This window comes from Streptomyces paludis, assembly GCF_003344965.1.
Classification (GTDB): domain Bacteria; phylum Actinomycetota; class Actinomycetes; order Streptomycetales; family Streptomycetaceae; genus Streptomyces; species Streptomyces paludis.
In genome coordinates, this window is the sequence record NZ_CP031194.1 from 7,859,147 (window position 1) to 7,916,817 (window position 57,671).

A 57,671-nucleotide genomic window follows, 5' to 3' on the forward strand; every position below is an offset into this window, starting at 1 on the left:
GGCGGCGGAAGCCGTGGATCCAGGCGTTCGTGCGCTCTACCACCCAGCGGACCGTGCCGAGCCCGGATCCGTGCGGTACTCCGCGTCGTGTGATGACCGGCTTGATCCCGCGTTTCCACAGCAGGCGGCGGTACTTGTCGTAGTCGTAGCCGCGGTCGGCGAACAGCTGCCGCGGCCGGTGACGGGGCCTGCCGGTGCGGCCCCGGATGTGGGGTATCGCGTCGAGCAGCGGCAGTAGCTGGGTGACATCGTGCCGGTTGCCGCCGGTCAGTGTGATGGCCGGCGGGGTGCCGTGCGAGTCGGTGATGACATGGTGCTTCGAGCCCGGTCTGGCGCGGTCGACCGGGCTCGGCCCGGTTCTGGGCCGCCCCGACGTGCCTGCCGGTGCGAGCCGTCGATCACCGCCCGCGACCAGTCCAGCTTTCCGCCCCGGTGCAGCTCGGTCAGCAGCACCTGGTGCAGCCGGTCCCACACCCCGGCCTCGTGCCAGTCCCGCAGACGGCGCCAGCATGTCATCCCCGAACCGAAGCCGAGCTCCTGCGGCAGCCACTCCCACTGGATGCCGGTATGCAGCACGAACAAGATCCCCTGCAGGCACTTGCGGTCGTCCAGTGGCAGCCGGCCCGGATTCCGACTTCGTCGGGGCCGCACCGGCAGCAGCGGCTCGACCTGCAGCCACAAGTCGTCCGACACAAGCCACGGCGGGCCTTTCCCCTTCCCCATGACCCATTCAACGACCAACCGCAGCAACGGACATGCCCAAACAGAGGCTTTCTGTTAGCTCCTCTAAACGCCGCCGCCAGGTGCGGACCGTGTCCGGAGGGGGGACGCCCCAGCGCGTCCAGTACGCGGGCGACCCTCCGGTGCGCGGAAGACCGACAAGCGCGCGACGCCGCGCGACATGACTGATACCACGCCCGCCGACGTTCAGCGCCCGGCTCGCCCCGGAACGAAACGGTGGCAGAAGCCGGGCAGGGTGCGGTTCCCCGTCGCCGACGTCGGAACGTTCGCGGTATTGCCTGTGGCGGCGCCGTACCACGGCAACCGGACGGGCACCGGGCAGGACCGAGCCACGCAGGCGGCGCGGCAAGGCTGTGAACGTGACGCGGGGGCCACGGCCAGGTGTGCCCCGGGGGCAGGGAACTGTCACCACACCGGTACCGCCGCTCGTCATGGCGGCAGTGGCCGCGGAGCGACTACTTGATGGCGGGCCCCCTTGACGCGGCCGCCAGAGTGGACGCCAACTCGGCGTTCACCTGGGCCTGGTGTGTGGTCAGGTAGAAGTGGCCGCCGGGAAACGCGCGGATACGGAAGGAGCCGGTGGTGTGCTCACGCCACCGATCGGCCTCTGCGACGGTTGTCTTCGGGTCGCCGTCGCCCACCAGCACCGTGATCGGGCAGTTCACCGTAGTGTTCGGCACACCCTCGTAGGTCTCGACGACCCGGTAGTCGTTGCGCAGGGCCGGCATGGCCATCCTGAGGATCTCCTCGTCACCGAGCAGGTCCGCCTGTGTGCCGTTGAGCTGCCGCAATTCGGCGAGCATGCCCTCGTCGTCGCGCAGGTGCACGCGCTCGTCCCGTCGAGTGGCCGGCGCGCGTCGGCCCGACGCCAGGATCGCCTGAGGCGCGGCGGGCGTGTCCGCGAGCGCGAGGGCCGTCTCGAACGCGAGGACCGCGCCCATGCTGTGTCCGAAGTAGACGGTCGGCAGGAGTGTTTCTCGCTCGAGGATCGGCGCGATCCGGCTGACATACGCCGCGACGCTGCCCACCTGCGACTCATGCCTGCGTTCCTGGCGGCCAGGGTACTGGAGGACGATGATGTCGGCGGCGGCCGCGTGGGCCATTGCGACGGGATGATAGAAGCTCGCGGAGCCGCCCGCGTGTGGGAAGCACACGAGCCGCACGCGGGCACCGGCGTTGGGCCGAAAGCGGCGCAGCCAGCGGTCCGCGTCGGTGTCGGGCTGGGGCATGAGGTCTCCTCGGGGCAGTCGTCAGAGACGATTACGGCCCCATCCTGACCGGAGAATCCCCAGTATCCTGCCAACTCCCGGTGATGCACTAGGACACTCCTGCTTTCGTTGACACTGCGGACCGGCCGCTGCGAATGTCATGCACGAAGGCTGATCCCGTGAAGACCAACTGACCGTAACGGTCGTCTGTTTCCCGTTGCAGCGGAAGGGGATTTCGTGTCCAAACGTGCTCTTATCACCGGGGTTACCGGCCAGGACGGCTCGTACCTCGCGGAACACCTGTTGGCGCAGGGATATGAGGTGTGGGGCCTGATACGGGGCCAGGCCAACCCGAGGAAGTCGCGGGTCAGCCGCCTGGTGTCCGAGCTGTCCTTTGTGGACGGTGATCTGATGGACCAGGCCAGCCTCGTCTCGGCGCTGGACCGGATCCAGCCCGATGAGGTGTACAACCTCGGAGCCATTTCGTTCGTGCCGATGTCATGGCAGCAGGCGGAGCTGGTGAGCGAGGTCAACGGTGTCGGTGTGCTGCGCATGCTGGAGGCCATTCGCATGGTGAGCGGGCTGAACGCGTCCAGCTCGGCCCGGTCCGATCGGATCCGGCTCTACCAGGCGTCGTCGTCGGAGATGTTCGGCAAGGTCACGGAGACCCCGCAGAGGGAGACGACCCGGTTCCACCCTCGCAGTCCGTACGGTGTGGCCAAGGCATACGGACACTTCATCACGCGCAACTACCGTGAATCGTTCGGTATGTACGGCGTCTCCGGAATCCTGTTCAACCACGAGTCCCCGCGCCGCGGTGCGGAGTTCGTGACCAGGAAGATCTCGCTGGCCGTCGCGCAGATCAAGCTTGGGCTGCAGGACAAGCTGGCCCTGGGCAACCTCGACGCGACGCGTGACTGGGGCTTCGCCGGTGACTACGTCAAGGCGATGCACCTCATGCTGCAGCAGGACGAGCCGGGTGACTACGTGATCGGCACCGGCGTGATGCACTCGGTCCGCGACGCGGTGCAGATCGCCTTCGACACCGTGGGCCTCAACTGGCAGGACTATGTCGTGATCGACCCGGAGCTGGTACGCCCGGCCGAGGTCGAGACACTGTGCGCCGATTCCAGCATGGCCCGATCCGCACTGGACTGGTCCCCCACGGTGAAGTTCGAGGAACTGATGCAGATGATGGTCGAGTCGGACCTGCAGCAGGCATCGCGCGAGCGTGAGTACGGAGACCTGCTGCTGGCCGGCCGTTGGTGAGAGTGTGACCGAGACGCTGTCCGGCCCCGACCTGTGCAGGTGGATCGAGGAACTGCGGTCGCTCAAGGACGAGGCGGCGGCCTGACCGGTCCGCGGGCCACCGAGAGCCAGCGTGCCAAGTTCAGATTGACCGTGCGCGACCGCTTGGACCAGCTATTCGACAAAGGCGCGTTCCACGAGATCGAGCAGCTGCGCCGCCACCGCGCCACCGGCTTCGGACGGGAGGACCACCGTCCGTACACCGACGGCGCGGTCGCCGGGTGGGGCCTGGTCGAGGGCCGGACCATGTTCGCCTGCGCACGTGACTTCCGTCGGAGCCGGCCTTCCGATTCACCCTTTCCGTATCCCCGACTCAGGAGAAACTCAGCGTGAACGCATACCAGCCTCTGTCGCGCCGTCGCATGCTCGGTCTGGCGGCCCTGGGCGCCGCTGCGATCGCGGGTCACACCACGATCACCGCGGCCCCCCAGGCTGCCGCCGCCACCGCGAGCAGTGGTTCCGACAGCATGTTCGTCCCGGCCGTCGTGGTCGGCACCGGTTACGGCGCGGCTGTCTCCGCGCTGCGGCTCGGCGAGGCAGGCGTGCAGACGCTGATGCTGGAGATGGGCCAGCTGTGGAACCAGCGAGGCTCGGACGGAAACATATTCTGCGGGATGCTCAATCCCGACAAGCGCTCCAGCTGGTTCAAGTCTCGAACCGAGGCCCCGCTCGGAAGTTTCCTCTGGCTGGACCTCGCCAATCGGGACATCACCCCCTACGCGGGTGTACTGGACCGGGTCAACTTCGACCAGATGTCCGTGTACGTGGGACGCGGTGTCGGCGGCGGTTCGCTCGTCAACGGCGGCATGGCCGTCACGCCCCGGCGCTCGTACTTCGAAGAGGTGCTGCCCCAGGTCAACGCCGACGAGATGTACCGCACGTACTTCCCGCGCGCGAATTCCACCCTCCGCGTCAGCAACATCGACCAGACCTGGTTCGAGCAGACGGAGTGGTACCAGTACTCGCGTGTCTCGCGCCAGCAGGCCGATAACGCGGGCCTGAGCACCACCTTTGTTCCCAACGTCTACGACTGGGACTACATGCGCCGTGAGGCGGACGGATCGGCGCCCAAATCCGGACTGGCCGGCGAGGTCATCTACGGCAACAACCACGGCAAGGTCTCCCTCGACAAGAGCTATCTGGCGGCCGCCCTGGGAACAGGCAAGGTCACCATCCAGACACTGCACCAGGTCAAGACGGTCTCTCAGCAGAGCGACGGCACCTACCTGCTCACCGTCGAGCAGAGGGACACCGACGGCAAGCTGCTCGCGACCAAGAAGGTCTCCTGCCGCCACCTCTTCCTCGGAGCGGGCAGCCTCGGCTCGACCGAACTGCTCCTGCGCGCCCGGGAGACCGGCACCCTGCCCAACCTCAGTTCCGAGATCGGCGGCGGCTGGGGCCCCAACGGCAACGTCATGACCGCCCGTGCCAATCACCTGTGGAACCCCACGGGCACCAACCAGTCGTCCATCCCCGCCTTGGGCATCGACGACTGGGACAACCCGACCCACCCCGTTTTCGCCGAGATCGCACCGATGCCGGCGGGCCTCGAGACCTGGGTCAGCCTCTACCTGGCCATCACCAAGAACCCGGAACGCGGCACCTTCGTCTACAACGCCGCCAAGGACCGCGCTGACCTGCGCTGGACCCGGGACCAGAACGCCCCCGCGGTCGAAGCCGCGAAGTCGCTGTTCGACCGTGTCAACTCCGCCAACACCACCATCTACCGGTACGACCTCTTCGGTAAGCAGATCAAGGCATTCGCCGACGACTTCTGCTACCACCCCCTCGGCGGCTGTGTCCTCGGCAAGGCCACCGACAACTTCGGCCGCGTCTCCGGATACAAGAACCTCTACGTGACCGACGGCTCGCTCATTCCCGGCAGCATCGGAGTCAACCCCTTCGTGACCATCACAGCGATGGCGGAGCGCAACGTCGAGCGCATCATCAAGGAGGATGTCAAGGCGTCCTGACGGGCGGGTGGGGTGGGGCCAGACGTACGCCCCACCCCACCCGTGTCCTCTTCACGGCAGACAGTCCACAAGGTCTGCTGCGGAACGAGGAACACTGTGGAGCGACTCCGCTTGGGCGGGCTATCCCCGTACCGCCTGTTCGATGAGGTCGAGCGCGCGGATACTGTCCGCCGGATCGACGGGCGGTGGACCGCCGTCGTGCAGGGCCGTCGCGAGCCGGCGGTAGAACTCGCGGTAGTCGCCGGCCCGCAGGGGGACGGTGTCCGTGCCGTCGGGGCCCGCCACGACGGCGTCCCGGCCGTCCGCGTGCAGCCCGAATCCGGTGTCGCCGGGCCGCAGTCCGGCGAGGGACTGCGCCTCCTGCGGGTCGAGCCCGTCGGAGCGGAAGACGGCACGGGAGCCGGTGACCCGGAAGCGGGGGCGCGGCGCCGGGGCCACCGCGCTCATCCACAGCCGGGTCCGTACGCCGGAGACATGCCGCAGCGTGAGGAAGGACTCGTCGTCGCTCACCGCGCCGGGCCGCCGGCGGTCCAGTTCGGCGTGCACCTCGCTGACCTCGCCGAACAACTGGAGCGCCTGGTCGATCAGATGGGGGCCGAGGTCGTACAGGATGCCGCCGCCCGCCGAGGGGCCCGTGACGTCCTTCCACCCGTCGCCGACCCGGGGGCTCCACCACTCGAAGGCCGAGTCGAACTGACGGACCTCACCGAGTTCGCCCCGTTCCACGACATCGCGGAGGGTGAGGAAGTCCCCGTCCCAGCGCCGGTTCTGGAAGACGGTCAGCACCCGCCCCGCCGCCTTCGCCGCCGCCACGACCTCGCGGGCCCCGGCCGCGGTCACGGCGATCGGTTTGTCGATCACCACATGCGAACCGGCCTCGATCGCGGCGTGGGCGAGCGGCGCGTGGCTGGCGTTCGGGCTGCCGATGACCACCAGGTCGTACGGCCGGGAACCGGCGAACAGCGCGTCGGTGCCGGCGAGTATCCCGGTCCCCGGATACTCCTGACGGGCCAGACGCGCCCGCTCGGGCGATCCGGTGACGATCGCGTCCAGGGAGTAGCGCGGATCGGCGGCGATGAGCGGTGCGTGGAAGACCCGCCCGGCCGTGCCGAAGCCGATGACGGCGGTACGGATGACACTCATGGAACTGTCCCTCTTCTTGTCGTGTGCAGTCATCGGGGGCCGACGTCGGCCGGCAGCCCGGCCACGATCTCGTCCACCGCGTCGAAGAGCGCGGCGGGGATGTCGCGCTCGACCGCCGCCACGCTCTGCGCGATCCGCGAGGGGCGCGACACCCCGACGACGGTCGAGGAGATCCGCGGGTCACGGACCGAGAACTGGACGGCGGCGGCGGCGATCGGCACTCCGGCCTCCTGGCAGAGCGCCTCGATCCGGCGGATGGCCGCGAGCAACTCCTCGGGCGCGTCGCGGTAGCCGTACCGACGCGACGCGCCGGTGCCGGACGCCAGGATTCCGCCGCCGAACACCGCCGCGTTGACCACGCCCATACCGCGCCCGGCGGCGGCGTCGATGAGCCGGTCGGCCGTACGGTTCACGAGCGTCCACCGGTTGTGCGTCAGCAGGACGTCGAAGTGGCCGGTCTCCACGTACTCCCGGATCGTCTCCGTGTCACCGCCGGCCACACCGATCGCCCGCGCCACCCCGGTCTCCTTCAGCTCCCGCAGCACCTCGACCGGCCCGCCCGGCGCGGTCGCGGCGGCGAACGTCGTGTTCTCCGGGTCGTGCAGATACAGCAGCGGCACGCTGTCGACGCCCAGCCGCCGCAGACTGCCCGCGATGGCCCGGCGCATCTCCGCGCCGGAGAAATCCCCGGTGTCCAGATCACGGGTGACCTTCGTGGCGAGCAGATAGCCGTCCGGCAGCCCGCCGACCTCGGCGATCGCCGCTCCGATCCGGCGTTCCGACTCCCCCCGGCCGTAGGCGCAGGAGGTGTCGATCCCGCGGATCGGTCCGGTGAGCGCCGCGACGGCGGTCGCCACGCCGTCCTCGGCGCTCACGTCGTAGCCGAAGTTCGAGGGCATCGAACCCAGTGGCGCGCCACCGACCATGAGAGGGGTGACGGGGAGCCCGGTGGCCCCCAGGGGCCGTACTGTCCACCGCATGATCAGTCCTCCGCACTCGTCCAGTCGAAGAATCCGGCGTCCGCCGGATCCAGGTGGGCACGCGCCGCCGTACGGTCGAACTCGACGCCCAGGCCCGGGCGGTCGCCGACGGTGACATAGCCGTCCTTCACGATCGGATCGGTGAATCCGTCGACGATGTCGTACCACCAGGGGTCCATCGCCACGGGATACTCGAAGGCGATCAGATTGTCGGGCAGGGTGGCCGACACCTGGATCAGGGCGGCCAGCCCGAGCAGACCGCTGCTGACCCCGTGCGGCGCGATCCCGATCCCGTACAGATCCGCGAACTCGGCGATCCACTTCAGTTCGGCGAGGCCCCCGACATCACCGGGGTCGGGACCGATGACCCGGACGGCGCGGGTCTCGATCAGCTCACGGAAGTTCTGCCGCAGATAGAGCTGCTCACCGGTGTGGGTGGGGACCGTTGTCGCCGTGGTGATCTCGCGGTAGCCGGCGACATCGTTCCAGGGCACGAAGTCGCCCGTCAGGATGTCCTCGGCCCACGCGATGTCGAACCGCTCCAGCTCACGCAGTACCCGGATCGCGTCGGGCACCGCCCATCCGGGCCCCATGTCGAGGGCGAGGCGCCGGTCGGGGCCCAGGACGTCCTTCATGGCGGCGACCGCGTCGACCACCCGGCTGATCCCGCTCGGGGTCAGAAATCCGCGGTTGGGGTGAAGGGGGCCCTCGCGGAGGTCGTTGTAGAGAAAGCCGGGAGTGTGGGGCGCCATGAACCCGTGCAGGCCGACGCCTTCCTTGATGATGGAGAAGTTCTCCGGCGCCGCCGCCATGTACGCCATGGACGCGGCGTAGTCCTCCGGTGTGTGGGAGCCGAGCGTGGTGCGCACCCCTCCGTTGTAGACGCGGACCCGGTCGCGCACCTTGCCGCCCAGCAGCCGGTGGACGGGGACGCCGAGCGCCTTCCCCGCCACGTCCCACAGCGCGATCTCGATCGCCGAGGCGATGGCGCCCCACGGCTTGGACGCGCCCATCCTCCGGATACGCAGCATGCAGCGCTCGACCTCGGTCGGATCGGCCCCGATCAGCAGGGGCGAGAAGACACCGAGTGTCCCCGCCACATAGGGCTTGGAGTGCTCGATCTCGGCGAAACCGTCGATGCCCTCGTCCGTCAGGATCCGGAGCACGGGGGACCGGCCGATACGGGCGCAGCGGATGTCGGTGATTCTCATCCCTTGACCGCACCGCCGGTGAGCCCCGCGGTGAAGTACCGCTGCATGACCATGAACAGGATGACGATGGGTACGGTCAGGACGACGGACGCGGCCATCGTCGCTCCCCAGTCCACATCGAACTCACCGGCGAACTGCGTCAGCGCCACCGGGGCCGTACGCGACGCGGTGGACGTGGCCATCACCGAGGCGAACAGGAATTCGTGCCACGACTGGAGGAAGGCGAACATTCCCGCCGCGGCCAGACCGGGCGCGCACACCGGAAGGGTGACATAGCTGACCGCGTCGAAGCGTGAACCACCGTCGATCTGAACGGCTTCCTCCAGCTCGTAGGGGATCGCGGCAATCTGGTTGCGCACCATCCAGGTGACCAGCGGCACGGTGATCGCGAGATGCGCGAACGCCACCCCGCTCGCCGTGTCGAGCAGTTTGAGCGACGAGACGATCTGGTAGACGGGCAGCAGCACCACCGTGAGCGGCACCATCTGCCCCAGCAGGATGAACAGGGCCAGCGGCCGGGCCGAGCGGAACCGGAAGCGCGCCAGGGCGTATCCGGCGCTGAAGCAGAACAGCAGCGTCGCGATGGCCACCAGACCCCCGATGATCACGGAGTTCAGCAGCGCCTGGGGCATCGACGACGAGGTCAGGACGGTCTGGTAGTTGTCGAACGTCCAGGAGGAGGGGAACAGCCGGGCCGGTACGGCGAAGATGTCGCCGCGCTTCTTGAACGACGTCAGCACCATGACGGCGATCGGGGCCAGGCTCCATGTCAGCAGAACGGCCAGGGTTCCCCAGACGGCGGCGCGTGCGGACACGCGGCCGGCGAGCTGTCTCATCGCTGATCCTCCAGGTCGGTGCGGGTGGTCCGGGCGAAGAAGACGGCGAAGACGGCGCCGATGAACACCTGCACGAGCGCGACCGCCGAGACGAGCGTCTGATCCCCGTTCTGGAACGCCTGGTAAAGAAGGATGGGCAGGATCGTCGACGCACCGGCGGGCCCGCCGCTGGTGGCGACCCAGATGATCGTGAAGGAGTTGAGCGCCCAGACCGCGAGGGTCAGCACACAGATGCCGGTGGTGGGGCGGATGGCGGGCAGGATGATGTGGCGCAGGATCGCGAGGGACCCGGCCCCGTCGAGACGGGCGGCCTCGTACCGTTCGGCGGGAATGGTGGCCAGTGCCGCCGAGACCATGAGCATCACGAACGGCGCGGTGACCCAGATCTGGATCAGCGCGACCGCCCACAGCACGATGCCGGGGTCGGAGAGCCAGCGGACGGGCTCCGCGACGAGTCCGAGATCCAGCAGTGTCTGATTGAGGATTCCGTAGTCCGTGGAGAGCGTCCACCGCCATACGGTCGCGCCGACCACACCGGGGATGATCCAGGGGATCATCAGCAGCGAGCGCCACACTCCGACGAGCCGCAGATGTCTCGACTGGAGCACCAGGGCCCCCGCGTAGCCGAGGAGAATCCCTCCGGCCACCGAACCGACGGTCCAGTACAGCGTGTTGAGGAAGACCTGTCCGACGTTGGGGAGGTCGAAGAGGCGCGAGAGACCGGTGCCGCCGTCGGAGACGACCCGCACGATCGTCGTGACGATGGGTATCACCATCAGGACGGCCGTGAGGATCGCGGCCGGCAGGACCAGCAGGACCGGGCGGCTGCGCCGGCGCCGGAGGGTCCGCACCGCTGTGGTGTGCGTCATCGTGTCACCAGGTCCAGGATCTGGGCCGCGCCGGCGGCCGGTGTGACGCGCCCCAGCGCGACTTCTTGGATCTTGTCGTGCACCGCCTGGACGGTCGCGGTCCAGCGGGGGGCGTTGGCCGCCGGAACGGAGTGCTGGGCGAGCTGCTCGGCGTACGGCCGCCGCTCCGGGGTGCTGAACCTCGCGGCCGCGGACGCGCTGGTCCGCGCGGGGAAGGTCACGGTCAGCTCCGCCATGTTCTCCGGCCGCGCGAGGAAGCGTACGAGCTGCCGCGCGGACTCCTGGTGCGGTGCGGCCCTGGGAATGAGATAGCCCCAGCCGACACCCTGCGCGGTGCCGGGCCCGTCCGGGCCGGGCAGCAGCGCCGTCGCGACATCCGCGCCCTGCTCGATCGCGGCGTCCACATCGAACACACCGGCCGGATACATCGCGATCCGGCCCTGGAGGAACAGCTCGCGGATGCCCGTGTTGTCCAGCTCGAACGAACTCTTGCTGGCCCACCCCTCGTCCACCGAACCGCCGATGAGCCGGAGCGCCGCCTCGGCGGACTCTTCGGTGAAGCGCGGCGCGCCGTCGACGATCTTCGTACCGTCGGAGATCGCGAAGTCGAGGAAGCGCAGGGTCAGGTCGTTCGGTTCGCCCTGCATCGGCCAGGCGGTTCCCACCACCTTGCCCCGGGTGAGCCGCTTCGCGTCCTGCTCGAAGTCGGCCCAGGTGCGCGGTGGCGCGTCGATGCCGGCCGCGGCGAGGAGACGGGGGTTGTAGATCAGGGCGTTGGTCGCCCACCGGTAGGGCACGGCGTAGGTGCCGCCGTCGAAGGTGAGCGACTCGACGAGTCCCGGCGCGAAGTCCTTGACCGGCATGTCCGGGCCGTACAGCTCATGGACGTCGGCGAGCTGTCCCTTGTCGGCGTAGCCGCGTACCCGGGCCAGTGACTCGGTGATCACATCGGGCACATTGCCCGAGTCGAGTGCCACGGCGGTACGGTTCGCCACGGTGTCGCCGGTGGTCTGCACCAGCTCGACGGTGATGCCGGGATGCTGCTGTTCGAACTCCTTGACGAGCCCGGTCGCCTTCTCGTAGTCCCAGTCGGGCACCCACCAGGCGACGGTGTTGTCGCGCGTTCCGCCTTCCACGATGTTGTAAGCGGTCGTGCCCGCGACGGTGAGCACCGCCGCGATGACCACACCCAAGAAGAGCCGGGTCCGAGGCATCATTGCCATCTTCGCTCCGTTGGTCGAATACTCCCTGTTCGCGGCTCATCGTGTATCCTGTCATTACAGGATGTCAAGGACTCTCGCCGAGGTTTGTGGGACGCGGACCGGCGGTGGGAGGGAGAACGAAAGGCCCTAGGATCCAGTGGACGCGGACGCTCTCAACAGGCAAGGGGTTTGGGTGACATGAGGGGGAAGACGGGGAGTGCCCGGCCGGTCGCCGCCGGTACGGGCGGAGCGTCCGGAGGTGTGTCCGCGATCGACCGTCGCTCGGACATACCGTTCTACGCGCAGCTCAAGCGGCTGCTCCGGGAGGACATCGCGGCCCGCGGTCTGGAGCCCGGTGACCGGCTGCCCGGGGACCACGAACTCTGCGACACGTACCAGGTCTCGCGCACCGTGGTGCGACAGGCGCTCCTGGAGCTCGAACACGAGGGCGCGGTCCGCCGGGAGAAGGGCCGCGGTACGTTCGTCGGCGACCCCCGGACCTCGCACGGCTTCGGCGGCGCGCTGGTCGGCACGTTCGAGGACATCCAGGGCAACGCGGGCGAGCAGCGCTCGCGCACCCTGTTCCGCGGTGTCGTCGCCGCCACCGCCCAGGTCGCCCGCGATCTCGCCGTGCCCGAGGGCGCGGACGTCGTGGAGATCCGGCGGGTCCGCGAGGTGGACGGGGTGCCCTGGGCGTTCACCCGTACCTTCCTCCCGCTGGATGTCGGACAGCCGCTCCTCGACATCGAGTTGGAGGATGTCTCCCTCTTCGGCGTCCTGGAACGGCGGTTCGGCATCAGGTTCGAGCGCGCCCGGCGGTCGGTGGAGGCGGACGTGGCGAACGAGACGGTGGCCACGGCCCTGGACTGCGCTCAGGGCGCGGCGGTCCTGGTGATGCGGAGCGTCTCCTTCGACCGGGCCGGCCGGCCGATCGAGCGGTTCACCGGATTCCACCGCGGTGACCGCAGCCGTCTGAACGTCGAGGTGGTCCACTCGGCGGACGGCTGACCCGGCGCGGGGCGCGGCGGGTGCACGCGCCCGGCCCGGACCCGCTCGCGCGGGGCCGGGCCGGGCGGCGGTTCCGCTCCGCTCAGTGCAGGGTCGCCAGCACGGAGGGGCTGTAGGCGGCGGCCCGGTCCAGCTCGCCGCGGAGCGCCAGCGCCGCCCAGTCGGGGTTGGCCAGCAGCGCCCTGCCCACCGCGACGAGATCGAACTCGTCGCGCTCCAGACGGGCCACCAGCTCACCGATGCCGGTCGCACCGGACGGCGCGGTGAAGCCCGAGGTGAAGTCCCCCTCGCCGTACTGCCGGTCCATCCCGACGGAACCGACCGTCACGGTGGGTCTGCCGGTGAGCTTGCGCGCCCAGCCTGCGAGGTTGAGGGGGCTGCCGTCGAACTCGGGCAGCCAGTAGCGGCGGCTGGAGCCGTGGAACACGTCCACTCCGGCATCGGCCAGCGGCGTCAGCAACTGGGCCAGCTCGTCGGGGGTTTCCGCGATCCGGGCCTCGTAACGGCCCAGCTTCCACTGCGATATCCGGAAGAAGACCGGGAACTCCGGGCTGACGGCCGCGCGGACGGCCCGTACGACCTCGGCGCCGAAGCGGGCGCGGGAGGCGGGGCCGCCGCCGTAGCGGTCACCGCGCCGGTTGGTCGCGCCCCACAGGAAGCTGTCGATCAGATAGCCGTGCGCGCCGTGCACCTCGACGCCGTCGAAGCCCAGCCGCTCGGCGGCGCCGGCGGCCTCCGCGTAGGCGGCCACGGTGTCGTCGATGTCCCGCAGGGTCATGGCCCTTCCGGCCGGTTCGCCCGCCAGTCCGAGCCCGGACGGCCCCTCTGCGGGGGGCTCCGTCGCGGTACGGGTGACGCCGGTGTGCCACAGCTGCGGAATGATCCTGCCGCCCGACTCGTGGACCCGGCGCACCACACGCGCCCAGCCGTCGAGCGCCCGCTCGCCGTGGAAGTGCGGCACGTTGTCGTACGCCCCGGCGGCGGCGCGGTTGATGTAGGTGCCCTCCGTGATGATCAGCCCGGCCTGGTGGGCCGCCCGGCGGGCGTAGTACTCGGCCACGTCCGGGCCCGGCACACCGCCGGGGGACGCGGTCCTGGTCATGGGGGCCATCACGATCCGGTTGGGGACGGTGAGACCGCCTACGGTGAACGGTTGGTCGAGACTGGCCATCGTTCCTCCCGAGTCGGAAGCGGGCGGTGCGGGGAGTTCGCGTTCGAAGGTCGCGAGGGGATAGTGCACGATCGCCGGCGCTTTTGGCTATACCTTCCCGGCGCTGAATGACATCGGGCGGAGAAGCCGGGGCGCTGCATTGCGCGATGCGATCCACTGCAACGAAATTGTTTGGTTGACCGTGCGGATGACGGCCACGACACTCGGTCCAGTGGCTACGCAGATGCCCCGGATGGAAAGGGTGGAATCGTCGATGACGAGCCAGAACCGTCCCGCCGAAACGGCCGTCAGGGAACTGGCGGGAAAGAAGGCGGTGGTCACCGGCGGCAGCCGCGGTATCGGCGCCGCGATCGTACGGAATCTCCTCGCCGCCGGTGCCACCGTGGTCGCCGGCGCCCGTTCCGCCGACGCCGGTGAGCCCGCCGGCGCCACCTTCGTCAAGGCCGATCTCAGCACGTCCGACGGGGTACGCCAGTTCGCGGACGCCGCGCTGGAGACGCTGGGCGAGGTGGACATCATCGTCAACAACGCGGGCGGCTGCCGCTCGTTCCACCGGGTGCTGGATCTGGAGGCGGACTGGCAGTACACGATGGATATCAATTTCCTGGCAGCCGTCCGGCTCAATGCGGCGCTGGTGCCTTCGCTCCGCGAGAACGGCGGCGGTTCGATTGTCCACGTATCGTCCATTGCCACGGTCGCGGCATATCCGATTCTCTATCACTACGCCGCCGCGAAGTCCGCGCTGGAGACATACAGCAAAGGACTCGCCGCCGAGCTGGCACCGGACGGTATCCGCGTTCTCTCCGTCTGTCTGGGAAATGTGGCGACACCCGCCTCCGAGATCGCGCGCCGCCAGGTGGTCGAGTATTTCGGCGGTGAGCCCGACGCCGCCGCACTGGAGGAACTCGCGGGGAAATGGGCCGCCGAAATTCCCCTCGGACGTATGGGCGAGTCCCAGGACATCGCCGACGCGGTGGGCTTTCTGGTCTCCCCCCGCGCATCGTGGATCACCGGCAGCAACATCGTCATCGACGGCGGCAAGACCGCCGGCCTGTCCTGAGCGCACGGATCCGGCACCCGCGCGGCTGCCGGCAGACGCGATGCCACCACACCGCGGGCCATCGCCCCAGCATGGAAGGACGGACACGATGACCGCGACAGGGGCGGATGCCCGGGCGTACCCGTTCGGACCGGTCCACCGGCTCGACCTCGATCCGGCGCTGGCCGCGATCTGCGGCGAACAGCCGGTGCTGCGCGTACGCCTGCCCTTCGGCGGCGACGGCTGGCTGGTCACCCGGTACGCGGACGTCAGGACCGTCCTGGCCGACCCCCGGTTCAGCCGCGCCGCCGCGGTCGGTGACCATGTGCCCCGCACGGTCGCCGCCGGGCTGCCCGCCACCTCGATGCTCAGCATGGACCCACCGGACCACACCCGGCTGCGGCGCAGGGTGGCCAACGCGTTCACCACCCGCCGGATCAGGGAACTGCGCCCGCGCGTCGAGGAGATCGTGCACGGCCTGCTGGACACCATGGTGGCCACAGGCGCGCCCGCCGATCTGACCGAGGCCCTGACCTGGCCGCTGCCGATCACGGTGATCTGCGAAATGCTCGGTGTGCCGATCGCCGACCGCGACGGATTCACCGAGTGGGTGGACGGTCTGCTGACCCTCTCCGACCCGGCGGAGTCCGCGCGGGCCCGCGAGCGGCTCGACCGGTATCTCGCCGGTCTGATCGACCTGCGCCGCACCGCCCCCACCGGCGATCTGCTCGGCGAACTGGTCGCGGGGGAGCGGGAGGACCCGCTCGGGGAAGAGGCACTCGTCGGCCTCGGAGTCAGTCTGCTCTCCGCCGGCCAGGAGGCCACCGCCAACCAGATCGGCAACTTCGTCTACACCCTGCTGACCCGGCCGGGCCTCTGGCGGCAGCTCGCCGCCGACCCCGCGCTCATTCCCCACGCGGTCGAGGAACTCTCCCGGTTCATTCCGATCAGCGCCACCGCCGGTTTCACCCGTATCGCCACCGAGGACGTGGAACTGGGCGGGCAGACCATCCGGGCCGGCGACGCGGTGGTGGCCGAACTGGGCATGGCCAACCGTGACCCCGAGGTGTTCGACCGCCCCGGGGAGATCGACTTCCACCGGGAACGCGTCCCGCACCTCACCTTCGGACACGGCGTCCACCACTGCCTCGGCGCGCAGCTGGCCAGGATGGAGCTGAGCGTCGTACTGGAGATCCTGACCGGCCGGCTGCCCGCCCTCCGGCTCGCCGTCGACGAGGACCAGTTGGCCTGGCGGACCGAGCGCCTCGTCCGGGGAGTGGCCGCACTGCCGGTCCGCTGGTGAGGCGACCGCCGCCACCCCGGCCCGGCGACATCCTCGAACACACCAAGGGAGAGATGTTCATGGCCGGGAAACACAACGGTACACACAACGAGAATCACAACGGGACACACGACGGGAAACACGAGCCGACCGGGCCCGCTCCCGGCCGGGGACTGGCCGACGTACTGGCGTCCGTCGACCCGGGCGAGGCGCTCGCCGAGGTCATGGCGGCCATCTTCGAGAACCACGGGGACCGGCCGGCGCTCGGGGAGCGCGCGGTGTGCCCCACGACCGGCCGTCTGCTCCCGCGCTTCGACACCGTCACCTACCGCGAACTGTGGGCACGCGTCCGCGCCGTCGCGAGCCTCTGGCACCACGCCCCGGAGTACGCCCTGAGCCCGGGCGACCGCCTCGGCACCCTGGGTTTCACCGGCATCGACTACGCGACGCTCGACCTGGCGTGCATCCACGCCGGCGTCGTGCCCGTACCCCTCCAGTCCAGCGCGCCGCTGTCGCGGCTGAGACCGGTCGTCGCGGAGACCGAGCCGCGTGTCCTCGCGGCGAGTTCCGAGTATCTGGCCACCGCGGTCGACCTGGCGCTCGAAACACCCTCCATCCAGCGCCTGATCGTGTTCGACCACCGCCCCGGCACCACAGACCACCGCCCCGGCACCACCGGTCGGCACGACGCCCTGGCCGCCGCCCGCCGGCGGCTGGACGAGGCCGGCAGCCCGGTGGTCCTCGACACACTGAGCGACATGATCGAGCGCGGCGGCCGGCTGCCGCCCGCGCCGCTGTTCACCGCCGGCCCCGGCGAGGACCCGCTGTCCCTGCTCATCTACACCTCCGGCAGCACCGGCGCCCCCAAGGGCGCCATGTACACACAGCGGCTCGTCGGCACCGCGTGGTACGGGTTCAGCTACGGACCGGCGGACACACCCCCGGTCAGTGTGCTCTACATGCCGCACAGCCATCTCGCCGGCCGCTATGCGCTGATGGGCTCCCTCGTCAAGGGCGGGGTCGGCCACTTCACCGCCCGGAGCGACCTGTCGACACTGTTCGAGGACATCGCGCTGGTGCGCCCGACGGAGCTGACCATGGTTCCGCGCATCTGCGACATGCTGTTCGAGCGGTACCGCGGCGAAGTGGACCGGCGCGCCGGGGAACCGGGCGACATCGGCGCGGCGGTCCGCGAGGACCTCCGGGAGAACGTCCTCGGCGGCCGTGTCGCCAAGGCGTTCGTCGGGACAGCCCCGCTCTCCGCCGAGACCGCGTCCTTCGTCGAGTCCTGCCTCGGCTGCCATCTGTACACCGGGTACGGCTCCACGGAAGCGGGCGGAGTGCTCCTGGACACGGTCGTGCAGCGTCCGCCCGTGACCGACTACAAGCTCGTGGACGTTCCCCAGCTCGGCTATTACGGCACCGATGTGCCGTATCCCCGGGGCGAGTTGCTGCTCAAGTCGGAGACGCTCGTCCCCGGGTACTACAAGCGCCCCGAGCTGACGGCCGCGCTCTTCGACGAGGACGGCTACTACCGGACCGGCGACGTCTTCGCCGAGCTGGGGCCCGACCGGCTGGTCTACGTCGACCGAACCAAGGACACCCTGAAGCTGTCCCAGGGCGAGTTCGTGGCCGTCTCCCGGCTGGAGACCGTCTTCCTCGGCAGCCCGCTCGTCCGGCAGATCTACGTGTACGGCAACAGCGAGCGCGCGTACCTGCTCGCGGTGGTCGTGCCCACGCCGGACGCGACGGCCGCCTGCGGCGACGACCCCGCCCGGCTCAAGCCGCTGATCGCCGCCTCGCTCCGGCACCTCGCCAAGGAGGCCGGCCTCAGCCCGTACGAGATCCCGCGCGACTTCCTGATCGAGACCGAACCCTTCAGCACCGGCAACGGGCTGTACACCGAGAGCCACAAACTCCCGCGCGTCCGGCTCAAGGAGCGGTACGGCGACGCCCTCGAACGGCGGTACGACGAGCTGGCCGGAAGACAGGACCGGCAGCTGCACGCACTGCGGCGGACGGGGCCGGGCCGCCCGGTGGCGGAGACCGTCGGCCGGGCCGCCCAGGCGCTCCTGGGACTGCCGGCGGCCGACCTGAGCACCGACGCGCACTTCACCGACCTCGGCGGGGACTCCCTGTCCGCGCTCGCCTTCTCCCGGCTGCTCCAGGAGATCTTCCACACGGACGTTCCGGTCGCGGTGATCATCAGCCCGGCCAACGACCTGGCGCGGGTGGCGGAGCACATCGAGACACAACGTCACACCGCTACGGAACGCGCCACGTTCGCCACGGTGCACGGCGCGCACAGCACCGAGGTCCGCGCCGCCGATCTCACCCTGGACAAGTTCCTCGACACGGCCACACTCGTCGGCGCCCCTGCCCTGCCCCGTCCCGACGGGCCCCCGCGAACCGTCCTGCTGACCGGCGCCAACGGCTACCTCGGCCGCTTCCTGTGCCTGGAATGGCTCGGCCGGCTGGCGGCCACCGGCGGCAGGCTCATCTGCCTCGTCCGCGGCGGCGACACCGATGCCGCGACGGCAAGACTGGAGGAGTCCTTCGGCAAGGGGGACGACGAACTGCTCCGGCGGTACCGGGAGTTGGCCGAGGGAACCCTCGACGTGCGCGCCGGGGACCTCGGCGAGCCGCGGCTGGGCCTGACGGAGGCCGCCTGGGACGAGCTGGCGCGCACGGTGGACATGATCGTCCATCCGGCCGCCCTCGTGAACCACGTACTGCCCTACAGCCAGTTGTTCGGCCCCAACGTCGCCGGCACCGCCGAGGTGATCCGGCTGGCCCTCACCGCCCGGCTCAAACCCGTCACCTACGTGTCCACCGTCGCTGTCCACCTCGGGACCGGGGCGGCGGCCCCGGACGAGGACGCCGACATCCGCGGCATCAGCCCCGTACGGACCGTCGACCAGGGATACGCGAGCGGTTACGCGACCAGCAAGTGGGCCGGCGAGGTCCTGCTCCGGGAGGCACACGAGCGGTGCGGTCTGCCGGTCGCCGTCTTCCGGTCCAACAACGTCCTCGCGCACAGCGGCTGGCACGGACAGCTCAATGTGCCCGACGTGTTCACCCGGCTGCTGCTCAGTGTGCTCGCCACCGGCCTCGCGCCGGGTTCGTTCTACCGGGGCAAGGGCGCACGCGCCCATTACGACGGCCTGCCGGCCGACTTCACGGCCGAGGCGATCACCTCACTGGGCGCGCGGGCCACCACCGGCCACCGGACCTTCAACGTGGTGAACCCCCACGACGACGGCATCTCGCTGGACACGTTCGTCGACTGGCTCATCGAGGCCGGACACCCCGTCCGGCGGATCGACGGCTACGACGCGTGGCTCACCCGGTTCACGGTCGCCCTGCGCGCCCTGCCGGAGCGTCAGCGCCGCCTCTCGCTGCTTCCCCTGCTGCACGCCTTCGCCCGGCCCGAGGAGGAGGTCAGCGGTTCGGCGCTGCCCGCCGAGCGGTTCCGGGCCGCCGTGCGGGCCCGCGAGACCGGGTCCGGCGAGGACATCCCCCGCCTGTCGGCCGCCCTCATCCGGAAGTACGTCACCGACCTGCGCCAACTGGGCCTGCTGCTCTGAGAGAGGTGAGCGGCGGCCCGCCCCGAAGCCGTGTGCGGTTCTCCCGCACACGGCTTCCGCGCGTCCGGGCGGTTGTGTGTCCGTGCGGTCGTGGGTCCGTGTGTCCGTGGGGTCGTGGGCGGTCGCCCGGCTCGGGCTGCGCGCCCGGCGCCCGTACCGCCCCGCTCATGCCGGCGGCCTCCGCCCGGTCCGCTCCCTCACGGAGCACAGGACCGGGCGGAGGCCGCCGGCGAACCGCCGTTCCGCAGGCTCAGCCCAACCGCTCGGCCAGCCACCGGTGGACGGCGAGCGCGGTGGACTCCGCGTGCTCCTCCAGCATCGTGAAGTGGCTCCCGGGCACCTCCAGCCGGGTGTGCTCCAGCGGCCATTCCGGCCGCCACACCGGCCCGGCGCTGTCACCGAGCACCTCGAAGAGCGGCTGCGCCGAGGCCGCGCTCACATACAGGGTCGGGACGGACACCGGCAGCGGTCGCCAGCCGTCGAACAACTCCGCGTACCGGACCATCGCCGCGAGCTGTTCGTCCCCGGCGGGCAGCCGCGGGTACCGCTCGGTCAGCCAGCGGGTGATCGTGCTCATGCCTGCGACGGTGTTCCCGGCGGCCCGCCCGGGCGAGTCGAGCAGCACGAGCGCGGCCGGCGCGGCACCGGTGGACGCGAGCCGCCGCGCGATCTCGTGCGCCGGCCAGCCGCCCGACGAGTACGCCGCCAGCGCGAACGGACGTCCGGCGAAGCGCCGTCGCAGGGCGTCGGCCTGAAGGGCCACCGCCGACTCCAGATCCTCCGGCAGCGGCTCGCCCGCACCGTAGCCGGGCATACCGGTCGCCCAGACGGAGCGCAGTCCGCGCAGCGCCATGGCGAACCGGAGGTACTGGTGCACCCCGGTGGGCACGACGAGCGACGGCAGGCAGACCAGCTCCGGTTCGCGCGCGCCGTCCGCCAGCCGTGTGAACTCCGGCTCCTGGACGGCCGTCCCCGAGGTGAAGGCGGGCCGCACGCGCCCGGCGGTCTCCCGCCGTACGGTCCCGACCAGCGCGTCCACCTCGTCGGCGCGGTGCTCCAGGAGGTAGGCGCCGAGCCGGTCCACCGAGTCCTGCTCGAAGAGCAGCGTCGACGGCAGCTCGCCCAGGTCCTGCCGGAGCGCGTTGGTGAACTGGAGGACGAGGATCGAGTCCATCCCGTACGCGACGAACGACGTCCCGGGATCGATCTTCCCAGCCGGTATCCGCAGTGTCTCCGCTGCCTTCTCCGTGAGATGGGCGGCCAGAGCGGCGGCACGCGCCCCGGCATCGACCGGTGCGGCCACCGCGGCAGCGGGTGCCACAAGTGCCGCGGGTATGACGGGAGTTACGGGTGTCACGGGAACGCCCGCCGGGCGCGTGCGCGCGGCCACCCTCTGGCGTGCGATGCCGTCGCTCTCGGCGGCCAGGATCTGCTGCCCCAGCTCGCGCGCCCCCGGCAGGACGGAGACCACCGAGGAGAACCCTTCGCCGTGCAGCACCTCCCGCCAGGTCTCCGGGGCCAGCGCGGGCGAGCCCGGCACCCGAAGGGCCACGTCCTCGGCGAGCCACCAGCCTTCGAGCAGCCCGAAGGTGAGATGACTGAACACGTCGAAGGCGGTCAGCTCGTTGAGCAGCAGCCGGCCCCTGTCGCGCAGCGCGGACTTGGCGTTGCGCAGTGTGGCACGCATGTCGCGCGTCGCGTGCAGGACGTTGGCGGCGATGACGAGGTCGTAGCCGCCCTCCTGGATACCCTGCTGGGCGAGCGGCCGTTCCACGTCGAAGCGCCGGCAGTCGAGCGAGGGCACGTCGGGCCCGTACCGCGCCTGGGCACGGTTCAGGAACGCCTTCGACAGATCGGTGTACGTGTACGTCTCGATGCTGTCCCCGTACGGACGCAGCGCGGCGAACACACCGACGCTGGTGCCGCCGGTACCGGCGCCGATCTCCAGCACACGGATACGCCGGTCCGGGTCCTGGCGCAGCAGTTCCGCGACGATCCCGGAGACGGCCCCGGCCAGGGCGCGGTTGAAGGTGTCGGCCACCCGGTTGTTGCGGTAGCAGCCCTCGACGAGTTCGACGGAGCCGCGGGGGAACATGATGTCCGTCGCCGGGGTGCGGCCGGTGAGGATCCTGGGCAGCGCCTTCAGTGTGGCGTCGACGAGCGCGATCTCCGCCGCCCTGTCGGGGTCCTCGGACCATCGCGCGCACTGCTCGGCCCACTGACGTTCGAGGACGTCGAGCGGCGGCGCGTGGTCCGGCACGACCCGCAGGGAGTGGGCGAGCCACGCCGTGTACCGCTTGTCTATCCCGCCCCGGGCGAGGGCCACGGCCGTATCGGTGGGGGCGGGCTCACCGGCCCGCAGGACCCCGAGCGCCTCCAGATGGCCTCGGAGCAGCTGGGCGAGCAGCGGATCGCGTGCGGTACGGCGCCAGTCGGCCGTCGTCCGCAGCAACCGCGCTTCCGCGTCGGACAGTTCGGCCGGAGCGGGCGCCGTCCCGCCCGTGACGCCGAGGGGGGAACGCTCGTACACGGTCGTCCGGAGTGTCATGTCGATCGCTTCGATGGCCGCGGGGTCCGACAGCTTGACGAAGCTCACCTGCGGCTGCGGGCCGCCGAGCAGGGTGTCCAGCGCGGCCATGGCCTCCGGCGGCTCGATCGACAGCAGCCCCCACCGCGCCATGCTCCGCCGGTGGAACGCGGAGGCGACACTGCCGACCGAACCCCACCAGCCCCAGTTCATCACCTTCACCGGGCAGTCGAGATGTCCGGCCAGCAGCTGCGCGTAGGCGTCGGCGAAGGCGGAGCCGGCCGCGTAGTTGCTCTGCCCGGCCGATGTGGCGAACGACTGGAGCGAGGAGAAGAAGAGAACGAAGTCGAGCGGCTCCCCGGAGAAGACCCGCGCCATGGCGACGCTGGTGTCGACCTTCGCCGCCAGGCTCGCGCGGAAGTCGCCCTCCTCCATGGCCGCGAGGCCCCGGTCGCGCAGCACGAGCGCCGCGTGGACGACACCGTGGATCCGCCCGTAACGCTCCTTGATCCGCTCGTGGGCCGTGCGCAGCGCCTCGGGATCGGTGGCGTCCGCGCTGAGGTAGCTGACTTCTCCGCGCCCTCCGATGTCCCGGATCCGCGCCTCGATCGAGGCGTCCCGCGCCCGGCGGCCGATCCACACCACCCGGGCGCCGCAGCGCTCCACGACATGCCGGGTCCATGCCTCGCCGAGGCCGCCCGCGCCGCCGATGACGACATACACACCGCCCTCCCGGTACGGGTCCGCCGCCGGGGGCGGGCTGACGCACGGCACGAGCCGCTGCCGCAGCCACTGGCCCGAGCGGCGCGCCCAGGCGCTGCCCTCGGTGTGCGCGGGAAGACCGGCGAGCGCCGAGGGCCCCGCCGTACTTTCGAGGTCGACGCGGCGGACCGTCCAGTGGCCGTACTCGCGTTCCAGCGCCCCGAACAGGCCGTGCAGCGCCGTGTGCGCGGGCCGGATCACCTCGGCGCGATGGGTGGCCTGAGCGCCGTGGGTGACCAGGGTGACACCGAGGGAACGGGCGCCGTAACCGGCGAGCAGCAGCGCCTTGACCATACGGAACGCCGCGATCACACCCTCCTCCTGCGCGGCGACGAACCCCGTGGCGTCCGTCGGGTGCGGCGCGGTGTCCGGCGCGAGCCACAGCAGATGGTCGAAGGTCTCGCCGGAGCGCAGCGCGGTGGCGATCTCCTCGACGCGGGCGCCCGGCGGAAGGCGCCAGGCCCGCGCTCCGGGGGAGTGCCGGAGAATCCGCGCGAACCGCTCGTCCGACGCGCCGACCACCAGCACCCGGTCCGGGAACGAGGGCGCGGGGGCCGTCGCGCCGACGGCGTCGGCCCGTACCGGCTCCCACACCGGAGCGAACAGCGAGGGCGCGGGGGCCGGTACGGCACGCGAGGTGTAGCCGGTCATCCGGACGAGGACGGCGCCCGCCGCGTCGAGGAGATCGATGTCGAGCCGGCCGGACGGGCCCGCCGCCCCGGTGTCCACGGAGCGGACCACGGCCCACCCGGCCTCCGTGCCGAGGGGCGCGAAGATCTCCAGGGTGTCCAGGGCGAACGGGACCATGGTCTCGCCGGAACCGCCGAGGTTCAGCGCCGTGGACGCCTGGATCGCCGAGTCCATCAGCGCGGGTGACAGTACGTACGGATACGGCTCGTCCGGTGCCGCCGACAGACGGGCGACGACCGTGCCCGGCCCGACATGGACCTCGTCGATCGCGCGGAGCGAAGGACCGTGGGTGATTCCCCTCGCGACGATCGCCTCCGCGACCCGCTCACCCGGCACCCGGGTCGGGCAGCCCGCGCGCAGCGCGGCCAGATCCACGGGGGCCGGGCGCGGCGAGGTGGCGCGCCGGACGCGCCCCTCGCAGAAGGGACCCGCGTCGTCCGTCCCGGACACCACCTCGAAGGCCACACCGTCACCGGCCGGCTTCACCACGATGTCGATGTCCCGGGGCGTGCCCTCGACCACGAGCGGCCGGACCCAGGTGATGTTCCGCAGGGTGAGCGGTGTCGCGGCGTCCGTTCCCAGCGCACGGGCGGCGACCTCACGGGCCATCTCCAGATGGACGACACCGGGCAGCACCCGCCGCCCGCCCACCTGGTGGTCACGGAGGAAATCCTCCTCCCCGGTCAGTTTCACCGTGCCGCGTACGGTGCCGGGCACACCGGGCACCGGAGCCGTATCGCCCATGATCGGATGGCGCGGAGCGCTGGTCGTGGGAGCGGTCGTGGCGGTGATCGCGGCGGTCGCGATGGGCGCTGGCTCCGTGGCCCAGTGGCGTTCCCGGGCGAACGGGTAGGTGGGCAGGGGGACACGCCGTTGCGCGCCCGGCGGGAAGAGCCCCGGATAGTCGAGCACGACGCCCTGGACGAACAGGCCGGCCAGCACGGTGAGGTCCGCCCGGTAGGAGGGGTACGCGGCGGTGCCCGCGGCGGCGGCACAGCGGCGCAGCGCGTCCTCACCCCGCCGCCGCCCGGCGTCGGGCCAGTCGTCCGGAGCCGCCGTCCGCCCCGTAAGGGCGCGCGGTCCGTCGATCCCCTCCGCCAGGACCTGGAGCAGCTCGTCGCGGTCCCGTACGACGCACGCGAAGCGGTGGGCGAAGTGCTCGCGGCCGACGAGGAGCGTCCAGGCGATGTCACCGCAGTCGAGGGAGTTTTCCCCGCGGCAGTGTGCGGCCAGCCGCGTCAGCTGCGCCGAGAGCTGTTCGCGCGAACGCGCCGACAGCACGACCAGCTGGGCCGGGCGGGGCACCCGCGGGACGGACACCGCCGGGGGCTCCTCCAGGACGAGGTGCGCGTTCGTCCCGCTCGCCCCGAAGGAGCTGACGGCACCCCGCCGCGGAGCGCCGACGGGCGCCGGCCACGGATGGGTGCGGGTGCTCGGATAGAACGGGCTGCCGTCGAGCGGGACCGCCTCGTTCGGCCGCTCGAAGTGGAGCGAGGCGGGGATCTGGCCGTGCCGCATGCCGAGGAGAATCTTGAGGACGGCGGCGACACCGGCGGCGAACTGGGTGTGACCGAGGTTCGTCTTGACCGAACCGAGGGCGCAGTAACCGGACTTGTCGGTGCCCTTGCGGAACGCGCGGGTCAGCGCCTGGAACTCGATCGGGTCACCGAGCTTGGTGCCGGTCCCGTGGGCCTCGACGGCCTGGATCGTCCCGGCATCGACGGCGAACCGCTCGTACACCTCGCTCAGCAGCCGCTCCTGGGAGACGGAACTGGGCGCGGTGATGCCGTTGGTGGCGCCGTCGTGGTTGGTGCCGGACGCCCGGATCACCCCGTGGACATGGTCGCCGTCGGCGAGCGCGTCCGCGAGCCGCTTGAGGACCAGGACACCGACGCCCTCGCCCGGTACGAAGCCGTCGGCGCGGTGGTCGAAGGCATGGGTGCGGCCGGTCGGCGAGAGCATCCCGGCGCGCCCGGCCAGGTCGTACAGGCGCGGGGTGGTCTGGAGGTAGACGCCCGCGGCGAGGGCCATGTCCGTCTCGCCCGACCAGAGATCCTTGCACGCCAGGTCGATCGCGACGAGAGAGCTGGAGCAGGAGGTCTCGACCGCGATGGCCGGGCCCTTGAGGTTGAGGAAGTAGGAGACCCGGCCCGGGACGAAGGATGCCATGTTGCCCCAGAACGCCTGAGCGGGCGCGTCCTCCCCGATCAGCGCCTGGTAGTCGCCGTCCCAGCAGCCGACGTAGACGCCGCAGTCGCGTTCGCTCATGGCGGGTCCGGCATGGCCCGCGTCTTCGAGGGCCTTCCAGGATTCCTCCAGCAGCAGCCGCTGCTGGGGATCCATCACGGCGGCCTCGACCCCGGAGATGTTGAAGAACAGCGGGTCGAACTCGTCGATGCGGTCGAGGAAGCCACCGCGCGTGCAGCGCGGCTTCCCGGCGGCGTCCTCGGTGGGCAGCGGCCAGCGGGTCGCCTCGGTGGTGAGGTCGTCGCCCGCCGCCAGATGCTCCCACAGCTCGTCGAGCGAGTCGGAGCCGGCGAACCGTCCGCTCATCCCGATCACGGCGATCGGACCACGGTCGACGGGCCCCGGGAGCGGCCCCGGGACCGGGACTGGGGCCTGTGCGGCGGGTGTGGCGGGTGCGGCGGGTGGCGGCAGCGCGATCGTCTCGCCGTGCGCGTCGAGCAGATGCGCGATGAGCCGGTCGGCCGAGCTGTGGTCGTAGATGACACCGGTCGTCAGATCGAGGGAGAGCGCCTCGTTGAGTTCATGGACGAAACGGACGCCGAGGATGGAGTCCAGTCCGTAGTCGGCGAAAGCGCGGGTGGTGTCGATGTCCCGGGTGTCCATGGCCAGTGCCTCGGCCAGCTTCGTGTGCACGAGACGGCGGACCTGCCCGTCGAGCGGCGGCCGGGGTCGCGCGACCGGGCCGTCCTCGGCCTTGGCCCCGGCCTTGTCCACGGCCTTGTCCACGGTCTCGGGCTCGTCGGCCGCCACGCGAGGCGCGGGCTCCCGGTGGCCGGGGCTCTCACGACGGGCCCCGGCGGACCCGGCGGCGCCGGGAGCGTCGAGCGCTTCGAGATCGCCGGCCCAGTACCGGTCACGGGCGAACGGATAGGTCGGCAGCGAGATCCGCCGGGGTACGGCGGAGCCGTGCAGGGCGTGCCAGTCCGGCGCCGCGCCCCGGGTCCACCGGGCCGCGAGGCCGGAGAGCCCGTCTCGTCCGGGCCGGTGGGGCACCACGGGGTCCCCGGGATCGCCGTACCGCGCGGGCTCGGTGGCGCCGCCTCCGTACGTACGCCCTACGGTGCCCCGGTGGATGCCGGGGACGGCCGTGTCCCGGTTCAGGTACGCGCGGAGCACGGCGCGCAGTTCGGACACCGAGGCCACGACCACGGCGAGGCGCTCCTCCATCGCCTCACGCCCGACCTGGAGGGTGTAGGCGATATCGGCGAGGGCGGCCTCCGTGCCCGGACCGTCGAGATGGTCCGCGAGGCGCGCGGCCTGGTCGCGCAGCCGCTCCGGGGTGCGGGCGGACAGGACGACCAGCTGCTCGGCTCGGTTCCCGGCGGATGCCTCGCCGGACGCGGGCGGGGACACGTATTCCTCCACGATGAGGTGTGCGTTCGAACCGCCCGCGCCGAACGACGAGACCGCGGCGAGGCGCGGACGGTCGCTGTGCCAGTCGGCGGGTTCACGCTGGACGAAGAAGGGGGTCCGGGCCAGATCCAGGTTCGGGTTGAGTTCCTCGGCGTGCAGGCTGGGGGCGAACTGCCGGTGCCGCAGCTGGAGAACGGCCTTCGTCAGACCGGCGACACCGGCGGCTGCCTCAAGATGCCCGATGGACGACTTGACGGAGCCGAGGGCGCAGAACCGCCGGTCGTCCGTGTCCTGGGCGAAGGCGAGGGTCAGGCCCGCCACCTCGATCGGGTCGCCGAGTTCGGTGCCGGTGCCGTGCGCCTCGACGTAACCGATGTCGCGGGCCGGGACACCGGCGCGGTCGAGCGCGTCACGGATCAGCTCGGCCTGGGCGTTCGGGCTGGGCACCGTATAACCGTGGGTGCGGCCACCGTGGTTGATGCTCGTGCCCCGGATCACCGCCAGGACGCGGTCGCCGTCGGCCAGGGCCCGCGAGAGCGGCTTGAGGAGTACGGCGCCGACCCCCTCGCCCGGGACGAAGCCGTCGGCGCCGCTGCCGAAGCTGCGCAGCCGGCGGCCCTCCGACAGCATGGCGGACCGGCACAGCTCGACGTAGTCGAGCGGGTGGAGGTACAGATTGACCCCGCCGGCGATGGCCGCTTCGCAGGACCCCCGGTACAGGTGCTCACACGCCTCGTGGATCGCGGTGAGGGAGGCCGAGCACATCGTGTCGACGGTCAGGCTGGGCCCGTGCAGGTCGAGGACGTGGGACGTACGGGCGCTCAGCGACGCGAAGGACAGGGCGGGGACGACGGTCTCGCCCGAGGGCAGCCGCCGCGGGCTGTGCCGGGCGTGGCCGGACTTCGTGACACCGGCGAAGACCCCGACGCGCCCGCCGTGGCGGGCACTGAACTCCCCGGGGCTGTAGCCGGCGTCCTCCAGCACCTCCCAGGACGCCTGGAGGAACAGCCGCTCCTGCGGGTCCATCGCGTACGCGTCCCGGGGCGCTATCCGGAAGAAGAGCGGGTCGAAGGCGGCGAAGTCGTCCAGGAAACCGCCCCACTTGCTGTAGCTCCGGCCGGTCGCGATCGCCTCGGCGCGCGAGGGTTCGTAGAAACCCTCCAACGGCCAGCGGTCCTCCGGGACTTCCACGATCCCGTCACGGCCGGCCTTGAGGTTGTCCCAGAACTCGGTGAGATCCGCGGCGCCCGGGTACCGTCCGCTCATGCCGATGATGGCAATGGGCTCCCGCCGCCCGGGCGTTGCGGCCGGTTCACCGGCCCCGGGCGTGAGCGCGGGTACGGGGGCGGGTACGGGGGCGGGTACGGGGCCGGGATCCTGCGGCGCGAGGTGTCCGGCGAGCGCGCGGAGCGTCGGGAACTCGTAGAAGACGGTCTTCGACACCTCACCGAAGGTGCGGGCCAGCTCCTTGTTGAGCTGCACCACCATGATCGAGTCCAGCCCCATGGAGTGCAGCGGGGCGTCGGGGGCGACATCACCGGACGGGACCTTGGTGACCCGGGCGAAGAGACCGGTGAGCCGGTGGAGCGTCGGCGTTCCGGCGGGCTCGGGGAGTACCGGTGTCACCGGGACCGGTTCCGCCGCCGATGGAGGAGGCGCGGTGGTACGGGCCGGGGCGGGCGGCGCCGAGGTGGCTGCGCCCGGGGCCGCCGGGATCCGGCTCAGGTCTCCGTGGTGGACCCAAACTCGGGCTTCGCCGTCCAGCCGCCAGGCGTCGGCCAGTGCCTTGAGGCCGGCCGCGGAGTCCATCGGGGTCAGGCCCCGGCTCTGCCGCAGACGCGCGCGTACGGCGTCGTTGACGCTCATCCCGCCCTCGCGCCACAGCGGCCAGGCGAGCGACAGCGTACGTCCCGAGCGCTCCCCGGCGGCGACGCGTGCGGCGCGCCGTACGGCGAAGGCGTCGAGGAAGGCGTTGGCGGTGGCGTAGTCCGCCTGCCCGGCGTTGCCGGTGATCGCGGAACCGGAGGAGCAGAGCAGAAGGAATTCCAGCGGGGCGTCCCCCACGGCCCGGTCGAGATGGACGAGGCCGTCGGCCTTCGGCGCGAGAACACCGGCCCACTCCTCGGCCGTCTTGCGCACCAGCGCGGCGTCATGGACCACGCCCGCGCAGTGGATGACACCGTGCAGCCCGGTGTCCCGCTCCCGGACGGACGCGACGAGATGGCGCACTTCCTCCCAGCGCGAGACGTCCGCCGGCGTGTACCGGGCGGTGGCGCCTTCGGCGCGCAGCTCGTCCAGGAGCGCGTCGATCCGCGCGTCGCGCGGTGCGCGGCCGGTCAGGACAAGCGTGGGACAGACGACATCGCGGGCGATGGCACGGGCGATGACGGCGCCGATCCCGCCCGCGCCGCCTGTGATCAGGTACACACCGCCGTCGCGCCAGGGCATGTCCGCGCCGTCCATCGGTGCGGGGGTGACCCGGCTCCAGGTGAGGACGGAACGGACGCCGTCCCGCTGGAGCACGAGGTCGTCTTCGGCGGCGTGGGCGTTGTGCGCCACCGCGGTGGCGACGGCCTCGCCGTCGACGGGGCCGGGGCCGTCGCCGCCGGGAAGGCCGAGGCGGATGAGCTGCCCGGTGAGCGAGGGGTCTTCCGCCATGGCGGTACGCAGCAGCCCGACGAGCGCCGGATGAACGGTGTCGTCGTCGCTCGCGGGTGCCACGACCTGCACGAGAGTCTCGCCGGCCGAGGTGTCGGCGACCAGGTCGCGCACGATCTCGAAGACCTGCCGCGAGACCTCGCCGAAACGGCTGTCGAGGCGCTGCTTGCCGGTCTCCACGGTGTGGCAGCGCACGCCCGCGATCTGCCGTTCGACCGACTCCCGCGCGGCGGCGAACGCGCCGCACAGGACGACGGCATGGCGGGCCGGAGTGCCGTGGTGCGCGGAGCCGTTCACCGGCGCGGGCTTCGGGATCCAGCGGGGGACGAGCAGCGCGGTCCCGGTTTCGGTCCCGGTCGCGGGCTCGTCCAGCTGCCCCTGCTCCGCAGGGAGTTGTGGCGCGGCGCCGGGGATCCAGTAGCGCTCACGCGCGAAGGGATACGACGGGAGCCGCAGCCGCCGGGGCACCGAAGTTCCGTGCGGCGGGCGCCAGTCGACGGTGGCTCCGTCGACCCAGCGGGCGAGCAGACCGGTGAGGTCGCCGTCGTCCGGTACGACGGGGGCGGCACCGGCGGTGTGGCCGTTGACCGTACCCCTGACGCCGTCCCCGAGGTGCTCGCCGTCCTCGGTGAAGGCGCGGAGCCTGTCGGCGAGTTCGTGGGGAGAGCGCACCACCCAGCCGACGCGCTCCCGCATCGCCTCGCGCCCGGTCTGCAAGGTCCAGGCGAGCGAGCGCAGAGAGGGCGGCGCGGACGCCTGTTCCAGATAGGTGAGCAACTTTCTTGCTACCTCGCGCAGTTGTGCAGGGGTACGGGCCGACAGCGGGACGACGGCCGGTGCGCCGTTGGCGTCGGCGTCGGAGTGGGACTCGGTGCCGGGACGTGTGCCCGGGATGTACTCCTCAACAACCACATGGCAGTTCACACCGCCGAACCCGAAGCTGCTGACCCCCGCCCGCCGCGGGACGAGGCCGCCGTCGGGCCCGGGGCGCCGCCGCCACGGCTCGCTCTCGCGCCCGACGCGGAACGGCCCGTCACCGAGTTCGAGATACGGGTTGAGTTCCGCGCAGTTGCGCGTGGCCGGGATGATCCCGTGCTCCAGGGCGAGCAGTACCTTGAGCAGTCCGGCGATCCCGGCCGCCGCCTCCAGATGACCGATGTTGGTCTTCACCGAGCCCAGCACGATGTCCGCCCGGGAAGTGGCGCCCAGCCGCCGGTACGCGGAGCGCAGCGCGCGCACTTCGACGGGGTCGCCGAGCACTGTTCCGGTCCCGTGGGTCTCGATGTACTGCACGGTGTCCGCGGGGATACCGTCCATCGCGGCGCGGACCAGATCGGCCTGGGCATCGGCGTTCGGCGCCGTCAGGGAGTTGGCCCGCCCGCCGTGGTTCTCCGCGCTGCCGACGAGCACACCGAGGATCGGGTCGCCGTCCCTCTCGGCGGCGTCGAGCGGCTTCAGGATCAGCGCGCCGACGCCCTCGCCCCGTACATACCCGTCCGCGTCCTGGGCAAAGGTCGCGCAGCGCCCGGCCGGGCTGAGCATTCCGGCCCGGTGGGCACTGACAAAGGTGTCCACGCTGAGCAGGAGATTGACCCCGCCGGCGATCGCGAGGTCGCACGCGCCCGAGCGGATGGCCTCCATCGCCTGGTGCACGGCGACCAGCGAACTCGAACAGGCAGTGTCGACGGGACGGCTGGGGCCCCGGATGCCGAGCAGGTACGAGATCCGGTTGACCAGCATGGAATGGGCGTTGCCCGTGGAGGTGAACGCGTCCGGCTCGACTCCGTACGTGGTGAGCAGGGTCGCGTAGTCGGTGCCGGAGACGCCGAAGAAGAGCCCGGTGTTCTCCGGCAGGGCGTCCCGTGTGTACCCGCTGTCCTCGACCGCGCTCCAGACGGTCTCCAGGGCCAGCCGGTGCTGGGGGTCCATCAGTTCGGCTTCGCGCGGGTAGATCCGGAAGAAGCCCGCGTCGAAGGCGTCGACGTCGTCGACGACACCCGCGCGGCGCGGGAAGTCGGCGCTCTCGACGACGCGCGCGTAGGCCGAGTCGTAGCGGTGGACGGGGAACTCCGAGACACAGTCGGCGCCTTCGCGCAGACGCGACCAGTAGGCGTTCAGATCGGGAGACCGGGGGAAGCGTCCCGCGGCGCCGATGACCGCGACCGGTACGGGTCTGTCCCGTACCGGCGGGGCGGGCGGGTCCTGTTCCGGCATGGGGCCGGCTCCTGTCGTCGGGGCGGGTGGAGCCGGGGCGGTACGGGGTGGCACGGGCGACGGTTCCGCCCGCGCAGACTCCGGCTGCGCCAACTCGGCCCGAGCGGAGCTGACTTGCTGGGCGAACTCGGTGACGAGATGCCGGGCCAGCGCGTCCAGGGTGGTCAGGTCGAAGAAGACGGCGGGGGTCACGTCGACACCGAGCGTGTCCTTGATGAGCTTGCTGAACGTGACGAGCGAGAGGGAGTCGAAGCCGAAGGCGTCGAACCCGGTATGGATACCGAGGTCGTTGGCGTCGAACTTGAGGATGTCCGCCGCGATACGGCCGAGTTCACCGACCGCGAAGGTCACGAGAGCCTCGTCCTCGACGGCCGCGGGCGCCTCCTGGGCGTGCGTGACCGGCGCCGGGACGCTGCTCCGTTCCGTATCCGCGTTCGAGGGGCCCGTACCGCCCTCGCCCCAGTGGACGCCCGCGAGTTCGGCCAGCACCCGGCCGTCGCGGTCCGCCAGCCGGACCCTGCCACCGGGGGCGGCGGCCCGTGGGGGCAGGTCGAACACCACGTACGCCACGTCGTCGGCGGCCCGCGTGTCACCGAAGAGGCGTATGTCATCGATCAGGCGGGGGAACTGACGCGACCAGGCGGGCTCGCCGGCCCGCTTGGCGACGAGGTGGACACCGTGGGAGACCGCCGCGAGGACATGCGGGGCAATGCTGACGTTACGCATCGTGCGGTCCTGGCGGAGTTCCGGGACGCCGACGCCGAGGACCAGCCGTCCGCCCGGCAGCCAGTAGGCGGCCCGCACACCGCACAGCAGGGGTTCGGGGGTGATACCTCCCTCGGCCAGTTCGGCCAGCACCTCCTCCCGGGTCAGGACGCGCTCGGCGCCGCTGGGCAGCCCCCGCGCGCCGTCCTTCCCGAGCGGCAGCGCCTCCGGGGCGGTCCGCCGGCCGTCCGGGCGCAGCGCGAACTCGGCGACAGGTGTGCGTACACCCGTCCCGTCCTCACGGAACACCACCGCGGATGCCGCGTCGCGGCCGGGCGAGGTGACGGTGGTGACCAGGCGCTCGGTGCTCTCCCAGGAGAACGGGCCGTACAGGCGCAGCCCTTGCACACGCGGGGTGTCGGAGAGCCCGCAGACCTTCCCGACGGCGAGCGCCAGATCGACGGCGAAGGTCGGGACGATGTCCGGCGCCTTCTGCCGCGCACAGCCGTAGTCGGCGAGGTCGCCCAGGTGGACATCCAGGGTGTAGCGCAGTCCGTCCAGGTCGGAGTGGTTGGCCCCGAGGAACGGGTGCGGCTTCTCGCGCAGGGCCAGCGGCGCGGTGACGGTGGGCGCGCCGGGCTCCTGCTCGGCCCAGCACCGTACGCGCTCGAACGGATAGGCGGGCAGGGAGATCCGCCGGGGCGGGCGGGCGCCGGTGAGCGGAGCCCAGTCGAGGGTGGCGCCACCGGTCCAGGCGAGGGCCAGTTCGCGCGCGGTCGCCGTACGGGGGCCGGTGCCGGCGAGTGCGGCGTCCCGGTCCCGGTCGCCGTCGAGATAGCGGTCGATCGCGGCGACGGCGCCCGCGAGGTCCTTCGCGAGAAAGGCCCAGCGGCACGGGAGTTCGTTCTTGCCGACCCGGAGCGTGTGCGCGATCGAGGGGAGATCCGCCTCGTCCGCCCGCGCCAGAAAGTCCCGGAAGCGGACGAGTGAGGTCTCCAGCGTGGCGTCGGTCATCGCGGAGAAGACGAACAGATCCGTGTGCTCCACCCCGTCCGGCCTGTCCGCCCGGGGGCCGGTTCCGGGGACGTACTCCTCAACGATGATGTGTGAGTTCATGCCGCCCGCGCCGATGGAGGTGAGACCGGCGCGCCGGGGATGGACGGTCGTGGCGCCGTGGTCCACCGTGACCGCGGGCCGCCACTCGGCGCGTTCGCGCTGCACCCGGAAGGGCGTGTCCTCGAAGGCGATGTCCGGATTGAGGTCCTCGCTGTGCAGCGAGGGGACGAGTGTGCGTTTCCGGAGCTGGAGGACCACCTTCGCCAGACCGACCATGCCCGCCGCGTGCAGCAGGTGTCCCATGTTCGACTTGACCGAGCCCAGCGCGCAGAACTGGGTGTCCGGCGTGTGTTTGCCGAATGCCGTCGTCAGGGCCCTGACCTCGATCGGGTCCCCGAGCGAGGTGCCGGAGCCATGGCCCTCCACATAGCCGATCGTGCGCGGGTCGACGCCCGCGTCGTCGATGGCCTTCTCGATGGCGCGGGCCTGCATGCGCGGATTCGGGACGGTGAAGCCGTTGCGGACCCCGGCGTTCGCGAGCGAGGTGCCCTTGATGACGGCGTGGATGTGGTCACCGTCCCGCTCGGCCTCGACGAGCGGCTTGAGCACCACGGCGCCGACGCCCTCGCCGAGGATCGTCCCGTCCGCGCCCCGGCCGAAGCTGCGGATGACGTCGGAGGTCGCGGTGGTGAAGTGCTCGTGCGAGGAGGTGATGAGGTTGTACGGGTGCAGCAGGAGGTTCACCCCTCCGGCCACGACCATCTTGCACTCCCGCGCCCGGAGCATCTGCACGGCCTGGTGGACGCAGGTCGACGAGCCCGAACACATCGTGTCCACGAAGATGGACGGCCCGGTCAGCCCGTAGAAGTACGACAGCATGTTGGGGAGCGTGCCCGTGTAACTGCCGGTGGCCGGGGCACCGCGCGTCAGACTGTTCTGGAAGCCGTAGAGACCGTAGTGGTTGCTCATGGTGCCGGCGAGCACACCGACGTCGCCCTGGTACTGACGGTGGATCGTCTCGCGGGAGTAGCCCGCGTCCTCCAGGGCCTCGACACCGGCCTGGAGGAAGAGGCGGACCTCCGGCGACATCCGTTCCGCGTCGCGCCGGGAGATACGGAAGTAGCGGGGATCGAAGGTGTCGATCCCCTTCAGGAACGTTCCTGTCCGGATCGCGCTCCTGCCGAGGACACCGCGCTCGGGGCTGTGGACGGCGTCGTGGTCCCAGCGGTCGCGCGGCACCTCCTCGAAGAGGTGACGCCCTTCTTCGAGGACGGTCCACAGCTCGTCCAGGGTGTCGGCGCCGGGGTATCTGCCCGAGATGCCGATGATCGCGATGTCGTGGTAGGCGTCGGACTCCGCGCGGGATTCCGTGCCCGGTGCGGCGGTGGTTTCCGTACCGGTGAGCGCACCTTCGGCCAAGCCCACGGTCGCTGCCGGCACAGGCACAGGCACAGGCTCCGGGGGCTGCTCCGGTTCGGCGCCGAGGCGGGACTCCAGCGCCGTCCGGTGTTCGTCGACCAGATAGCCCACGACGCCTTCGATGTCGACGTACTCGAAGAAGAGCGTCTTGGGCAGGGGCCCGGCGATCTCCCCGAGGCGCTCGGTGGCCTCCAGGATGGAGAGCGAGTCGATCCCGTAGTCGACCAGCCCGACGGTTGTCCCCAGTGTCGCCGGGTCGTGGTGCAGTACCTCGCCCAGCACCTCCTTCACCAGGCCCGTCGTACGCGCCACGAGATCGTCCTCGCCGAGACTGGCGGCGGTAGGGCCGGCCTGCGCGGGCACGGCGGAGCCGTCCGTACGGGGCGCGGGGGCGTCGTCGTACGGCGCGGACGCGAGGGAGGCGTCGGCGCCGTACGCGACGACGAGGTGCTCCGGCGCGTCGAGCAGGGCGCGCCCGAGGACCCGCAGGCCGTCCTCCGTGGGCAGGGGCTCCCAGCCGCGCTGCCGGCGCATCGACGCGAGGGTGACCCCGTCGACCGTCATCCCGCCCTCCGCCCACAGCGGCCAGCTCACCGCGACGGTCCGGCCGCTCCGCTCACCGGCGTCGACGAGCGCCTGCCGGTGGCGGGCGAACGCGTCCAGGAAGGCGTTGGCTGCGGCGTAGTCGCCCTGGCCCGCGTTGCCGTACACCCCGGCGACGGAGGAGAAGAGCACGAAGAAGTCGAGGGCGAGGCCCCGGGTGGCCGCGTCGAGGTGGAGGGCGCCGGCCACCTTCGGCTCCAGCACCTCCGCCGCGTCCTTCGGATCCTTGGTGAGGAGGTACGCGTCCCGCAGCGTCCCCGCGGCGTGGACGATGCCGTCCAGCGATCCGTGCGCGCCCACGATGTCGCGGACGGCGCGCGCCACGTCCCGCGCGCTGCCGGCGTCGGCGGCCAGATAGTGCGCGTCGACTCCGGCCGCGCGCAGTTCGTCCAGCGCCGCGCCGGTGCTCTCGCCGGGCCGGGTCCGGCCGCTGAGTACGACGGTGACACCGGTGTGCCGCGCGAAGTAGCGCGCGACGCTTCGGCCGAGGCCGCCGAGGCCGCCGGTCAGCCAGTACACCCCGCCCTCCTTGAGCGGCGGGACGCGCGGCCCGGCGGCCGGTTCGATCTCCACCGGACGCCGGGCGAGCCGGCCGCCGTCCGGGGTGTGGCGGACTTCGGCGTCGGTGGCGGTCGCCTCGGCGGCCTCCAGACGGACGAGTTCGGCGATCCGCCCGGATGGCGCGGTGGCGAGCCCGGGGACGCGTACGACACGCCCCGAGACCGACGGATTCTCCAGGTTCAGGGTCTTGAAGAGGCCGACGAGCGGGGCGTGGCAGTGGTGCGGTGTCCGGTCGTCGACGAGGACGAGGAACCGGTGCGCTCCCCTCGGCCTGGACCGCAGCAGTTCCTGTACGCGCGCGAGGACGAGGTCCAGCGTCACACCGACGCCGTCCGCGACGGCGTCGAGGGCGATGCCGGGCAGGACCGTGAACGGGAAACCCGTCGCGCCGGACAGCTCCGAGGCGTACGTGTCCGGCCTGCCGGTGAGGAAGCCGTGCACGGTGACGGGCTCGGCCCGCCGCCGGGGCGGTGCCTCCACCCAGCGGGGGACGGCGGCCACGACACGGGGTCCGGCGGGGTCCGCCGGCTCGGCGACGGTCCGCTGTTCGGCGACGGTCCGCTGGGCGAGCCCGCGCAGCCGGGCGCGGACGGCTCCGGAGTCGTCGCACAGGTCGATGTCGAAGGTGGCGAGGCCCTTGCCGCTGTGCCGGCGGCGGACCCGGGCCCAGACGACGTCCTCGCACGGGCCGTGGACGTCGTACCGGTCGAGGGCCAGCGGCAGCGACAGCTCGCGGCTCGTTTCCGGGACCAGGGTGGCCAGAAGGACCAGCGACGCCTGGAGCGCCGAGTCCAGCACGCTCGGCTCCAGCACACTGGGCTTCAGCATCGACGCGCCCGGCTCCCGCGTCGGCACACTCCGCTCCGGCACACGCGCCTTCGGCGCCACGGCGGCCTCGGCGGCGGGCCGCCGGATCCGGGCGAGCAACTCCCCGTCCCCGACGTGGATTTCGGTGAGTCCGCGCATGGCCGGCCCGTACTCCAGGCCCGCCTCGCGGAAGCCGGCGTACACCTCGGCGGGGTCGTGCGGTGTGCCGCAGGACGCGCGGAGCGCCGCGAGGTCGAGTGTCCCGGGCGCGTCGTACCCCTCCGGCGTGGCCACCGAGGCGGTGCCCCGGCTGTGCACCGCGGCCGGCGCGGTTCCGGCGGCGGGGCTTGTGCGGATCTCGTACCCGAAGGCGCCGCCGTCCTGGGCGGTGACCACCACATGGACCTCAAGGGGCTCCCCGTCCACCACCAACGGGCGCAGCCACACCGTGTCGTTCAGCTGGAGCACCGCCCCGGCCGGGCCCTCGTGGCCGAGGGCGTACGACACCGCCGCGCGGGCCATCTCCAGCTGGACGGCGGCCGGCAGCACCCGCGCCCCATGGACGCGATGCGCCTGAAGGAACGGTTCCTCGCCGGTGAAGACCGAGGTGTAGCGCTGTTCGCGGAGGCTGGAGGTGTTGCGGTGCACCAGCGGGTGCAGCGCGCCGTTCACCGGCGCCGCGGCGGCCTCGTCCGCCGGGCGGGTCCGGAACCAGTGGCGTTCCCGCGCGAAGGGGTACGTGGGCAGCCGCACCCGGCGTGCCCGCGCGTGCCCCGGCAGCGCGGACCAGTCCACATCGCCGCCCTCGGCCCAGCGCGCCGCGGTCTCCACCAGCGCCGCGGGATGGTCCCCGTACGGCTGCCCGGTCCTGTTGTGCGCGGCGGTGTCGGGCAATGTTCCCTCGGTGAACGCGGCCAGGGCCGTGCGGAGTTGCCGCCGGTCCGTCACCACGAAGGCGACGCGTGCAGCCATCGGCTCGCGGCCGGTCTGCAAGGTGTACGCGAGGTCGGCGAGGCTCAGCGCGGCCCGCGCCGGGGCGACGGCACGGTCATCGGCGTCGAGCGTGCCCAGGAACGCGTGGAGCTGTCGCGCCACCTCCCTCAGGCGCTCCGCGGTGCGTGCGGAGAGAGGCACGACGTACGCGCCCGGTGCCTCGGTGTCGGCTCCGCCTTCGGCGCCCGCCTCGGCGTCGGACCGCGGCCGGTCGCCGGGGAGGTACTCCTCCAGGACGACATGGGCGTTGGTCCCGCCGAAGCCGAACGAGCTGACACCGGCCCGGCGCGGCGCGGGGGCGCCGTCCGGCCCGGCGGGCGGCTCGGCCCAGGGCTGGGTCTCGCGCACGATACGGAAGGGGCTGCCGGCCAGGTCGATGAGCCCGCTCTGCTCGGCGAAGCCGACGGTCGCGGGGAGCACCCGGCCCTGGAGCGCGGCGATGACCTTGACCATGCCGGCGACGCCCGCCGCGCCTTCGAGGTGGCCGATGTTGGTCTTGACCGAGCCGATGCCTGTGCTCCCCGGTTCGGGTACGGTGCCCTGCGCCCGGTGGAGGTTGCCGAAGGCGCGCTTGAGCGCGAGGACCTCGATGGGATCGCCCACGGGGGTGCCCGGGCCATGGGCCTCGATGTAGGACACGGTCTCCGGGCGGATACCCGTACGGGTGTAGAGCCCCTCGATGAGGTCGGCCTGCGCGACCGGGTTGGTGACGGTGAGCGAACTGGTCCGGCCGCCGTGGTTGGTGGCGGCGCCCCTGATCACCGCGTGGACGGGGTCGCCGTCGGCGACCGCCCGCGCCAGTGGTTTCAGCAGCAGGACCGCGCCGCCCTCACCCCGGACGTAGCCGTCAGCGCCCTGATCGAACGCCCGGCAGCGGCCGGTGGGCGACAGCATGCTCGCCTGGCTGAAGGCGACGAAGTGCTTGGGCGACCAGCACAGATTCACCCCGCCGGCGAGGGCCAGCGCGCATTCGCCGTTCCGGAGCGCGGAGACCGCCTCGTGGACGGAGACCAGCGAGCTGGCGCACGCCGTGTCATTGGTGATGCTGGGCCCCTGGAGGTCCAGCTGGTAGGAGACCCGGTTGGAGATGATCGAGTAGGCCGTGCCGGTGGGGAAGTAAGCGTCGGTCCGCGCGCCGTCCCGCTCCATCAGTTCCGCGTAGTCCGCGTGGCAGACCCCCATGAAGACGCCCGTGCGCGTCCCCGCCAGCTCGCCCGCGCGGTAGCCCGCGTCCTCGACGGCGTGCCAGGCGAGTTCCAGGGCGAAGCGCTGCTGGGGATCCATGCTCTCCGCCTCGCGCGGTGAGATGCTGAAGAAGGCCGCGTCGAAACAGTCGGCCTCCTCGATGAATCCGCCCCACACACTGTTGGTCTTCTCCGCGCCGCGCCGCGGGCTGCCGAACCAGCGCTCCTTCGACCACCGTTCGGGCGGTACCTCGGAAATCAGGGAGCGCCCTTCGACCAGGTGCCGCTGGAATTCCCGCAGGGTGCCGGCGCCGGGCAGCCTGAGCGCGAGCCCGATGACCGCGATGCCGTCCCCGACGCCGTCCACGGTCCCGGACCGCCTCTCCGCGTCCATCACTTCCCTCCGATCAGCGACGCGGCCCGGCGGCGGTCGACCACCGTCGTCACCTTCAGCTCGGTGTCCGGCGGAGTACGCATGTAATCGCTCCTGTCCCTCACGAACTGCTGGTTGAGCAGGGCTGTCGACAGCAGATGAATGAACGCGTGGTCCTCTTTCGTGCTGATGTCCGCCACGGGGGTGGACATGACCTTGGCGGCCAGCCGTTCCGCGAAGACCGGGTCGATTCCGTCGATCTCCTTGAGTTCCCTTCCGGAGAGCACCAGTTCCAGATAGTCGGGCCGGTGCTCCTGGAAGGATCCGCTGCCCGGCGCGCGGTAGGGCTGCTTGCGCCGGGTCAGGGGGTCCGCCGGGAGAAGTCCCTTGAACGCCTCTTTGAGGATGGCCTTCTCCTCCCAGCCGTCGTCGAAGCGCAGATTGACCGAGGCGGCGGCCCGGACAACGGCCGGGTCGAGGAACGGGCACCGGTTCTCGACACCGTGGGCGAGCCCCATGCGTTCCCCCTGGCTGGACAGCAGATAGCCGGCGAGCAAGGTCTTGAACTCCAGCCACTGGGCCTTCTGTGTCGGGGACAGCGCGGCATAGCCGGGGGTGTTCCCGACCAGCGCGAGCAGGTCCGCGAACGGCTCGGAGCGGTCCTTGAGCAGACGCTGGACGAACCGGCCGTTCTGATAGCGGAGTTCATGGGAGAACAGGCCCGGCAGCCGCTCCGAGGAGAACTGGCTGAGCAGCCCCTTCATATGGGTCCGGTGCTCGGGGCCGAAGTGACTCAGCTCCGGATGCAGCACCGCGATCCGCCGGTCCCGTTCCTCATCGGGCAGGCCGTTCCACGCGGCGCGCAGCATCGTCTCGCGGAAGAGCGAGTAGCCGAGGAACGCCTCGTCGGCGCCCTCTCCGCTCAGGATGGTCTTTGTCCCGGCCTCGCGCACATGACGCGAGAGCAGATACATCGGGACGAGAGCCGTGCGGAACACGGGGACTTCGGCGTGGTGAACGGCCGCGGGGAAGTTCTCCGTGATGTCGGCCGTGGAGACCACGATGGAGGAGTGGCGTGTGCCGAGGTACCGCGCGACGGACCGCTGGCTGTCCGACTCGTCGAGGGACCGGTTCTCGAACTCGACGGAGAAGGTGCGCACCTCGTGGGGCGAGAGATCGGTGGCGAGCCTGGTCACGATCGACGAGTCGAGACCACCGCTCAGATAGACGCCGACCTCGACATCGCTGCGCAGCCGTACCTCGACACTGGAGCGCAGCGTCTCGCGCACGAACGCCGCGGCCTGCGCCGCCGTACCCGCGAAAGGCTCGGCCTCGACGGCGAGTTCCTCGTACGTGTGCAGAGCGGTCCGCCCCGCGCGGACCGTGAGAAGTCCGCCGGGCGGCAGCTGGCGGACGCCCTTGAACGGGGACCGGTCCGGCAGCGGTGTCCAGAGTCCGAAGACCGACTTCAGCTCGTGCGGGTCGAGTGCGAACCGGAAGCCCGGGTAGGCGCGGAACGCCTTCATCTCCGAGGCGAAGAGGAACCCGTCGCGGCCGGCCGTGTAGAAGAGCGGCCGCTTCCCGTACCGGTCACGGGCGAGAAAGAGTTCGTCCCCGACCGCGTCGCGGACGGCGAAGGCGAAGGCCCCGTTGAAACGCGGCAGACAGGCCGGTCCCCACTGGATCCACGCCTGGAGGACGACCTCCGTGTCCGACCGGGTACGGAACGGCCGGCCGAGCGCTCGCAGCTCCTCCCGCAGTTCGAGGTAGTTGTACAGCTCGCCGTTGAAGCAGATCGCATACCGCTCCGTGGCATCCGACATGGGCTGCGCGCCCGTCACGAGATCGACGATCGACAGCCGTACGGTCCCCATGGCGACGTCGTCGTCGAGGTAGTAGCCCGCCCCGTCGGGTCCCCGATGGTGGATCTCGGACAGCATCGCCGTGATCACACCGGGGCGGCTGTCCGTGTGGAGCGACGAGGACGCGAAACCCGCTATTCCGCACACGGGGCACCTGCCTGCTGTGTGCCTTTCCCGTCCGCCCTTTCGGCCACGAACCTGTCGATCGCCTCCAGCGTGGTCGGAACCGCGAGGAGGAATTCCGCGCTTTCGGAGGTGAAGGCGAATTCCCGTTCGAGGAACGACATCAGATGGATATATCCGAAGGAGTCTATGACTCCTTCCTTGAAAAGGTCGCTCTGCGGTGTGATGTCATCGCCGAACTCGATCAAGAACTGCTTCTCGATGAACTGGATGATTATCTCTGTCCTGGTCACTGCGCGGTCCTCGTCATTTCGGGAAGGGCGTCGAGCCCGAGCCCGATGACCGCAGCCCGGTGACGGAAGGTATTGTTGAGAGACTTTCCACGTGCGGGGCGTTCAGAATGCGGGACGCCCAAACGACGACTATCGAGGGTCCGAACAACAGTGTCAAGAAAATAATGTAGATAAACTGGATCGCGTCACGCGATCCAGCGGAATAGCTACACAAAAGCGCGAGAGGCCGCTAACGTCTTCGGTACGACGTCCGGTCCCGCATTCGGCGTTCATCGCGGCGTCGGCCCCCGGCTGATTCCCGCTGATTTCAGCCCGCCCCCGTGCCCCACGTCCGGCACCGCGGCCGACACCGACACCGACACCGCACACACACTGGAGAGGTCCATGAAGATCGGCATCATCGGCGCCGGCAACGTCGGCGGCAACCTCGTCCGGCGGCTCACCGCCCTCGGACACGAGGTGTCCGTGGCCAACTCGCGCGGCCCCCGGACGCTGACCGCTCTGGCACACGAGACGGGCGCGACCCCGGTCACCGCCGCCGACGCCGCCCGCGGCGCCGAGGTCGTGGTGGTCACCGTCCCGCTGAAGAGCGTCCCCGACCTGCCCTCAGGGCTCTTCGACGGGGCCGCCGACGGCGTGGCCGTCATCGAGACCTGCAACTACTACCCCCAGCAGCGCGACGGCCGGATCGCAGGCATCGAGGACCAGGGGCTGACCGAGAGCCGCTGGACCGAGCGCCACCTCGGCCACCCGGTGGTCAAGGCGTTCGCCGGCACCTACGCCGAGGATCTCCTGAACCGGCCGCTCCCGGCGGGCTCGCCCGGCCGGCTGGCCGTCCCGGTCGCGTCCGACGACGAGGACGCGAAGAAGACCGTCCGGGCCCTGATCGACGAACTCGGCTTCGACACCGTCGACGCGGGCGGTCTCGACGACTCCTGGCGCCAGCAACCGGGCACCCCGGTGTACGGGCTGAGGGCGGGCGCCGACGCGGTCGTCAGCGCGCTGGCCGCGGCGTCCCCCGAGCGCCCGGCGGAGTTCCGCGGCTGACCCCCACTCCCTTCGCCCCGCCTCTGTCGCGAGAAGAATAGGCAGCTTCCATGGGACTTTTACGTATCACCATTGTCGGAACCGGCTACGTCGGGCTGACCACCGGGGCCTGCCTGGCCTCCCTCGGGCACCGGGTGGTGTGCGCGGACGCCGACTGGCGCAAGATCGAACGGCTTCGGCGGGCCGAGGTCGACATCCTCGAACCGGGCCTGCCCGCGCTCGTCCGCGAGGGACTGGACTCCGGCCGGCTCCGCTTCGTATGGGACACCCGGGCCGCCGTCGAGGGCGCCGAGGTGGTCTTCCTCTGTCTGCCCACTCCCATGGGTGTCGAGGGCGCCGCAGACCTGGCCGCCGTCGAAGCGGTGGCCGACGAGGTCCGCGACCTCCTGCCGCACGGGTGCACGGTGGTCAACAAGTCCACCGTGCCGGTCGGCACCGCCGAGCGCGTCGCGGCTCTGCTCCGCCGCCCCGATGTGACCGTGGCGAGCAACCCGGAGTTCCTCCGCGAGGGACACGCGGTGGACGACTTCCTCCACCCCGACCGCATCGTGGTGGGCGCCGCCGACCCGGAGGTCGCCCAGCGGGTGGCCGACCTCTACACGGGCATCGACGCGCCACGGGTGCTGACCGACACCGCCGGTGCCGAACTCGCCAAATACGCCGCCAACTTCTTCCTCGCGATGAAGCTGTCGTTCGTGAACAACCTGGCCACACTCTGCGAACGGCTCGGTGCGGACATCGACGACGTCGTCGCCGGTGTCGGCCACGACCCGCGCATCGGCGGCGCCTTCCTCAGCCCGGGGCCGGGATGGGGCGGCTCCTGCCTGCCCAAGGACACCCACGCGCTGCTGCGCCTCTGCGAGGACTCCGGCGTCGACTTCCCGCTGCTGCGGGCCGCCATCGAGACCAACGTCGAACACCAGCGGCGGCTCGTCGCACGCGTACGGGCCGGATGCGCGGGGGAGGACGGATCGCTCCGCGGTGTCCGGCTCGCACTGCTCGGCCTCACCTTCAAGGCCGGCACCTCCGATCTGCGTGACTCACCCGCCCTGGCCCTGGCCCGCCGGCTGCGCGAGCAGGGCGCGGAACTGTACGCCTACGACCCGGCGCTCAGCGAACTCCGCCCCGACTTCGGCGACTTGCTCACCATCACCCGCACCCCCTTCGAGGCGGTCGAGGAGGCCCGCGCCTGCGTCGTGCTCACCGAATGGCCCCAATTCCGCGAGCTGGACTGGGAATCCGTCGCCGCACGGCTCGGCGCGCCGCTCGTCTACGACTTCCGCAATGTTCTCGATCCCGTACGGCTCGACAAGGCCGGGCTGGTCCTGGAGAGCGTCGGCCGGACGCCGGCGACGGCGCGCTGACCTCGCTTCCGCCTCGCCCCACCCGCTGTTCCTACCGCTCCCCACCCGCGGCACCCACCGCCGCGCGCACATCCGCGCACACCGCCCGTACACCCGCCCCACGACGTGGAGGACAAGCGCCGTGCCACACCCTCAAGCACCACATCCTCTCCCGCGAAACACCGCGGCCGTAAGCGCGTTCGCCGGCCGCACCGCCGTGGTCACCGGGGCCGCGGGGTTCATCGGGTCGCATCTGTGCGAGCGCCTGCTGGACCTGGGCGCCGAGGTGGTCGGCGTCGACAATCTGCTGACCGGCCGCCTCGACAACCTCTCCCACCTGTGTCCGGCCGACGGCTTCCGCTTCCGGACCGACGATGTCGTCCGGCCGTTCACGGTGGCCGGTCCCGTGGACTTCGTCTTCCATCTCGCCTCGCCCGCCTCGCCGCTGGACTACGCCCGCCACCCGCTGGCCACCCTGAAGGCCGGCGCGACGGGCACCCTCCACGCGCTGGAGCTGGCCGGCGGGAAACACGCCCGGTTCCTGCTCGCCTCGACCTCCGAGGTGTACGGCGACCCGCTCGTCCATCCGCAGTCGGAGCGGTACTGGGGCAATGTCAACCCGGTCGGCCCCCGCAGTGTGTACGACGAGGCCAAGCGGTACGCCGAGGCCCTGACGTCCTGTTTCCAGCGCGCCGGTGACGTCAGCACACGTATCGTGCGGATCTTCAACACCTACGGCCCGAGGATGCGCGCCGACGACGGCCGGGCGGTGCCCGCCTTCATCCAGCAGGCGCTGGCGGGGGAGCCGATCACGGTGGCCGGTGACGGCAGCCAGACCCGCTCGCTGTGCTTCGTGGCCGACACCGTGGAGGGCCTGCTCGCCGCGGCCGCGGCGGAGCACACCGAACCGGTGAACGTGGGCAACCCGCACGAGATCACCGTGCTCCGGCTCGCCGAGGAGATCCGGGCGATGACCGGCTCCGCCTCCCCCCTCGCCTTCGTCCCCCTGCCCGCCGACGACCCCAAGCGCCGCTGCCCCGACATCACCGCCGCCCGCGACCACCTCGGCTGGGAGCCCGTGATCCCGCTGCGGGACGGTCTGCGCCGGACGATCGACTGGGCCGAGAAACACTTCCCCGCCGCCCGGAACACCGCCACCGCCACCGTTGCCACCGCCGCTGTTGCCACCACCGGAAGGAGCGCCTCGTGACCACCGCCCCGCGCCCGCTGCCCGCACTCGTCTGCGGCGTCGACGACGGATACGCCCGCCCGCTGCGGACGCTGATGCGCTCGATCGCGGCCGCCCACCCCGGCACCCTCGACGAGCTGCGGCTGATCGTCCTCGACCAGCGGATCGGCAGCGCCAACCGGCAGGCGATCCTGCGGGACGCCGAACACCTCGGCCTGCACACCGAGTTGAGGCCGGTACCGCTGACCGACCCGCGCTACCCGGTCTCCGACTGGGTGAGCGCCGCGGTGTACGTACGCCTGGCCATCCCGCAGGTCGTCCCCGACGAACGGCGGGTGCTCTATCTGGACGCCGACACCCTGGTGCTCGGCGACCTCCGCCCGCTGCTGCGGCAGTCCCTCGGCGGACGCCCGATCGGCGCTGTCCGCGACCCGCAGAACCCGGTGATCGGACGCGGCATCCAGCTGCCGGGCTGGGAACAGCTCGAAGTCCCGTACGGCCGCGACTACTTCAACAGCGGTGTCATGCTCATCGACCTCGATCGCTGCCGGCGGCTCGGTGTGTTCGACCGGTCGCGGACGTTTCTGGCCGAGCACCCCGAGAAGGCGCGGTTCTGGGACCAGGACGCGCTGAACTGGGCCGTCGACGACAACTGGCAGCGGCTGGACCGGTGCTGGAACACCTTCGCCATGTCGCCGCAGGCCGCCCAGCCCGGCTTCATCCACTACGCGGAGGCGGACAGCCCGCTCGACCGGCTCCTGGACGACGAGAAGACCGCCGCCCTGGTGCACTACGCCGGCCCCGACAAGCCCTGGCAGGAAACCTACCCGGCCGGCCCGCTGCGGGACACCTACCGGCTTTTCCACAACGAAGTCACTGACGAAGTCACCGACGACGTCACTGATGACGGTCCCGAGTGACCGGGCGAGGGCGCGGGCCGCTGTGGCGGAGCCCGGTCTGGTGGATCGCCGCGGCCGTGGCCGTACGCAACCTCAACGGCCAGCGGCAGGTCCGCCGGACGCTGGCCTGGGCCGACCGGCCCGCGCAAACCACGGACCGGATCGCAACGCCTGCGCCGCTGGTGCTGCACGTCGTCATCCCCGTACTGCGCGAGCAGCCGCACATCACCGGGGCGCTGAAGTGGTTCGTACCGCTGCTGCGCGACTTCCCCGGTTCGACCCTGACCCTGGTGTCCACGGCGCGCGAGGAGCGCGAGCGCGCGCACCTCGCCGCCGGGCTCGCGGGGGCGGGCGCCGCCGGCCTGACGGCGCGACGCTTCCCGCAGCTGACCGACGACGAGCTGACCGCCCTCGGCGAGGCCCTGGCCAAGGAGGGCGCGGGGGCGCTCAGCGCGGCGACGGCCGCCGAGACCCTCGCGGCCTTCCCCACCACGGCGGATGTCATCGCGTACGAACGCGCGCGCCCGCGGGAGCCCGCCCCGCTGGTACGGCATGTCCACTACCGGGGGGAGGGGCGCAAGGCCGCGCAGGTGAACGCCGCCGTCGCCCAACTGACGGCCGGCTCCGACGAGTATGTCGCCGTCTACGACGTGGACTCCCGCCCGAGCCCGGAGCTGCTGCGCCGAACCGCCGCGTTCGTGGCCCGCCGCCGCACGGAGGACGGCCGGATTCCCCGCGTCATCCAGCAGTCCGCCCGGTTCGTCACCCAGGACATGGCGGCCACCCGGTGGGAGCGGCGGCTGTGCCGGGGCGCCGCCCGGGCCCAGACGCTGTGGACCCTGCGCCGGGAGATCCCCGGCCTCCGCCGGCACGCCGACGCGGTCCGTAGCCGGCGCACCGGCTTCGGACCGCGGGGGCTGGCCCAGACCGTCGGCCACGGCCTGCTCGTCCGGGTGGATGTCTTCCGGGAGGTCGGCGGACTGCCCACCTTCACGGTGCTCGACGACATGGCCTTCGGCTACCGGCTCACCGTGGCCGGTATCCCGGTCGACAGTCTGCCCTTCACCACCACCGTGCCGGCGGCGGAGTATCTGCCGGAGCTGCTCTCGCAGAGCGAGCGCTGGTTCCAGAGCTATCTCGACTACCCGAAGTGCGCGGCCCGTTGGTACGCCGAGGGCCACGGCAGCCGCCTCGGCCACGCGGCGGCGCTCACCATCGGTGCCTACCGGGGCGCGGCGTGGCTGCTGGTCTCCCCCGCGACGGCGGTATGCCTGGCCCTCGCGCTCGGTCCCCGCACCCGTCCGCCGGTCCGGGCAGCCGCCGCGACGGCGCTCTGGGCGGCGACCGTCGCGCCGGTCCGCTCGCTGGCCGCGGCCGGAGGCCGGCCGCTGACCGTACGGGAGACCGCCGTGCGGAGCGCGGAGACGCTGGCCGGGCTGCTGCTCAAGAGCCTCGGCCCGATGGCGGCGCTCGGCCGCCGGGCCCTGACCGGCAGCCGGCACACCGCGCTCGCACCCAAGAGCAACCGCCGCCCGGGACCGCCGTCCGGGCGCCGGACCGGGCGCGGGTGATCCGGCTACGGCGGCTCGTCCAGCCGGATCGCCCTCCCCGGGCACACGGCGGCCGACTCCCGTACGGTGTCATGCGTCGCGGCGGGAGGGTGCCTGTCGAGAACCACGACCGTGCCGTCCTTCTCGTCCTGGTCGAAGACCTCCGGGGCGATCATCGCGCACTGCCCCGAAGAGACACACCTGGGGACGTCGACCTTTACGCGCATGGTGGCCCTTTCTCCCTCAGCCGTACGGGAATTCCGGTCGCTTCCACGCATCACCAGGTGACACGCATCTTCTGCAAGCCGTACACGATGTTGTTGCGTTTGAAGTCGGATTCCTTCGGCGGAGTCGCCAGCCGGAGGTCCGGTATCCGGCGAAGCAGCGTGGACAGCGCGATCCGCATCTCGATACGGGCCAGTTGCTGACCGATACACGCGTGGGCGCCGAAGCCGAATGCCAGATGCCGGCGGCCCCGCCGGTCGAAATCGAGAGCGTCAGGGTCGGGGAACATGCTTTCGTCCCGGTTGCCGGACGGGGTCGCGGCGATGATCCACTCGCCCGACTTCACCTCGACATCGCCGACGGTGACATCCTCGGTGGCATACCGGATCAGCCCGAACTGAATCACCGAAAGGTAGCGCAGCAGCTCTTCCACGGCGGCATCGATCAATGAGGGATCGGCCCGCAGCGCGGCCGTCCGGTCCGGATTCTCCAACAGCAGCAGCATGCTCAACGCGATCATGTTGGCGGTGGAATCATGGCCGGCGACCAGCACCAGCTTGGCCAGCGTGGCCAGCTCACCCACCGCCAGCGGCCGGTCGGTCCCGTTGCCCCGTGCGATCAGCCGGCTGAGCAGGTCGTCCCGCGGCTCGATGAGCCGCTGCCCGATCAGCGCGCCGAGATAGGACTCCAGCCGGTGGTCCGCCTCCGCGCGGTCGGCGTCGGTCGCGTCGAAGCTCATCAGCACCTCGCTGGCGAGCTGGAACATCTCATGGTCGGCATAGGGCACACCGAGCATCTCGCAGATCACCATCGACGGGATCGGCAGCGCGAAGTCACGCACCAGGTCGGCGCCGGTCCCGGCGAGCATCGCGTCGATGTGCTCGTCGGTGATCCTCTGGATGTACGGGCGCAGCGCCTCCATGCGCCGCACGGTGAACTCACCGACCAGCAGGCGCCGCAGCCGTGCGTGCTCCTCGCCGTCCAGCTGGGTGATGAAGCCCGGAATCGGGTCGTGCTCCTCGTAGGACGGCAGCATATGGTCCGACCCCGCGGCCCGGGAACTCAGCCGCTGATCCGAGAGCACCTCGCGGATGTCCTGGTACCGGCTGACCAGCCACGCGTCCATACCGGCCGGGCAGCGCACCAGCGATACGGGGTCATTCGCCCGCAGCTCGGCATAAGCCCGGTCGGGATCGAAGGGACAGGAATCCGGTCTGGTGGCCGGGAATTCGGAGATAACGGCATTCGCGTCAAGCCGGCCGATCGTCATGTGAGCAGCTCCAGAATACTGGGAACGGGGTAAATTCTTTTGGCACTCTCGAATGAGTGCGGGGTGCGCCGCGGTTGACGCAGACGGCCACCGTGGAGAGAGAATTCACCGGCCGCTGCGAACACTGTCGGTGACCCTGCTGAAGCGGTCAAGCTGAATATTTCGATCTTCTGCATCGCTCTGTGCGATCCTCGGCCGGCTCCTTCATCCCGTCATTCCTTCATCGCGCCACGCGATCCAGTACATCGAGGGAATTATCTTGACCGGTTCTCCCGGGGCCGCCGATAGTATGTCCAGTAATCCATGAGTGAGGTCTCGACCCGAAGAAAAGGGGATCGGCATGGAGCAGATTTCGAGGGCGCGCGTCGGGGAATTCCTGCGGCGACTGGAGGAGTTCGACTTCTCCGGCGCGCTGAAGCTGTGCACCGACTCGGCCGTCGTGTGGCAGAACGACGGCGAGGGCGAGCAGGCGATGGACAAGCGCCTGGACCATTTCAAGTCCTTCGTCACCACCGTCGCATCCCTGCGGTACGACGTGAACCATCAGGTCGGTGAGGCGAACGAGGTGTTCCAGCAGCATGTGCTGCGCCTGGAGATGACCGACGGCTCGTCCGCGGAGGTCCACGCCGCCGTGTACTTCCACCTGGACGGCGAACTGATCCACCGGATCGAGGAGTACGTCTACACCGTACCGGCGACCAGTGCGGCGTGAAGACCATCGAGGTACGCGGTCTCCGCAAGGAGTACCGGATACCGGAGAAGAAGCCGGGGCCGGCGGGCACGGTGCGGCACTTCGTACAGCCCCGGTACCGGACGAAGGTGGCGCTCGACGGAATCGGACTCGATGTCGGGGCGGGGGAGTCGGTCGGCTATCTCGGCTCCAACGGGGCCGGCAAGTCCACCACGATCAAGATCCTGACCGGTCTGCTGTCCGCGACGGACGGGCATGTCAGGGTGAACGGCTTCGAACCCCACCGGGACCGCAAGCGGCATGTGCGCGAGATCGGAGCGGTCTTCGGACACCGCACCGCGCTCTGGTGGGACCTGCCGGTCATCGACTCGTTCAGGACCCTGAGCAGCATGTACCGGATCCCGCCCGCGGTGTACCGCGCCAATCTCGCCCTGTTCACCGAGCAGTTGGAGCTGGGGGACTTCCTCACCGTCCCCGTGCGTCAGCTCTCCCTGGGACAGCGCATGCGCGCCGATCTGGCCGCCGCCCTGCTGCACAACCCCAAGCTGATCTTCCTCGACGAGCCGACGGGCGGACTCGACGTCAACTCCAAGGCGTCCGTACGGCGGTTCATCCGCCGGCTCAACCAACAGCACGGCACAACCGTCTTCCTGACCAGCCACGACATGGCCGACATCGAGGGGATCTGCGACCGGCTCATCATCCTGGACCACGGCAGCAAGGTCCTCGACGACGACATCGTCAAGGTCAAGCACCGCCTCGCGGCCGACCGCCATCTCGTGGTGACCGTGGCCGGCTGCGAGGACGTGACCGAGGTCGTCCGCACCGTGTACGCCGCCACCGGCATCACCTGTACGGTGCTCGACCGGCAGCGGCTGTCCTGCGCGTTCGACCGGACGGAGACCAGCGCCGCGCACCTGGTCGGGGCCCTCATGCGGGACCACGAGATCGTCGACTTCGAGCTGCGCGAACCGACCCTCGAACACATCGTCCAGCGCCTCTTCCAGCGCTCTCCCGCCGTTCCCCCGGCCGCGGAGGTGCGCTCCCGGTGAGCACCTTCCGCGCCCTGGTCGGCGCCGCGGCCCAGGAAGCCTTCATGTACCGCGGCCGGTATGTCGTGGGCGTCCTCATCAGCCTCGTCCAGCTGTCGGTGCTCTACTACATCTGGCGCGCCGTCATGAGCGGCGGACAGCACCAGGCCGGCTACGACTGGCCGCAGATGCAGACGTATCTGCTGCTGTCCTTCCTGCTGACCCTCATGCTCTCCTACGCCACCGAGTACCGGGTGTCGGCCAGCATCCGCGACGGCAGCATCTCCATGGAACTGCTGAAGCCGGTGCACTACATGACACTGCGCGCCGCCGAGCTGACCGCCGCGCTCCTCGTCGAGCTGCTGTCCGTCGGACTCTGCCTGGCCGTGGCCGTCCTGACCCTGCTGCCGGCCGTACCGCCGGAGGCCGGTTCGCGCGTCCTGCTGGCCCTGTCCTTCCTCCTCGCCGTGGCGCTGAAGGCCGTCATCGCGATCACCACGGGAATCCTCGGTCTGTGGACGACCAACATGCTCGGACTCATCTCCTGCCGGCAGGCGCTGGCGCTGCTGCTCTCCGGCGCCATGTTCCCGTTGCAGATGCTGCCCGACTGGCTGCGCACCGTGGCCTACGCGCTGCCCTTTCAAAGCTCCTTCCACACGCCCATGATGATCTACTTCGGCCGGGTCGACGGCGAGGGGGCCGCCGGTCTCGTCGCGGTCCAGACCGGCTGGCTCGTCCTGCTGGCCGGTACGGCGGGGCTGCTGCTCACCCTGGGCTTCCGGCGGCTGGACAGCTATGGCGGCTGAACCGCGGACACCCGCCCTCTTCCACTTCACCCTCCTGCTAAGGCTTCAGTACCGGGCCAAGTCCGCCTACCGCGCCGATCTGGCGCTCCAGGTCGTCTCGGCGCTGCTGCGCCAGGGCACCTGGCTCGTCTTCCTGCTGGTGCTCCTGCGCCGCACACCGGCGGTCGACGGCTGGGACACCTGGAAGATGATCTTCCTCTACGGTCTGGCGACGGCCCCGCTCGGTCTCAATGTCCTGCTCTTCGACGGCGTCTGGAAACTGGACGAACTCATCCGCAAGGGCGATCTGGACTCCCTGCTGCTGCGTCCCGTCGATCCGGTCGTGCAGCTGTTCACCAGGGATGTGAGTCTGCACGGCATCGGTGACCTCACCATCGGCGTCGCCGCCATGAGCCTGGCCGCGGACCATCTGACGCTTCCCTTCGGTCCGTGGACGCCGCTGATCGCGGTCCTGTGCGTGGTGTCCGGCAGTGTGCTCTACTGCTCCGTCAATCTGGCCTCGGCGGCGCTGGGCTTCTGGTTCCGGGAGCTGTACAACATCCCTTTTCTCGTGCAGCAGTTCACGGATCTGGCCCGGTTCCCGCTCACGATGTACCCCCGGCTGCTGGCGGCGCTCTTCCTCTTTCCGCTTCCCTTCGCGTTCGTCACCTATCTTCCGGTGGTCCTGATGACCGAGGGCGGCTCCCTCTGGGTCCTGGTGGCGGCGCCGGCCGCCGCTCTCGTCGCCCACGTGCTGGCGAGGCGGGTGTTCCTCCTCGGACTGCGGCGCTACGAGAGCGCCGGGAACTGAAACACTCGAAAGGAGACCCGATGAAATTCACCGATGGCTACTGGACCCTCCGGGACGGGGTCGAGGCGTCCTGCCCCGTCGAGGCGTACCACGTCACCTCCGACCCGGACTCGCTGACCGTCATGGCCCCGGTCCGCCGGATCAAGCACCCGGGCGATCTGACACTGGGCCCCGTCGTCACCGTCCGCTGCACCAGCCCGATGCCGGACGTCATCGCGGTGGAGATCACCCACTTCAAGGGGGTAAGGCCGCGCGAGCCGGAACTCCCGCTCGACGCCCCGGAACCGGCGTCCGTCGAGGTGTCCGTCGACGCCGGAGAGGCCGTCCTCACCAGTGGCGCGCTGTCGGTGCGCTTCGCCCGCGGTGACACCTGGCGCATGGACTTCCTGGCCGGCGGCCGTGTCCTGACCGGCAGCGGAGCCAACGCCATGGCGGTGATCGAGGACGGCGGACAGTCCTATGTGCGCGAACAGCTCGACCTCGGTGTCGGGCAGCACGTCTACGGGCTCGGCGAACGCTTCGGGCCGCTGGTGCGCAACGGCCAGTCCGTCGACATCTGGAACGCGGACGGCGGCACCTCCACCGAACAAGCCTACAAAAACGTGCCGTTCTATCTGACGGACGCCGGCTACGGGGTCTTCGTGCACGACAGCGGCAAGGTGTCGTACGAGGTGGCCTCGGAGGCGGCGACCCGTGTCCAGTTCAGTGTGGCCGGCCAGTCGATGCGCTACCTCGTCGTCCACGGCCCCACACCGAAGGACATCCTCCGCCGCTACACCGCGCTGACCGGCCGCCCCGCCCGGCTGCCGGCCTGGTCCTACGGCCTGTGGCTGTCCACCTCCTTCATGACCACCTACGACGAGGACACCGTCAGCTCCTTCATCGACGGCATGGCCGAACGGAACCTGCCCCTGTCGGTGTTCCACTTCGACTGTTTCTGGATGCGGGAGTACCAGTGGTGCGACTTCACCTGGGACCCGCGGGCGTTCCCCGATCCGCCCGGCATGCTCAAGCGGCTCAAGGCCCGCGGGCTCAGCATCTGCCTCTGGATCAATCCGTACATCTCCCAGCTCTCACCGCTGTTCGCCGAGGGCCAGGAGAACGGCTACCTGCTGCGCAGGACCAACGGCGACATCTGGCAGGGGGACCAGTGGCAACCCGGCCTGGCCATCGTGGACTTCACCAATCCGGCCGCCCGCACCTGGTTCGCCGACAAGCTCGGCGCGCTCCTGGACATGGGCGTGGACTGTTTCAAGACCGACTTCGGGGAGCGCATCCCCCTGGACGTGGCCTACTTCGACGGCTCCGACCCGGAGCGTATGCACAACCACTACGCCTACCTCTACAACCAGGTGGTGTTCGACCTGCTGGAACGGCGCCGGGGCCGGGGGGACGCGGTGCTGTTCGCCCGCGCGGCCTCGCCCGGCACCCAGCGCTTCCCGGTGCACTGGAGCGGCGACGGTGAGGCGACCTTCGCGGGCATGGCCCAGAGCCTGCGCGGCGGGCTGTCGCTCGGACTGTCCGGCTTCGGCTACTGGAGCCACGACATCGGCGGGTTCATCGGGCTCCCCGACGCCGCGGTGTTCAAGCGGTGGGTCGCCTTCGGGCTGCTCTCCTCGCACAGCCGTCTGCACGGAGGCGACTCCTACCGCGTTCCCTGGATCTTCGACGAGGAGGCCGTCCGGGTCCTGCGCGACTTCACCCGGCTGAAGCTCCGGCTCATGCCGTACCTCGGACGGATCGCCGACGAAGCGCACACCGACGGTCTGCCGATGATGCGTCCCATGGTCCTGGAGTTCCCGGACGACCCGTCCTGCGCCTATCTGGACACGCAGTACATGCTGGGCGACGCGCTGCTCGTCGCGCCGGTCTTCTCCGCCGAGGGCGATGTCCGCTACTACATACCGGAGGGGCGCTGGACCGGGCTGCTGTCCGGGGAGACGGTCACGGGCCCCCGCTGGGTCGAGGAACGACACGGCTTCGACAGCCTGCCGCTGCTGGTCAGGCCCGGAACGGTGCTTCCCTTCGGTGCCGTGGACGACCGGCCCGACTACGACTACGCCACGGGTGTGGTGCTGCGGATCTACTCCCCGCCCGAGTCGATGCGGACGACGACGAGGATCGTGACGCCCGGGGGCGAGCTGTCCGCGGTCTTCACGGTCGAGCGGGACGGCGGCCGGACACGGGTCACGGCGGACCGCCCGGTACGGGACTGGGCCGTGCTGCTCGTGGGCGAACCGGTACCCGCCCCGGTCCACGGCGCCGTGGCCGAACGGGTGGCGGAGGGGGCGCTGCTGCGGGCCCTGCCCGGCGCGCTCACCATCGAGGCCGGTGGTGAGTGACGTAAGTCCGTAGGAAAGCCGGCCCGGGGCGCGGTGCCGGTCTCTCGACCGGCCCGTGCCCCGGGCCGCTTTTCGGACCGGTGGAAGCGCCTACAGCGTGGTGATGGCGCTGCTGGCCGTGAAGACGGGTGCGCCGTTCTGGTGGGCGCTCACCTGGGTGCGGCAGCGGGCGCCGGGGGAGACCGGAGACACCACATGGGCGTCGATCCAGCAGGGGGAGCCGAACTCGGCGTAGCGGTGAAAGGTGATGTCCATCGCGGTCACCACGCCGGGGGCCGGGTCGGGGTCCAGCGCGTGGGACGCCTGACGGACCGTCTCCAGCAGCAGCATGCCCGGCACATGGTCGACGGCGTGGTCGAAGAGCACGGGGTGGTCGGTGTCGACGCGCATCTGCCAGCGCCCGGCCGATGCCGTCGCCGACAGCACGACGTCCTGGCGACGGGTGCGGCTGACGACATCGCAGGACGCCGGTTCGGGAGGTGCCGGAGCGTCGGCGAACGCACAGGCGGCGGTGCCCCGTCCGCTCCGCAGCCGCTGGTAGACCTTGGGGGAGTGGCATCCGAACCGGGTCGTGGCCACCGCCATCGTGACCCCCGCCCGGAGCACCTCGATCTCCATGGACATCGAGGCCGGCAGACCGCTCCGGAGCCGGATGTCGCCGCAGCGCACCCGTAGTTCGACATCGGCGGGGGTGCGCTCGATGCGCATGGCCCGCGGGTCGATGGTGAACCGGAACGACGACCAGCTCAGGTGGTAGCCGAAGGGCAGCCCGTAGGCGGCGTGGGTCAGCAGGGGGAAGGTCTGGCGGACCGTCTCGCAGAGCATGAGCGGGTCGTGGACACCGTGCTCGACGGTGTAGAAGGCGTGGCTGCGGGGCCATTGGGCGGTGACGGTGAAGGTGTCGGGCCCGGTCTCGCGCCAGCCGGTCAGGAAGACTTCGGCGAGCGCCGCCCGGTGGACGAACTCCCTGGCGACCGTGGTGGTAAGGACAGGCTGCGGTGTAACAGTACGTTCCGTGGTGGCATACATGCCGCTCCCTCTTGAAGGCGCACATCTCCCCAGATGCGCATGCATTTCCCCCTGGCCTGGACCAGCGGAGACCCCTGTAAAGTAAAGGGTGTTCGTTTTGTTTGTCGAGTGGAGCCGAGGATTTTTGGTGACAGAGCCGAAGCAGGACCGTGCCGTGAGGACCCGTGACAGCATCCTGCGCGCAGCGGCGGAGGTCTTCGACGAGTGCGGCTACAGCGGAGCCAGCATCAGCAAGATCATGCACCGGGCGGGAGTGACCCAGGGAGGAATGTACTTCCACTTCAAGTCCAAGGCGGGACTCGCCCGCGCCGTCCTGGCCAGCCAGCAGGACTTCGTCGAACTGCCCCCGGGCCGGGACGGGTTGCAGCGTCTCATCGACATCACGTTCCACATATCGAGCGAGCTGCGGAACAACGTCCTGTTCCGGGCGAGCGTCCGGCTGGCGGTGGAACGGGGCGAGCTGGGCCTCAACGACGACACCGCCTACCAGGAGTGGGTGGAGCAGTTCCATGTGCAGCTCGTCGCGGCGCAGCGGGAGGGCGAGGTGATCGAGGGCGTCGACACCCGGGAGTTCGCCACCGTTCTGGTGGGCGCCTACAGCGGCACCCAGATCTTCTCCCACGCGGCCACCGACCACGAGGACCTGCCCCAGCGGGTCAGCGCCCTGTGGCGCTATCTGCTGCCGGCTCTCGCCGAGCCGCGGACCCGGCAGGGACTGCGGGTGGGCCCCGGCCCGCACCCGGCCGACGGGTGAGCGGCCGCCGGATCGTCATCACCGGCGCCACCGGCTTCGTCGGTTCGGCGGTCGTGGACGCCCTGCTGCGCCCGGCCGCCGTCCACCCCGGGGAAGAACCTGTCCGGATCCTGACTCTCGGACGCGGACCGGGTCCCCACGCGCCGTCCGCCGTCGACTGGAGACCCGCCGACCTGGCGGCCCCGGACACACTGCGCGGGAGCTGCGAGGGCGCCGATGTGCTGCTGCACCTCGCGTCCTCGCTCGGCCCGCGGGAGGAGGACTGCGTCGCGGTCAACATCGGGGGTACGGCCGCCCTCATGGCGGAGGCCGCGCGCGCCGGTGTGAAACGGATCCTGCATCTGTCCACCGCGGCCGTCTACGGACCCGGCCCGCACCGCGGTCCCGAAGTGAACGCGATCGCGCCCGCGCCGGTGTCGGCCGCCAGCCGTACCCGCCTGGCGGCGGAGGAACCCGCCCTGGCCGCCGGCGCCCTGGTCCTGCGGCCGGGCCTGGTGACGGGACCGGGTGACCGGTGGGTGGTGCCCGCGCTGGCCGAACTCGTCGTCCGCGTACCCGCCTTGTGGGACGGCGGGCGGGGCCTGGTGTCCGTGGTCGATGTCGCCGACCTCGCGCGGCTCATCGCCTGCCTGAGCCGGGCGCCGTACGAGCGGTCCGGGCCGGCGGTCCACCACGCGGGTCACCCCCGGCCCGTACGCACAGGAGATCTCCTGGCGT

At 70.9% G+C, this 57,671-nt stretch carries 33 protein-coding genes and 1 pseudogene (2 of these 34 running past the window's edge); 19 read left to right on the plus strand and 15 right to left on the minus strand.

Annotation, left to right across the window (positions count from 1 at the left end):
- Positions 1-723 (minus strand): IS5 family transposase gene (locus DVK44_RS34040; RefSeq protein ID WP_408055377.1). Its coding sequence is split into 2 segments (ribosomal slippage): positions 1-363 and positions 363-723, totalling 822 coding nucleotides (it extends 98 nt beyond the left edge of the window); the frame shifts between segments, so codons are not numbered across the junction.
- 473 nt (positions 724-1,196) lie between these two features.
- The gene (locus DVK44_RS34045; RefSeq protein WP_114664461.1) at positions 1,197-1,970 is read right to left on the minus strand and encodes a thioesterase II family protein; all 774 of its coding nucleotides are present in this window, start codon (positions 1,968-1,970) and stop codon (positions 1,197-1,199) included.
- Between the two features lie 216 nt (positions 1,971-2,186).
- Here DVK44_RS34045 and DVK44_RS34050 point away from each other — a divergent pair, with 216 nt between their 5' ends.
- The 3 genes and pseudogenes from DVK44_RS34050 (at position 2,187) to DVK44_RS34060 (ending at position 5,230) form a co-directional block, all read left to right on the plus strand.
- Positions 2,187-3,218: a GDP-mannose 4,6-dehydratase gene (locus tag DVK44_RS34050; RefSeq protein WP_114664462.1), complete on the plus strand. Its 1,032-nt coding sequence runs from the start codon at positions 2,187-2,189 to the stop codon at positions 3,216-3,218.
- 33 nt (positions 3,219-3,251) lie between these two features.
- Positions 3,252-3,530: pseudogene (locus tag DVK44_RS34055) on the plus strand (carboxyl transferase domain-containing protein); the annotation flags it as partial.
- Positions 3,531-3,619: 89 nt separating this feature from the next.
- On the plus strand, positions 3,620-5,230 hold the full coding sequence (locus DVK44_RS34060; protein ID WP_114664464.1) for a GMC oxidoreductase: 1,611 nt from the start codon (positions 3,620-3,622) through the stop codon (positions 5,228-5,230).
- A gap of 120 nt (positions 5,231-5,350) precedes the next feature.
- Here the strand turns inward: DVK44_RS34060 and DVK44_RS34065 are convergent, their stop codons facing one another.
- Genes DVK44_RS34065 through DVK44_RS34090 form a run of 6 tightly spaced genes read right to left on the minus strand, consistent with a single transcriptional unit; the run spans position 5,351 to position 11,492 of the window.
- A complete protein-coding gene (locus DVK44_RS34065) occupies positions 5,351-6,373 on the minus strand; it encodes a Gfo/Idh/MocA family protein (RefSeq protein ID WP_114664465.1) in 1,023 nt (340 codons plus the stop codon).
- A gap of 29 nt (positions 6,374-6,402) precedes the next feature.
- Entirely contained in the window at positions 6,403-7,353 is a 951-nt protein-coding gene (locus DVK44_RS34070) for an aldo/keto reductase (RefSeq protein ID WP_114664466.1), read from the minus strand.
- Between the two features lie 2 nt (positions 7,354-7,355).
- Positions 7,356-8,564, minus strand: coding sequence for a mandelate racemase/muconate lactonizing enzyme family protein (locus DVK44_RS34075; RefSeq protein ID WP_114664467.1), 1,209 nt, complete (start codon positions 8,562-8,564; stop codon positions 7,356-7,358).
- Complete coding sequence (locus DVK44_RS34080; protein WP_114664468.1) at positions 8,561-9,400, minus strand: carbohydrate ABC transporter permease; 840 nt, start codon at positions 9,398-9,400, stop codon at positions 8,561-8,563. The genes DVK44_RS34075 and DVK44_RS34080 overlap by 4 nt, the downstream gene beginning before the upstream one ends.
- Positions 9,397-10,269 (minus strand): carbohydrate ABC transporter permease, encoded by an 873-nt coding sequence (locus DVK44_RS34085; protein WP_114664469.1) that lies wholly within the window; start codon positions 10,267-10,269, stop codon positions 9,397-9,399. The genes DVK44_RS34080 and DVK44_RS34085 overlap by 4 nt, the downstream gene beginning before the upstream one ends.
- Entirely contained in the window at positions 10,266-11,492 is a 1,227-nt protein-coding gene (locus DVK44_RS34090; RefSeq protein ID WP_114664470.1) for an ABC transporter substrate-binding protein, read from the minus strand. Before DVK44_RS34090 ends, DVK44_RS34085 begins: the two co-directional genes overlap by 4 nt.
- Positions 11,493-11,669: 177 nt before the next feature.
- Between DVK44_RS34090 and DVK44_RS34095 the strand changes: the two genes are divergently transcribed.
- Positions 11,670-12,479 (plus strand): GntR family transcriptional regulator, encoded by an 810-nt coding sequence (locus DVK44_RS34095; RefSeq protein ID WP_114664471.1) that lies wholly within the window; start codon positions 11,670-11,672, stop codon positions 12,477-12,479.
- Between the two features lie 82 nt (positions 12,480-12,561).
- Here DVK44_RS34095 and DVK44_RS34100 read toward each other — a convergent pair whose 3' ends face one another.
- Positions 12,562-13,650, minus strand: a complete 1,089-nt coding sequence (locus tag DVK44_RS34100) for an NADH:flavin oxidoreductase (RefSeq protein WP_114664472.1) — start codon at positions 13,648-13,650, stop codon at positions 12,562-12,564.
- A gap of 253 nt (positions 13,651-13,903) precedes the next feature.
- Here DVK44_RS34100 and DVK44_RS34105 point away from each other — a divergent pair, with 253 nt between their 5' ends.
- The 3 genes from DVK44_RS34105 (at position 13,904) to car (ending at position 19,558) form a co-directional block, all read left to right on the plus strand.
- Positions 13,904-14,710, plus strand: coding sequence for an oxidoreductase (locus DVK44_RS34105; protein WP_114664473.1), 807 nt, complete (start codon positions 13,904-13,906; stop codon positions 14,708-14,710).
- A gap of 88 nt (positions 14,711-14,798) precedes the next feature.
- Positions 14,799-15,992 (plus strand): cytochrome P450, encoded by a 1,194-nt coding sequence (locus tag DVK44_RS34110; protein WP_114664474.1) that lies wholly within the window; start codon positions 14,799-14,801, stop codon positions 15,990-15,992.
- Between the two features lie 59 nt (positions 15,993-16,051).
- On the plus strand, positions 16,052-19,558 hold the full coding sequence (gene car / locus DVK44_RS34115; protein ID WP_114665618.1) for a carboxylic acid reductase: 3,507 nt from the start codon (positions 16,052-16,054) through the stop codon (positions 19,556-19,558).
- Between the two features lie 250 nt (positions 19,559-19,808).
- Here car and DVK44_RS34120 read toward each other — a convergent pair whose 3' ends face one another.
- Genes DVK44_RS34120 through DVK44_RS34130 form a run of 3 tightly spaced genes read right to left on the minus strand, consistent with a single transcriptional unit; the run spans position 19,809 to position 41,988 of the window.
- On the minus strand, positions 19,809-39,731 hold the full coding sequence (locus DVK44_RS34120; RefSeq protein WP_114664475.1) for an SDR family NAD(P)-dependent oxidoreductase: 19,923 nt from the start codon (positions 39,729-39,731) through the stop codon (positions 19,809-19,811).
- Complete coding sequence (asnB, locus tag DVK44_RS34125; RefSeq protein WP_114664476.1) at positions 39,731-41,719, minus strand: asparagine synthase (glutamine-hydrolyzing); 1,989 nt, start codon at positions 41,717-41,719, stop codon at positions 39,731-39,733. The genes DVK44_RS34120 and asnB overlap by 1 nt, the downstream gene beginning before the upstream one ends.
- A complete protein-coding gene (locus DVK44_RS34130; protein WP_114664477.1) occupies positions 41,707-41,988 on the minus strand; it encodes an acyl carrier protein in 282 nt (93 codons plus the stop codon). Before DVK44_RS34130 ends, asnB begins: the two co-directional genes overlap by 13 nt.
- Positions 41,989-42,372: 384 nt before the next feature.
- Here DVK44_RS34130 and DVK44_RS34135 point away from each other — a divergent pair, with 384 nt between their 5' ends.
- The 5 genes from DVK44_RS34135 to DVK44_RS34155 all read left to right on the plus strand — a co-directional run bounded on the left by DVK44_RS34135 (position 42,373) and on the right by DVK44_RS34155 (position 48,037).
- Positions 42,373-43,035, plus strand: coding sequence for an NADPH-dependent F420 reductase (locus DVK44_RS34135; protein ID WP_114664478.1), 663 nt, complete (start codon positions 42,373-42,375; stop codon positions 43,033-43,035).
- Between the two features lie 50 nt (positions 43,036-43,085).
- Complete coding sequence (locus DVK44_RS34140) at positions 43,086-44,399, plus strand: UDP-glucose dehydrogenase family protein (protein WP_114664479.1); 1,314 nt, start codon at positions 43,086-43,088, stop codon at positions 44,397-44,399.
- Between the two features lie 196 nt (positions 44,400-44,595).
- Positions 44,596-45,588 (plus strand): UDP-glucuronic acid decarboxylase family protein, encoded by a 993-nt coding sequence (locus DVK44_RS34145; RefSeq protein WP_228447488.1) that lies wholly within the window; start codon positions 44,596-44,598, stop codon positions 45,586-45,588.
- Positions 45,585-46,487 carry a glycosyltransferase family 8 protein gene (locus DVK44_RS34150; RefSeq protein ID WP_114664481.1) on the plus strand — a complete coding sequence of 301 codons (903 nt, stop codon included), beginning with the start codon at positions 45,585-45,587 and terminating at the stop codon, positions 46,485-46,487. The genes DVK44_RS34145 and DVK44_RS34150 overlap by 4 nt, the downstream gene beginning before the upstream one ends.
- A 56-nt stretch (positions 46,488-46,543) precedes the next feature.
- On the plus strand, positions 46,544-48,037 hold the full coding sequence (locus tag DVK44_RS34155) for a glycosyltransferase family 2 protein (RefSeq protein ID WP_162794210.1): 1,494 nt from the start codon (positions 46,544-46,546) through the stop codon (positions 48,035-48,037).
- 5 nt (positions 48,038-48,042) lie between these two features.
- Here the strand turns inward: DVK44_RS34155 and DVK44_RS34160 are convergent, their stop codons facing one another.
- Together DVK44_RS34160 and DVK44_RS34165 are read right to left on the minus strand one after the other, a co-directional pair.
- On the minus strand, positions 48,043-48,243 hold the full coding sequence (locus tag DVK44_RS34160; RefSeq protein ID WP_114664483.1) for a ferredoxin: 201 nt from the start codon (positions 48,241-48,243) through the stop codon (positions 48,043-48,045).
- 50 nt (positions 48,244-48,293) lie between these two features.
- On the minus strand, positions 48,294-49,511 hold the full coding sequence (locus DVK44_RS34165) for a cytochrome P450 (protein WP_114664484.1): 1,218 nt from the start codon (positions 49,509-49,511) through the stop codon (positions 48,294-48,296).
- A 340-nt stretch (positions 49,512-49,851) separates the two neighbouring features.
- Here DVK44_RS34165 and DVK44_RS34170 point away from each other — a divergent pair, with 340 nt between their 5' ends.
- The 5 genes from DVK44_RS34170 to yicI are packed head-to-tail and all read left to right on the plus strand — an operon-like array spanning position 49,852 to position 55,171.
- Positions 49,852-50,223, plus strand: a complete 372-nt coding sequence (locus DVK44_RS34170) for a nuclear transport factor 2 family protein (RefSeq protein WP_114664485.1) — start codon at positions 49,852-49,854, stop codon at positions 50,221-50,223.
- Positions 50,220-51,254 (plus strand): ABC transporter ATP-binding protein, encoded by a 1,035-nt coding sequence (locus DVK44_RS34175; protein WP_114664486.1) that lies wholly within the window; start codon positions 50,220-50,222, stop codon positions 51,252-51,254. Before DVK44_RS34170 ends, DVK44_RS34175 begins: the two co-directional genes overlap by 4 nt.
- Positions 51,251-52,039, plus strand: coding sequence for an ABC transporter permease (locus DVK44_RS34180; protein WP_114664487.1), 789 nt, complete (start codon positions 51,251-51,253; stop codon positions 52,037-52,039). Before DVK44_RS34175 ends, DVK44_RS34180 begins: the two co-directional genes overlap by 4 nt.
- Positions 52,029-52,829: an ABC transporter permease gene (locus tag DVK44_RS34185; protein WP_114664488.1), complete on the plus strand. Its 801-nt coding sequence runs from the start codon at positions 52,029-52,031 to the stop codon at positions 52,827-52,829. The genes DVK44_RS34180 and DVK44_RS34185 overlap by 11 nt, the downstream gene beginning before the upstream one ends.
- A gap of 20 nt (positions 52,830-52,849) precedes the next feature.
- On the plus strand, positions 52,850-55,171 hold the full coding sequence (gene yicI / locus DVK44_RS34190; RefSeq protein ID WP_114664489.1) for an alpha-xylosidase: 2,322 nt from the start codon (positions 52,850-52,852) through the stop codon (positions 55,169-55,171).
- 90 nt (positions 55,172-55,261) lie between these two features.
- Here the strand turns inward: yicI and DVK44_RS34195 are convergent, their stop codons facing one another.
- Complete coding sequence (locus DVK44_RS34195; protein WP_114664490.1) at positions 55,262-56,200, minus strand: ScbA/BarX family gamma-butyrolactone biosynthesis protein; 939 nt, start codon at positions 56,198-56,200, stop codon at positions 55,262-55,264.
- 127 nt (positions 56,201-56,327) lie between these two features.
- Here DVK44_RS34195 and DVK44_RS34200 point away from each other — a divergent pair, with 127 nt between their 5' ends.
- Together DVK44_RS34200 and DVK44_RS34205 are read left to right on the plus strand one after the other, a co-directional pair.
- On the plus strand, positions 56,328-56,954 hold the full coding sequence (locus tag DVK44_RS34200) for a ScbR family autoregulator-binding transcription factor (RefSeq protein ID WP_114664491.1): 627 nt from the start codon (positions 56,328-56,330) through the stop codon (positions 56,952-56,954).
- Positions 56,951-57,671, plus strand: partial view of an NAD-dependent epimerase/dehydratase family protein gene (locus DVK44_RS34205; protein WP_114664492.1) — the 5' portion only. The gene runs 239 nt beyond the window's last position; only the first 721 of its 960 coding nucleotides appear in the window; the start codon lies at positions 56,951-56,953; its stop codon lies beyond the right edge, outside the window. The genes DVK44_RS34200 and DVK44_RS34205 overlap by 4 nt, the downstream gene beginning before the upstream one ends.

Bases quoted from the DNA above. Each gene is read 5' to 3' on its own strand.
- DVK44_RS34045 (WP_114664461.1), bottom strand. From the start codon at position 1,970: ATGCCCCAGCCCGACACCGACGCGGACCGCTGGCTGCGCCGCTTTCGG.
- DVK44_RS34060 (WP_114664464.1), top strand. From the start codon at position 3,620: ATGCTCGGTCTGGCGGCCCTGGGCGCCGCTGCGATCGCGGGTCACACC.
- DVK44_RS34065 (WP_114664465.1), bottom strand. From the start codon at position 6,373: ATGAGTGTCATCCGTACCGCCGTCATCGGCTTCGGCACGGCCGGGCGG.
- DVK44_RS34070 (WP_114664466.1), bottom strand. From the start codon at position 7,353: ATGCGGTGGACAGTACGGCCCCTGGGGGCCACCGGGCTCCCCGTCACC.
- DVK44_RS34075 (WP_114664467.1), bottom strand. From the start codon at position 8,564: ATGAGAATCACCGACATCCGCTGCGCCCGTATCGGCCGGTCCCCCGTG.
- DVK44_RS34080 (WP_114664468.1), bottom strand. From the start codon at position 9,400: ATGAGACAGCTCGCCGGCCGCGTGTCCGCACGCGCCGCCGTCTGGGGA.
- DVK44_RS34085 (WP_114664469.1), bottom strand. From the start codon at position 10,269: ATGACGCACACCACAGCGGTGCGGACCCTCCGGCGCCGGCGCAGCCGC.
- DVK44_RS34090 (WP_114664470.1), bottom strand. From the start codon at position 11,492: ATGGCAATGATGCCTCGGACCCGGCTCTTCTTGGGTGTGGTCATCGCG.
- DVK44_RS34095 (WP_114664471.1), top strand. From the start codon at position 11,670: ATGAGGGGGAAGACGGGGAGTGCCCGGCCGGTCGCCGCCGGTACGGGC.
- DVK44_RS34100 (WP_114664472.1), bottom strand. From the start codon at position 13,650: ATGGCCAGTCTCGACCAACCGTTCACCGTAGGCGGTCTCACCGTCCCC.
- DVK44_RS34105 (WP_114664473.1), top strand. From the start codon at position 13,904: ATGACGAGCCAGAACCGTCCCGCCGAAACGGCCGTCAGGGAACTGGCG.
- DVK44_RS34110 (WP_114664474.1), top strand. From the start codon at position 14,799: ATGACCGCGACAGGGGCGGATGCCCGGGCGTACCCGTTCGGACCGGTC.
- car (WP_114665618.1), top strand. From the start codon at position 16,052: ATGGCCGGGAAACACAACGGTACACACAACGAGAATCACAACGGGACA.
- DVK44_RS34120 (WP_114664475.1), bottom strand. From the start codon at position 39,731: ATGGACGCGGAGAGGCGGTCCGGGACCGTGGACGGCGTCGGGGACGGC.
- DVK44_RS34135 (WP_114664478.1), top strand. From the start codon at position 42,373: ATGAAGATCGGCATCATCGGCGCCGGCAACGTCGGCGGCAACCTCGTC.
- DVK44_RS34140 (WP_114664479.1), top strand. From the start codon at position 43,086: ATGGGACTTTTACGTATCACCATTGTCGGAACCGGCTACGTCGGGCTG.
- DVK44_RS34160 (WP_114664483.1), bottom strand. From the start codon at position 48,243: ATGCGCGTAAAGGTCGACGTCCCCAGGTGTGTCTCTTCGGGGCAGTGC.
- DVK44_RS34165 (WP_114664484.1), bottom strand. From the start codon at position 49,511: ATGACGATCGGCCGGCTTGACGCGAATGCCGTTATCTCCGAATTCCCG.
- DVK44_RS34170 (WP_114664485.1), top strand. From the start codon at position 49,852: ATGGAGCAGATTTCGAGGGCGCGCGTCGGGGAATTCCTGCGGCGACTG.
- DVK44_RS34185 (WP_114664488.1), top strand. From the start codon at position 52,029: ATGGCGGCTGAACCGCGGACACCCGCCCTCTTCCACTTCACCCTCCTG.
- yicI (WP_114664489.1), top strand. From the start codon at position 52,850: ATGAAATTCACCGATGGCTACTGGACCCTCCGGGACGGGGTCGAGGCG.
- DVK44_RS34195 (WP_114664490.1), bottom strand. From the start codon at position 56,200: ATGTATGCCACCACGGAACGTACTGTTACACCGCAGCCTGTCCTTACC.